Genomic DNA, 45989 nt, shown 5'->3' on the forward strand with positions numbered 1-45989 from the left:
AGGGTCCGGGCCGCGTCGGGGCCGGACGCCGAGGCGTGGGTCTGCGCGGTGGCGGCGGGGTCAAGCCCGCGGGTGCCGGCTGGGTCCTGTCCGTGGGTGCCGGCGGGGGTGCCGGTGCGGGTGTCGGCGTGGAGGAGGTCGCGGGCGGTGGTGTCCAGGCGGGTGAACGCGGCGTGGAGGAGGTCGGCGCGGCCGGTGATGGACAGCAGGGCCATGCCGTCGGGCAGGTTCCGCAGGCTGCAGCCGCGGCGGGTGTCGGCCAGCGTGGTGCGGTCGGTCGCGCCGGCGGGGTCGACGCGCAGGACGAGGCGGGTGAGGCGGGCGGTGAGCTGGGCCGGGGTCAGCTGCCCGGCGGGGCGGGCGGGACGGCGGTCGCTCAGGGCGGGCACGCTGCCCGGGTGCAGGACCTCGGCCTCCACCAGCGCGGCCAACCCGCCCCTGGCCCTCGTGCCGTCCGTGCCGTCCGTGCCGTCCGTGCCGCCGAACTGCTCGGAGGGCTCGCTGGGGTCGGGGTCGCTGGGCTCGGGGCCCTCGAGCCCGTCCGGCTCAGCGTTGTCGTCGCCGTCCTGGGACGCAGGTAGGTGGCGGACGGCGTCGCAGATGCGGCGGGCGCGAATGAGGTCGACGTGTCCGGCCTGCAGGGCCTGGAACGTGACCGGTCGCCGCTCGACGAGCTCGACCGCGAGCTCGAGGCGGTCCCGGGCGATGACCGGGGACACCGTCAACGCCAACGACACCTCCTGCGCGGTGAACCGGTCGACCTNGGGCCCTCCGGGTGGCACCCCTCCGTCGCCGCGGGGTCCTCACTGCCGGGGTCTCCGCTGCCGGGGTCTCCGTTGCTGGGGTCCTCGTTGCTGGCGGGGGGTAGGTGGCGGACGGCGTCGCAGATGCGGCGGGCGCGGAGGAGGTCGACGTGTCCGGCCTGCAGGGCCTGGAACGTGACCGGTCGCCGCTCGACGAGCTCGACCGCGAGCTCGAGGCGGTCCCGGGCGATGACCGGGGACACCGTCAACGCCAACGACACCTCCTGCGCGGTGAACCGGTCGACCTTGTCCACGTCCACCGGCTTCGCCCGGGTCGTGCCGGGGGTCAGGCCCCGAGCCCGGTCGACCTCCCGGGCGACCGAGCGGGCCCGGGCCACGGCCTGCTGACGACGGATACCGGCCAGGGTGGCGATGGCCTGCAGCTCCACCGCATCCGCCGCCGCCCGCACGAACCCCGTCGAGGCCATCGCCGCCACCGCCGCCGCCGCCAGATCAGCAGCACCGGGGTCACCGGACTCGTCGGGCTCACCCGACTCTGGCGCGACATCAGCGGCGGAAGGCATACGACGATGATGGTCGGAACCCCGGACACAACTCGGGTGTCGAGCCGCCCCTGCCCCTGCTTCGCCGCGGACCCGACCGTCCCTACGGGTCGTCGATCAGGTCTTCGANNNGCACCGGGGTCACCGGACTCGTCGGGCTCACCCGACTCTGGCGCGACATCAGCGGCGGAAGGCATACGACGATGATGGTCGGAACCCCGGACACAACTCGGGTGTCGAGCCGCCCCTGCCCCTGCTTCGCCGCGGACCCGACCGTCCCTACGGGTCGTCGATCAGGTCTTCGATGCGCGAGGGCGGTCTGACGCGGAGCACGGCCACCCCGACCACGTCGTCGAGAAGGACCGCACCGTGGTGCCGGGAGTCGATCGAGCGCTCTCGGTGGTCTCCCAGGACGAACACGCTACGGGGCGGGACGACTACTGGCCCGAACCAGGTCCCGTCGACGGTCTTGGGGTCGACGTCCTCGGTGACGCGTACGCCGTCGATCAGGAGGACCCCGTCTGCCACGCCGACCTCCTGACCCCCGGTCGCGACCACCCGCTTGAGGACGACCGCGCCGTCGACGGGGGATCTGACCGCGACCACGTCGCGCCGGTCCGGGTCGGCGGTCCTCATGAGCAGGACGACCTGGCCGGCGAGCAGCGTCGGAGCCATGCTGTCGCCGGACACCATGACCGGGCTAAGGGCGACGAGCCGGACGACCACCACCACGAGGACCGCGCCCCCGAGCAGGAGTCGGGGGAGGCGTCGGCTGCAGCGACGTCGTCCCGGTGGGCTGGCCGGTCGGGCTGCTGGGGGGCTCACTCGGCTGCTCCTCGTTGGGCCCTTGCGTCGGCGTCGCCGTCGGCTCCCCGACCGGCACCTGCGTAGGTGCGCCCGTGGGTGCCTCGCCGGGCCCCTCGGACGGCTCGGCCGACGGATCCTCGCCCGGCCCGCCCGGGTGGCCGTACGTGTAGTCCTTGACGGGTGGTGCCGCGGTCCGTGGATCGGTCGTGTCGTCGTCCGCGTCGTAGGGGCCGACCGCGAACTGGGCCATCATGGCGTGGTCCTCGTGCGGCAGGTTGTGGCAGTGGATCATGTACTTGCCCTGGTGCGGGTAGAAGGCGGCAAGGACGGCCACGGTTTCGCTCTCCCCCACGTAGACGGTGTCCTTCGGGCCGCGTTCCCAGGGGAACGGCGGGGCCCCGTTCCGGGACAGCACCTGGAAGTCGACCAGGTGCATGTGCACCGGATGGAACCAGCCGCCCGAGCTGTTCTCGAAGATCCACCGCTCCACCGCCCCCAGGGCGGGGTTCGCCAGCACGTCCCGGTAGCCACCGGCCTCGACGACCTCCCACGACGTCTCGCCGATCTGCCACTCGTTCGTCCTGTCGTCCCGCTTCAGCCGGAACCGTCGGGTGCGGGTGGCCTGCGCGGCCGTCAGCCGCATCGGTGCGGAGTCCTGCAGCAGGTCGGGGATGTGATCCCACGTCGGGTCGGCCTGGTCCACGGGGTCGTCCACCACGTCGAACGCCATGACCTGGTCGGTGGGGTCGTAGTCCCGGTTGTTCTCGTTGCTGTCGTTGAGCAGCTTCACCCTGGTGCCCGGCGCGTAGCCGGAGAAGTCGACCAGGACCTCGACACGTTCGGCGCCGCCCTGCCGCCACGAGCTGAGGGGGACGCTCCGCGGCACGAGGCCGGCGTCGGTGCCGACGAGGTGCACCGGCTCGTCGGTGGACAGCCGGAACCGGAAGGACCGCGCCAACGTCGCGACGAGGATGCGCAGGCGATAGACCCGGCGCCTGACCTTCATCACCGGCCACGGGACCCCGTTGACCAGGATGACGTCGCCCCAGAGGCCCGAGCGCTGCCGGTCGTCGAACGCGAGCCCGCCGTTGCGGTCGAAGATCGCGTCCCCGATGAGCAGGGCGACGTCGAACTCGCCCTGCGGCAGGGTGACCCGCTCCCAGGGGTCGTGCAGGTGGTACTGCGCGTAGAGCCCGCCGTAGACGTTCTCTGCCGTGCGGTGCTGGGCATGGTCGTGGTACCAGATCGACCGGGCCGTGCAGTCGTTCTCGTACCAGTAGTGCTTGAAGTAGCCCGGGCCACTCAGGTCGGCCGCGTACCCGTCGTACTGCGGTCGGGACGGGTGCCCGTGGAGGTGGGTGGACAGCAGGAACTCGTGCCCGTGCTGCTCGTTGAACAGCGGCAGGTGGTTGCGGATCCGCAACCGGACCGGTGTGCCACGGTCCACGTGGATGGCAGGTCCGGGGACCAGGCCGTCGTAGCCGTACACGGGTGTCCGGATCCCGGTCACGATCTCGGCGGTGCCCTTGCGGGCCGTGATGTCGTAGTGGACGACGCCGTCGACGACGTCGACCGGGGTGGCCACGGGCTCGGGGACGAAGGCGCGACGGTACGGCCGCGGCATGAGGCGGTCAGGCAGCTGACTGGCGGACTTGGTGTCGGCCGGGGGGCCTGTGGGCAACAAGAAGGACGCCAGGCCGATGGAGCCGATGCCCCCGGCCGCGATCGCCTCGCGTCGGGTGAGCATGGGCCGAGAGCGGTCCGCCGTCGGGCCCGAGGCCGTGTGGTCGTCGTCACGCATGGCTCGATGCTGGTCGGGCTGCGTTGGGAAAACCTTGGTGTCAACACTCAACGTGACTGGTGAACGACATCAAAGCAGGACAAAGCCGTCGGTCATCACTCTCCGTAGTCTTGCGGCCTCCTCGGATTTGGGGGCGGCGATGCCCCACCGAGGGCTGGGGGGGGCCGGGCGTCGATGACCATGATCATCGATCATCGATCAGCAGGCGCGGCAGGCGGGCACCCCCGGGTGGCACCGTGACGGGACGGAGGAGCCGGATGAGCGACGAGGACGAGCGGGGAGCCGCCGACGAGGTGGCGGAGGGGCGCACCCGGGTCGACCTGGTGGGTGACGTCCGGGTCCGACGCGGCGCGGTGGTCCTCGGGTCCAGGCAGCTGGGCGGGACGAAGCCACGACTCGTCCTCGTCTCGCTGGTGCTGTCGGCCGGCCTCCCGGTGTCCAAGGAGCGGCTGGTGGAGCAGCTGTGGGGAGAGCACCCGCCGGAGGGAGCCGTCCCGGCCCTGGAGAGCCATGTGAGCGTGCTCCGGTCGCGGCTGGCCGCGTTGGGCGGCTCGCCGCGGCTGGTGGCGACGGTCCCGCACGGCTACATGGTCGACACCACCCGGCTCGACGTCGACGTCTGGCAGGCCGAGGCCGTGCTGGCGCTGCCGCCCACGCCCCGGGGCTCCGTCCCGACCGCCGCCGCCCGGGCGACCCTCCGCCGGGCCCTGGAGCGGGTGGACGGTCCGCTGCTGGCGGACGAGGCCGACCTGCCCTGGTTGGAGGCAGCCCGCGCCAGGCACGGTCGTCTGCTGGGCGAGCTGCGCAGCCGGGCCGCCCGCTACGAGCTGGAGGCAGGCAACGCCGAGGAGGGACTTCGGCTGGCGGCCCGGAGCCTCGAGCAGGACCCGCTGGACGAGCGGTCCTGGTGCACGCTGCTGGAGGGCCACATCGCGCTGGGGCAGCCGGTCGAGGCCGTCCGGGCCTTCACCCGTTGCAGGGACGTCCTCCGGCAGCACCTGGGGTGTGTACCCGGACCGCGGGTGCAGGTCGCCCTGCGGCGTGCCCTCGGGGCAACCGCCGACGACGGGTCGGCCGACCTCCTGGTCCTGCTGCTCCGGATGCAGGACGCAACGCTCGCCAAGACCGAGGACGAACGACGCCGGGTGTACAGCAGGGCCCGGTCGGCGTTGCTCGAGGCTGCCTCTGTGTGACCGCCGGGTGCCGCTGGGTCGTGGACGGCCCAGTGCCGGCACCCGGACGGCCCTGCGGCCCCGGCGGTGTGCCCAAAACGGTGGCGACGCCGTGCAGAGACGCGCATGCTGTGGGGTCGCGGGGACGAACGCACCACGACTGAGGCAGGGATTCGATGTCGACGGTCGCCCAGGAGGTCACGACCGTGCTGGTGGTCGACGACCACAGCACGTTCGCCGAGCTCCTCGGTGGTGCCCTGGACCGGGAGCCCGACCTGCGCTGCGTGGGTCATGCGACGTCGGCGGCGCAGGCGCTCGAGATGGCGGTGAGCCTGCGGCCGGATCTCGTCGTCATGGACGTCCGCCTGCCCGACGTGGACGGGTTCATCGCGACCGAGCGGGTCCTCGAAGCGGTACCCACGACCACGGTCGTCATCCTCACCGCGCACGCCTCCACCGAGCTGGTGCACCGCGCCGCCTCGTCCGGGGCCAGCGGCTTCCTCCCCAAGGACGGCGCGCTCTCGGTCGTCCTCGACACCCTCCGCAGCGCGCGGCGAGGCAGCATCATCGTGCCGCCCTCCCTGCTGACGACGGACCGCACCGCCGGCCACGCATCTGTCTCTCACCGCCCCAGCGCGGTGGAGCTCACCCCGCGCGAGCTGGAGGTGCTCCACCACATGGCCCAGGGGCACGACGTCGTGACCACGTCCCGGAGGCTGGGCATCGCCGAGAGCACCTGCCGCGGCCACGTCAAGACCATCCTGGTGAAGCTCGACGCGCACACGCAGCTGGAGGCGGTCGTCAAGGCGGTGCGCCGCGGCATCGTGTCCCTGGTCGAGGACTAGTGGCATCCGCCCCGTCGCACGACGACGTGCAGGACGACGAGCCCGGGGCCCGCGCAAGGTCACCCCAAGGTGGCGACGGCATGGTCGAGGACGTGGACTTGTCGGCGCTTCGCCCCCTCGACGGTGCTCCGGTCGGGCCCCTCCCGTCGGGGGACGGTCTGACAGCCGTCTGGCCGCGCCCCCTCCTGTCGGGGGTGTCGGGCGCCTGGCGTTCCTCGTCCGGGGTGGCGTCGGTCGTGAGGCGCTACCTGGCCGTGAGTGGTGTCGTCCTGCTCGCGGTCGGCGTCCCCACCGCCGTGGCCCTCTCCACCGTCGCCCACGAGCTGGCCACGGCCGCGGCCATCGAGCGGGCCGACCGGTTCGCCGACCGGGTCGTCGGGCCGATGCTGGCCCCGGAACCCACCGGGACGGCCGCCGAGGTCGGCGCCGGGGCGCTGGACCGTGTGGTGGCCGCACGACTGGCCGACGGCTCGATGGACGGCGTCCGGGTGTGGGACCACGACGGCCTGCTGCTGTACAGCGCGGGCGAGGCTCCGGGCGAGACCGCCGAGGTGGTCTCCCTCGACGTGGCGCACGAGGGTGACGCCGTGTTCGAGGGCACGGAGCAGGTGCGGGTCCTGACCGCTGCGGATGTCGGGCTCGTGGACCCGCTCGCTGTCGAGGTGCTCGTCCCCCGGGACGAGGTGCTGCGGGTCGAGCAGCGGTTGCGGTGGCCGTTCGTGCTCGCGGGGATGCTGGGACTGCTGGCGCTGACCACGGCCCAGCTGCCGCTGGCGATCTCGATGGCGAAGCGCGTCCAGGACGTGGAGCAGTCGAGGCGGATGCTCCTGGCCCAGGCCGTGGCCGCCTCGGAGCTGGAGCGCCGCAGGCTCGCCCAGCAGCTCCACGACGACGTCATCCAGGACCTGGCCGGGCTCGGCTACTCCCTCGACTCGATCGCCCGCCACCTCCCGCAGGCCCAGCGAGGGCCCGTCGTCGCGGCCCGGGAGCTGTTGCAGTCGGACGTGACGAAGCTGCGCGACATCCTGGCCGACGTCTACCCGAGCCAGGTGGCCCATGCGCAGCTCCTCGAGCGGCTGGACGCGTTGGCGGCGACGCTGCGCCAGGACGGGACGGACGTCGTCCTCGACGTCGACATCGCCGCGCCCCTGGACGTCGGACGGGCGACCCTGCTGCACCGCGTGGCCCGCGAGGCGCTCACGAACGTCGGCAAGCACGCAGACGCCGGTCGGGTCCGGGTGACGGTTCGGCACAGCGGGCGGGGGACCGAGCTGCGGGTACGGGACGACGGTCGTGGTTTCGAGACCGGGGACGGGGAGGCCTACGGACACGTGGGGCTGCGACTGGTGCACGACCTCGTGCAGGAGTTCGACGGGGCGTTGAGGGTGGTCAGCGAGCCCGACGCGGGCACGGTGGTCAGCCTGCGGCTCCCACCGCCTCGTTGACGTCCGCCGTCGTCGGGGGGTGTCGGTTCACCCGACGACGTCGGCGGCGGTCAGTGACCCGCTGAGCCGGACGACGAGGAGAAGCGCGGTCCCGATGCTCACCTTCGTGGTCCCGTCGGCGAGGGTCTGCACCACGAGAGACCCCGCGAGCGTCGTGAGGTCGCCGCCCTCGTCGACGAGCGCCGTGACGCCGATCACCTGCTGGTCCGCGTCGAAGGTCTCCAGCAGCACGGTCTCCCCCGGGCGGAGCTGGACCGCCGGCGCCGGTGGCGTGGCACCCGGGGCTCCGGGCTCCGGGGTCTCGGGCGGGGGCTGCGGCTGGCTCGGTGGAGGCGTCGGTTCCGGCGTCGTGCCCGGCGTCGGTGGCGCTGGCGTCGTCGGTGGCGGTCCGGGCGTGGGTGCCGGGGCGGGTGATGTGGGTCTTGGCGCGGGGTCGGGTGACGGCACGGGGGTGGGCCGCTGGGTGGGTGGCGGGGCCGGCGAGGGGACCCGTGGCGGTCCCGTCGGCGGCGTGGCCACAGCAGGGGGCGTGGGGCGCGATGGTCGGGGTGGTGCAGCGGTCGGTCGCGCCGGGCTCGAGGTCGTCCGGTCCGGCGAGGACGCCGCTCGGGCAGGTGGCGTCGGGGGGCCCGCCGACGGTGGTGCGGACGTGGGGGTCCGTGTCGGTTGCGGCGGGCGCCCCCGGACGGCCGCGACCGCGGTGCCGTCGGCGTAGGCGGCGGCCAACGACAGCACGCGGTCGACGTAGGCCCAGCTGTGGTTGTAGCGGTGGACGGCGGCCCGGGCCCCGGCGACCGTGCTCATGTCGCTGCCGCCGGAGCACAGGTAGTCACCCGCGGCGGCGGACGCGTCGTCGAGGTCATGGGGGTCGGCCCGGCCGTCGCCGTCGCCGTCGACCCCCGCGAAGGCCCAGGTGGACGGGATGAACTGCATCGGGCCCACCGCGCGGTCGTACGTGGTGTCGCCGTCCAGGGCGCCCCCGTCGCTGTCGCGGATCAGGGCGACCCCCGGGCGGCCGTCCAGCGGTATGCCGATGATGAGCGGCGTCGCCCGCCCGGCCTGGTCCAGCCGGGCGCCGCCGAACCGTCCGTGGTCGGATTCGACGGACGCGATGGCGGCGAGGAGGTGGGAGGTGAGGCCGCAACCGGGGTGACGGACACGGGAGCGCTGCGCGGCGGCCGCGTAGGCCTGCAGGGCCCGGGCCGGGACCCCGGACGGGGCCGCGCGCGCGGGGGTGGCCCCGGTCTCCGGCCCCGGTGCGTCAGGGACGACCCGGCCGATCCGGGTGACGCCGATCCCCCCGTCCGCCAGGCGGGGCCCGCCGGCCCCGGGGTCGGACAGCGCGGACAGCGCGGACAGCGCGGACAGCGCGTCAGGCGTGAGCGCGTCACCGGGGACGGCGTCGCCCCCGAGGCCGGGACCGTCGGCGGGATCGCTGACGGACGCGGGGGCGGCGTCCTCCCCGGGGAGGTCGGCCCCGACCTGCAGGTCGGTGCCGGCGATGAGCCTCCCGGTGCCCGCGTCCGGCCACGTCCCGGCGGCGCCGGGGTGCAGGAAGGACGCGGCGCCGACGAGCAGGGCGGCCGACAGCACCGTGGCGGGGGCAGGCCGAGGCCCAGGGCGCCGGCGGGTGCCGACGCCCTGGGCCTGTGGGTGGGGCATCGTCCTGCGTCCGGTCAGCGGCCGGAGCCGCTGAGCTGGACGGTCACCACGGGGTTCGTCGCGTTGGTGGTGACGGTCAGCGCGCGTGCCACCGCGCCGGCGGCCGTCGGCGCGAACGTGACGGCGACCTCGCAGCGTCCACGGGCGGGGATCACTCCGCCGCACGCACCGGCCGGGACGCTGAACGGTGCGCTGGTCGTGATGGAGCTGACCGCGATGGGTACCGTCCCCAGGTTGCGGAGCCGGACGTTCTGGGTCCGGACCGTGCCCAGCCGCCGTGTCCCGAAGTCGACCGCTCCCGGGGCGTTCAGAGCCGCGGCCACCGGTGCGGCCGTCCCCGTCCCCGTCAGGGCGACGAGGGTGGGGCTGCCTACGGCGTCGTGGGCGATCTCGAGCGTGCCCCGGTTCTCCCCGATCACCACCGGTGAGAACCGCACCGTGACCGTGCAGCTGCTGCCGGCCGCGACCACCGCGCACGAGCTGGTGGTCGAGAACGCCCCGGCATCACGGCCGGTGAAGGCGAGCCCGCTCACGTTCAGCGGCGCCGTGCCGGTGTTGCTGAGCACGACGTCCAGCGTGGAGCTCGCCGTGATGGCCAGCGTGGGGAAGGTGAGTGCGGCTGCGGACGCCTCCGCCACGGGGACGTCGCCCGCCGCCAGGGGTTGCGTGGCTGCCGACTGGACCTGCTCCGCCGTGCCGTGGCTGTCGGTGTAGCCCACCACCACGACGAAGGCGCTGCCGACGTCGGCCGCCGTGGGGGTGTGGGTGGAGGCGGTGGCCCCGGCGACCGGGTCGAAGTCGCCCGGGTCGGTCGGGTCGGCGGCCAACCACTGGAAGGTGTGGACCGCGTCCGCGGGGATCCCGTCGGCGTCCTCGATCCCGTCGGTGAGGGCGATCAGCTGGTCCCCCACCTCCGGCGCGTCCGGCGTGATGACGGGGCCACCGGTGGGGATGTCGTTGACGTTGGCGACGGGGAGCGTCTCCTCGGACACCAGCTGCTCGGGGTTGCCCTCGAGGTCGGCGAAAGAGAGCAGCACCCGCAGCGGTGCCCCCACGGTCAGGTCACCCGGGGCGAAGGTCTCGCCCGTCGCGACCGTGATCCAGTCCTCGCCGATCAGTGCCTGCCAGCTGAAGGTGAGCAGGTCGGGGACGCCGTCGGGGTCGACGAGGTCCTCCACCGTGGCCGTCAGCTCGGCGTCCTCGGTCGGGCTCACGTCGCTGATGACCACGGTGCCGGTCGCGGCGACGTTGGTGGGCAGGTCGGCGACGGGGAGCACGACGCTCGTGTCACCGACCCCGAACCGGAACTGCTCGACGCCCCAGACGTGGTCGGTGCCGTCGGTCTGCGCCCCACCGGTGTGCGAGATGGTGACGAGGGAGCGACCGCCGCTGGTGCCGATGGAGATGTCGTACTCCTCCGGCGCCCCGCTGTACTGGGCCTCGTCGATGCTCCCGTCGTCCTCGGTGACGATCTCCCGGACGATCCGGATGTCGGCCGGGGACAGCTCCCCGGAGAACACCCTGGCCTGCAGCTGCGACATGCTGCTGTAGCGGGTCGTCCCGGCGCCGCTGGAGCTGGGTGCCTCCAGCATCACGTTCAGCCAGCTGTCGCCGTCGATGACGTCGTCGCCGCCGCGGCCCTCGACGATGTCGCCGCCCGCGCCGCCGAGCAGGATGTTGCCGCCGGTGAACCACACCCCGTTCTCGTCCGGCGCCTGGTCGGGCAGCAGTGCCTGCAGCCCGTCGATGAGCGCCGGGTTGCGCAGCTCGTGGTTCTCGAAGGCCCGCTCGCCGGGCTGCTGGCCCGGGTCGGGGGTCTCGGAGTCACGGTCGTCCCCGCGGAGGGTGTCGTCGTGGTTCCAACCGGACAGGCCCTCGACGAGGTCGAACCGGTCACGGACGTTGTTGACGTCCGGCGGCAGGAGACCGGTCAGGCGCATGTCGTCGTTCGCGGGGAACTGGTGCCGCACGTTGGTCACCCAGTCGAAGCCCATCATCCCCTCGTTGCGGTTGGTGCCGGTCCCGGCAACCATGATGTCGTCGCCGCCCTCGGCGTCGTAGTCGTCGTTGCCGACGTTCGCGATGAGGACGTCGTCGCCCCCGTCCGGGTCGTTCTGGAACCCGTTGCGCTCGTCGCCCTGGAGCAGGTCCGTCCCGCCCCCGCCTTCGATCCAGTCGTCGCCCGCGTTGCCGGCGATGATGTCGTGGGCGTTGCCGCCCATGATGAAGTCGTCGCCGGTGTTGCCGAAGCTCTCGGTCTCGTCCGCACCGTGCATGACGAAGTCCTGGCCCGCCCCGGCGAGGATCAGGTCGAGACCGGGCCCGGCGTGGATGGCGTCGTTGCCGTTGCCACCCTTGAGGTTGTCGTCGCCGTTGAGGTCGGTGATGATGTCGTCGCCGTCGCCGCCGACGATGCTGTCGTTCCCGTCGCCGCCCTCGATGACGTCGTCGCCGCCCAGGCCGAGGATGTGGTCGTCACCCTCGTCGGACCACATCCGGTCGGCTGCGCCGGTGCCGATGAAGCGGATGTGCTCGCCCCCGGTGAACCGGAGGTTGCCGTCGGCGTCATCGGCGAGCTGGTCGCCGGTGCACGGTGCCATGGACGCGTTGTCGACGTAGCTGCCCTGACCGTCGCTCTGGAGCAGGCCGACCTCGATGGTGCAGTCGGGCGTGGCGAACACGTTGGCGGGGAGGTTCTCCGCCGTGGTGTTGCGCTCGATGATCCCGGCGAACGAGTTCGCCTCGAGCTGGCCGAGCAGGTTGGTGCCGATCAGGCGGGACAGGTAGTAGAACCGGTCACCGTTCTGCAGGTCCTCCATCTGCTGCTCGAACACGTAGTTGAAGGAGGACCCGAGCATCGCGCCGAACACGCGTGGGCGCTCGGCCAGGCCGCCGGCCCAGAAGTCGACGTCGTCGACCCCGGAGGTGGTGCGACCGTCGACCCGGGCGAACGTGCCGCTGCTGTTCATGAAGGCGACCCGGTCGCCCGGTGCACCGGCCCCGCCCTGCACGAGCAGGGCCGCAGCCGCGCGCCGGGTGTCGATGGTCATGGCGGAGGTGATGGTGGGGTGGGTGCCGTAGGCGGCGACGAAGTTGACCGCCGACTCCGGGTTGCGCAACGCAGAACGGAAGTCGTTCCAGCTCGAGTACGGCCGCACCGTCGAGTCACCGGACTCGGCGAAGAACGTGCGGCGCGCCTCGTTGAGGCCGGGGACCCCGGCGTCACGCGCACGGGTCATGTTGATCGCCGGCAGGTCCAGCGGCAGGCCGAGGAGGCTGTTGCGCAGGGTGGGGGTGACGAACTCGTCGATCTCGTTGCCCTGCAGCTCGACCGCGCCGCGCACCAGCGTGCCGGCAGCCTCCTCCGGCGACATGGCGCCGTTGTCGTCGTAGACGGTGGGGTCGAGGAAGGCCTCGAGCAGGCCCAGGCTCATGTCGGAGCCGTCCTCGCCGATCCGGGCGACGTCCTCGGTGAGCATCGAGTGCCCGAAGCGGTAGACCACGTGCGCGAACTCCGCGCTGATCGCCGGGTCGATGGAGGGGATGTACCCGCTCTCGTTGGCAGGGACCACGTCGATGTTGGGGGAGACCGTCCGGCCGAACTCCTCGAAGACCAGGTGCTGGTACTGCATCTCGGTGACCAGGCGGGCGGCCTGGAACAGGCGCTCGCCGTCCCACGCGCCGCCGTCCAGCTGCCACTGCGCCGTGAAGCCCGGGTCGGCCTCGGCCACGATCACGTCCTGCACCTGCTGCCACACCCGGTTGTGCTCGGAGTGGAACACGTGGTGCACCGACGTGAGGGCGATGTTCTCGTTGCCGCGTCCGTCGCCGGTGATGAAGTGCTCCTCGAGCATCTCGTCGTCGTAGGTGCTCGGGTCGCCGTCGTCCGTGGTGCCGGGGTCGTCGTCGGGCACCTGCGCGACGCCGTTCACGGCGCCGGGGACGGCGTGGTGGGCGATGTCGTCCAGGAACGCGTGACCGGTGCTGTACGCCTCGTCGACGGTGGCCGGGTCGGCCAGGTCGCCCCCGACGAGGTCCGTGGGTCCGCCGGGGGGCACGACGAGCTGAGGCAGCCCGTTGCCGCCCGGGACGAAACGGCCGTAGGGGTCGGTGAGCAGCAGCGGGACGCTGGACACGTCGGCGTCGACGAGCTCGATGCCCAGCACGTTCGCCGCCTGCGCCTTGACGTCGGCCCAGGACGCGAGACCGCCGTCGGGGCCCTCCAGCAACCGGCCCGTGGACACCGGGCCGTTCGGTCCCACCGCGTACTCGCGCAGGAACACCTGGTGGCTGGGGTGCGAGGTGTAGGTCTGGTTCTGGTCGACGAACGGGGTGGTGGTGTTCATGTGCTCCTGGACGTCGTCGACCGTGCCGACCACACCGTCGGGGCCCGGTTGGTTGGTCGCGCGGGTGACGACCATGAAGTTGCTGGTGCTGGTCGGGTCGTACAGCGGGTCGTCCGGGTCGAGCGGTACGACCACGGTGCCGTTCCCACCTTTGCTGACCAGGTCGAGGCCGTGGTCGAAGAACTGGCCGAAGAAGGTGAACCACGAGTTGAACGGGGCGGACAGCCCGAGGTCCGGTGCCGTCGCGGGGAACTCGACGATCGCGGGGGTCGCGGGGTCGTCGTCGTGGTCGACGAGCACCGGCTCACCGTTGAGGCGCGTGGAGGCGGCCACGGCGGCGGGGTTGTCCTCGGTCTGGTCGACGACCAGGTTGCTGATGCGCCGGGGCTCGGCGTCGTAGACGAACTGCCGGGCGACCTTCTGCGTGTAGGAGGTCGTGTCGCCGACGGCCTGTCCCGGACCGACCGCGGCCGACGGCGGGATGACGTCCGCGTCACGGAACTGGGGGGACAGCAGGCGCGGGAACACCTGGTCGGCCGCACCGAAGTCGCGGTACCGCTTGGCGTCTGCGGTCGCAGGCCCGGCGAAGAGGTTGTTGTCCTCGCCGGTCACGGTGCGCAACCCGAAGCCGAGCAGGGGGCTGCCGACCTGGTTCTCGCCGTCACCGAGCAGCTCACCGCCGGCGGCGTGCGCCTCCGCGATCTCGATCTGCCGCAGGATGAACTCGAGGTCGGAGCGGATGAGCTGGAAGCTCGGTCCCGTGTGGCCCGGCTCGTGGTCCGCGGTCGCGGGCGGAGAGATGGTGAGCAGGCCGAGGCCTGTGAGCACCACGGTGAGCAGCACGGCGGTCGCCGACCGGAAGCGCCTCGGCGCGACCCCGGACCGGCGGCGGACCGAGCCGCGGTCAGGACCGGTCCGGGTGGTCGTCCTGGGCCGCCCCCGCGGGGGTGTGGTCACTCGGCTGTGCCTCGGCTGCGCGTGTCTGCCCATGGTGTGCCCCGCTCTCGGCCAGTCGTCCCTGTGCGAGCCCTCCGACGGGGTGCCGGTGGGCGACGCCGACCGTCCCAGCGCGACCTTGCGGAAACCCTGGGCATCCCACCGGCGCGCTAGCGTCCGCTGGTGCCTCCTGAGCAGAGCCTGTCCGACACGGTCCCTTCGTCCGGGGCGTCCGCCGGGTCCCGTCCGCAGCGCGCCCGCCGCTCAGTCCTCGCCGTCCCCGGCTCCAGCACCCGGATGCTTGAGAAGTCCAAGGGGCTACCGGTGGACGCCGTGCTCCTGGACCTGGAGGACGCCGTCGCCGACGACGCCAAGGCGACCGCGCGCCAGAACGTGGTGGCCGCGCTGCGCGAGGGCGGTTGGCAGGCTGCGACTGTCACGGTCCGGGTCAACGGCTGGGCCAGCGCGCACACCGTGGTCGACGTGACCGCGGTCCTGCAGGGGGCCGGGGCCGCCGTGGACTGCCTGGTGCTGCCGAAGGCCTCCGACCCGGGTCACGTCCAGGCCCTGGACCTCGTCCTGACCCAGCTCGAGCGCGCCAACGGGTTGCCGGTCGGGCGCATCGGGCTCGAGGTCCAGGTCGAGGACGCCGCCGGGCTCCTCCACGCCCCGGCGCTGGCCTCGGCGAGCCCGCGGGTCGAGTCGCTCGTCCTCGGCCCCGCCGACCTGATGGCCGACCTCGGGATGCGGTCCTTGCAACCCGGGGAGCAGCCCGACGGCTACACCCCCGGGGACGCCCACCACCACACGCTGATGAGCATCCTCGTCGCGGCCCGGGCCCACGGGGTCCACGCGGTCGACGGGCCGTATTTGCAGGTCCGTGACGTCGACGGCTTCCGCCGGCAGGCCCGGCGCAGCGCGGCGCTGGGCTACGACGGCAAGTGGGTGCTCCACCCGGACCAGGTCGAGGCCTGCAACGAGGTGTTCAGCCCGTCCCCGGCCGCCTACGAGCGCGCCGAGGACGTGCTCGACGCCCTCGCGTGGTTCGCGTCGCCGGAGGGTGGCGGCCGGGGTGCGGCCATGCTGGGCGAGGAGATGGTGGACGCGGCCAGCGCGGCCATGGCCCGTCGGGTCGTCGCGGCCGGGCGGGCGGCGGGCCTGGGCCGGCCGCACCCGTGGCGGCCGCCGACGCCCGCGGGTGACGTCGCCGAAGGGTGAGCCACCGGGACTGATCGGGGCCACCGGCGCGTTACCCCGTCAGGGCCTCGCCGCTGTTTGTGGTGGCGGGGCGCCGGGTACCCAGTGACAGCGGGACGGCGACGGGACGCGACCCCATCGGGGTCGTCCCGGCACCGGCCCGACACCCAAGACCCAACAGATCGGAGCAGCAGTGCCGACCAACAACTCCCGCCGTGGTGGCTACACCGTCCCCGGGCTCGACGAGGCGTCGTCCGCGACGCTCGTCGGTGTCCTCCAGGAGCGGCTCACGGCCCTCACGGACCTGCACCTCACCCTCAAGCACGTGCACTGGAACGTCGTGGGCCCGCACTTCATCGCGGTCCACGAGATGCTCGACCCGCAGGTCGAGGACGTCCGGGCCATGACCGACGAGATCGCCGAGCGCATCGCGACGCTCGGGGGCTCCCCGGTCGGCACGATGGGCGCGATGGCGGCCAGCCGCACGTGGGAGGACTACTCCCTCGCCCGCGCGGTCACCACCGAGCACCTGGGTGCCCTCGACGTCGTGTACCAGGGCGTCATCAGCGACCAGCGCGAGGCCATCGAGAAGGCCGAGGCGGACCCGGTGAGCGAGGACATGCTCATCGGCCAGGCCGCCAAGCTCGAGCTGTTCCACTGGTTCGTGCGCGCGCACCTCGAGAGCTCCTCCGGGCAGCTGTCGACCTCCGGGGAGACCACCGAGAAGGGTGCTGCCGAGGCCGCCAGGGCCGCCGAGCACTGAGCACCGGGAACCACCAGCACGACCTGCGCCGTTGACGGGCCGGGTGCCGCACGACGGGCACCCGGCCCGACGACGTCGGCGCCATGCCCCGGGACCATCCGCCTCCGGCCCGGGCCGGGAGCGCCAGCGGTGGGAGGATAGGGACCATGGCCTTCAGCGGATCCAGCGGCGCGCGGGGTGTGCCCAAGCTCCCCACCCCGTTCCACGGCGAGCTCATCGCCAACTACGCCACCTACGAGCAGGCCCAGCGTGCCGTCGACTACCTGTCCGACGAGAAGTTCCCCGTCCAGAAGGTCGCCATCATCGGCACCGACCTGCGCATGGTCGAGCGCGTCACCGGACGCCTGACCTACCCCCGGGTCGCCGCCGCCGGGGCTGCCAGCGGCGCCTACTTCGGGTTGTTCGTCGGGCTGCTGCTGACCCTCTTCGGGACCGGCGGCCTCGACCTCTTCCTGGCCGCCCTGCTGATCGGGGCGGGCTTCGGCATGCTGTTCGGGGTGCTGTCGTTCAGCTTCACCGGCGGGCGTCGCGACTTCACGTCCGCCAGCCAGATCGTCGCGTCGCACTACCAGGTCGTCGCGGTGGCCGAGGTGGCGAACCAGGCCCGCAACACCCTGCGCAAGCTGCCGAACTCCGGCGTCGACGACGGTCCCGCCGAGCTCGGCGGGGTCAGCCTCTAGGGCTGAGCCCCCTCGAGCCTCACCGGCTCAGCCCCGGATCTCGGCCATCCACGCCTCGACGGCGTCGGGCTCGCGCGGCAGCATCGCGGACAGGTTCTCGGCCCCGTCGGCGGTGACCAGGACGTCGTCCTCGATCCGCACGCCGATCCCGCGGAGCTCCTCCGGCACGAGCAGGTCGTCGGAGCGGAAGTACAGCCCGGGCTCGATGGTGAACACCATGCCCGGCTCCAGGGCCTGCCCCTGGTAGGTCTCCCGCGCCAGCCGGGCGCAGTCGTGCACGTCCAGACCCAGGTGGTGGCTGGTGCCGTGGACCATCCAACGGCGGTGCTGCCCGCCGGAGGCCACGTCCAGGGACTCCTCGGGGCTGACCGGCAGCAGCCCCCACGCGGACAACCGGTCGGCGATCACGGCCATGGCGGCCTCGTGGACCTCACGGATGGTGGCACCGGGCCGCGTGGCGGCGAACGCGGCGTCGGCGGCGTCCAGGACCGCGGTGTAGACGCGCCGCTGGGCCTCGGAGAACCGACCGGAGGCGGGCAGCGTCCGGGTGACGTCCGCGGTGTACAGGGAGTCGACCTCGACGCCGGCGTCCACCAGGACGACCGCGTCCGCGTCCACCCGGCCGTCGTTGCGGATCCAGTGCAGCGTGCAGGCGTGCTCGCCGGCCGCGGCGATGACCTCGTAGCCGATCCCGTTGCCCTCCTCGCGCGCCCGGGCCGCGAACGCGCCCTCGATGACGCGTTCGCCCCGGGCGTGCTGGACGGCGCGGGGCAGGGCCGCCACGACGTCGGCGAAGCCCCGTGCGGTGGCCTCGACGGCCTCCCGCAGCTGGGCGACCTCCCAGTCGTCCTTCACGCAGCGCATGGCCGACACCGCGTCGCCGAGCGCCTCGTCGGCGGCCTCGGCCTCGGTCGCGTCCAGCCCGTCGGACGCCCGGGCCAGGTCGAGGCGGTCCGTCACGCGCTCGTCGCCGTCGCGGACGACCCGGATGCCGACCGAGCCCAGGTCCTTGACCAGGGCGTCCGGCAGCTCGTCCAGGTGACGCGCGGGCAGCCCCGTCTGCGCGGTGACCTCCGGCAGGGACTGGCGCGTGCCCACCCACAGCTCGCCGTAGCGGGCGTCGGCGTAGAACTCCTCGGTGTCCCGCTCGGCCCGCGGCCGGAAGTACAGCACCGCGTCGTGACCGGCTCCGCCGTCGCGGGGCTCCAGCACCAGGACGCAGTCCGGCTCGGTGTCGCCCCCGAGCCCGGTCAGGTAGGCGAACGCGGTGTGCGGGCGGTAGCGGTGGTCGGTGTCGTTGCTGCGGACCTGCAGACCGCCGGCGGGCACGACGAGCCGCTCGCCGGGGAACCGGGCGGACAACCGCTCGCGGCGGGCCACGGCGTGCCGGGCCCCCTCGGCCTGCTCCGGCAGGGTCCCCGGTCGCTCGGCCCAGCCCGAGGCGACGAACCGGCGGAACGCCGCGCTGCTCGGTCGCTGGCTACGGGCGCCCGTCCCGGCAGCCCCCTGCGTGGTCTCTGCGGCGTCGCTCATCAGGCGATGGTGTCATCCGGTGACGGCCCGGGCGAACGCCTGCGTGACGGCGTGCGCCGCGGCAGCCTCCAGGGCGACCTGGTCCCGGGGCCCGGTGAGCGCCGTGCCGGAGCCGGTGGCCAGGGCCAGGACGACGTCGCCGTCGACCACCGTGTGGCTGGGGTCGACCGCGCGGGCGAGGCCTGCGTGGGCGGCCTGCGCGACGCGGCCGGCCGTCGCCACGTCGAGGACGGCGTCGGTGACCACCACCACCAGCGTCGTGTTGAGCAGCCCGCTGCCCGTCCCGGACCCCGTCGCGGGGGCGACCGGCGGCTCCTGCCCGACGGGCGTGCCGGCGGCGTTGGCGACGACCAGGGCACCGACCCGGTGGGCCGTGCCGGGGACCGCGCCACCGGCGACGCCCACCCCACCGGGGGCCGTCCCGCCGGCCACCCGGCAGCCGGTCCCCGCCCCGACCTGCCCCTCGGGGACGGGCTCCGCCGTCGCGCCGACGCGGCCTAGCGCCACCGTGGCCTCGCAGGCGGCCTCGCCGAAGCGGGCGTCGGGGCGGGCCGACGGGTCCCCGCCGCGGCCGAGGTCGAACACCACCGCGGCGGGCACGACCGGGACCCTGACCACCGGACCGGGCGCGTCCGGGGCCGACACCACGAACCCGCGGCCGTGACGTTCGCACCACCGCACGACCCCGTCCGCCGTGGCCAGCCCGTAGGCGCTCCCACCGGACAGGACGACGGCGTCGACGGTGCTGACGAGGGTGCCCGGCGCCAGGGCGTCCGTCTCCCGCGTGCCGGGCGCGCCGCCGCCGACCGCCACCGCCCCCACCGTCCCCGGGGGCGGCAGGACGACGGTGCACCCGCTCAGCCAGCCGTCGCCGGTGGCGTCCGCGTGCCCCACCAGGACGCCGTCGGGGCCGGGGAGCAGGCCGGCCGAGGTCCGCAGCGGGGGATGAGCAGTCGTCTCCACCCGCCCGACGCTACGCCGCGGGCCTAGCATCGTCCCTCGTGCCCTACGACCTGCACACCCATTCCACCGCCAGCGACGGCACGACCTCGCCCGGGGACGTCGTCCGGGCGGCGGCGGCGGCCGGGCTGCCCGGCCTGGCACTCACCGACCACGACACGGGCGCGGGGCTGGCCGAGGCCGCGGCCGTCGCGCTGGAGCTGGGCGTCGACCTCGTGCCGGGGGTGGAGATCTCCACCGCGCTGGACGGACGCTCGGTGCACCTGCTGGGCTACGGCGACGTGACGACCGCACCCGAGCTGGCCGAGGTGCTGCAGGGCACCGTGAGCAGCCGGCTGGACCGGCTGCGGCTGATCGTCGAGCGGCTCCAGGTCGTCGTGCCGGCGCTGAGGCTGGACGACGTGCTGGCGCGGGTCCCCGACGGGGTGACCCCGGGGCGGCCCCACGTGGCGGACGCCCTGGTCGCCGTCGGGGCCGTCGCCCACCGCGACGAGGCCTTCGTCGAGCTGCTGGCCGAGGGGAGCCCCTACTACGTCGGGTACCGGGCACCCCAGCTGCTGGACACGGTCCGGATGGTCGTCGCGGCCGGAGGGGCGGCCGTCATCGCCCACCCGGCCTCGCGCGCCGCCGCGGACGTGCTCACCGACGAGGTCCTGGCCCGGCTGGCCGCCGCCGGTCTGGCCGGGCTCGAGGTCGACCACCGCGACCACGACGCCGCGACACGTGACCGGCTGCGCGGGCTGTGCGCGGAGCTGGGCCTGCTGGCCACGGGGTCCAGCGACTTCCACGGCGACGGCAAGCAGAACCGCATCGGCGAGAACACCACGGCGGAGGACGTCGTGGAACGCCTGCTCGCGCCGACCCGGGTGCAGGAGCGCCGCTGACGGCTCGCCCCTTCCTGCCGCCGCTCAGGCGGTGCGCAGCCGGCGGCGCGCCGCCCGCTCGTGCGGGCTCCGGGCCAACGCCGGCGCCATCGTGCCGACGCCGATCCCGGTCCGTCGCAGCGCCCGCAGCGAGGCGGTGACGGCGGCCTCGGGCATCGACGCGTCCGCGGTGCCGGGCGGGGGGAACAGGTCGCGGGCCCAGTCCGGGAGGGTCGCGAACGCGACGCCGGCCAGCGACGACCAGCCGACCCGCGCGGGCGTCAGCAGCTCCAGCAGCGGGTGGATCGGCGGGGCGAGCACCAGCCGCACCGCGTCCCGCGCCGGGTCGGACAGCCGCAGCGACGGGCGGACCCGTTCGAGGTAGGCCGCGAGCTCGGCCGTCGTCCGGGGCGCGGCCCGGGGGTGCACCCCGAGGAGCGCGACGGAGCGGACCTGCTCGGCGACGTAGCGGTCGGACTCGGGTCCGCTCAGCCGGACGCCGCCGCGGCGGGTGACGGCCAGGACCGAGTCGAGGAGGCAGGCGTGCACCCACAGCAGCAGCGCGGGTTCATCGATGCGGCGCCGGCTGCCGTCACCCGGGTCGACGAACGGCGAACCGGCATGGGCCCGGCGGACCCGGGCGGCCGCCGCGTGGACCTCGCTGGTGCTCCCGAAGGTGGTGACGGCCATGAAGTCCGCCGTGCGCAGCAGCCGCGACCACGGCTGCCGCTGGTAGTCGGAGTGGGTGGCGAAGCCGTGCGCCACCACCGGGTGCAGCGACTGCAGCAGCAGGGCCCGCAACCCGGCGAGCGCGACCAGCGGGTCCGCGTGCAGCTGCCACGTGACGCTCCCGGGGCCGAACAGCCCCGGGTCCCGTGGGGCGGGAGGCGTCGGCGCCCCGGCGGGCGAGGGGTCGACGGTCACGGCGTCATCCTCGCCCGGGGCCGTTCCCCGGGCCCGCCGACCCGCGGTGCCAGGATGGGGCGATGTCCCGGGTGCTGGCGATCGCCAACCAGAAGGGCGGTGTGGCCAAGACCACCACCGCCGCCGCGCTGGCCACGGCCTTCCACGAGCGGGGTCGCCGGGTCCTGCTCGTGGACCTGGACTCCCAGGCGTGCCTGACCTTCGCGCTGGGCGTGGGCACCGTCGGCGAGGACGGCGAGGACACCCTGGGCAGCCACGGCGTCATGCTGGGCGGGAGCGTCACCGCCGCCGTGGTCACCACGGCCGAGGGCGTCGACCTGGTGCCGGCCACGCTGGACCTGGCCGGGGTCGACGCGGCCCTGTCGGGTCGACGTGGGCGCGACCTGGTCCTGCGGGAGGCGCTGGCCCTGGTGGCCGACGACTACGACGACGTCGTCCTCGACTGCTCGCCCAGCCTGGGGGTGCTGACGCTCAACGCGCTGGCCGCGGCCGACGAGGTGCTCGTGCCGCTGACGGCGGAGATGCTCGGTCACCGTGCGGTCGGGCAGCTGCTCGACACGGTCGAGGACGTGCAGGACCTGCTCAACCCCGACCTGACCGTGGTCGGCCTGCTGCCGACCATGGTCGACATGCGCACCGCCCACGCCCGGCAGGTCGTGGCGGACCTGGGGGAGCGCTACGGACTGCCCGTCCTCGGGCCGGTGCCCCGGTCCGTGCGGGTCGCCGAAGCACCCGCCCGGGGTCGCAGCGTGCTGGCGACGGCGGGCCGGTCGAGCGCCGCGGTGGCCTACCGCGAGGTGGCCGACGTCCTGCTCGCCGGTCGCTGACCAGCGAGCCCGGCCCGCCGGTCAGCCCGGGCCCGCCGGCGGGCCGGCTCAGACGCGAGCAGCGCGCCGACCGTGGTGGTCGACGCGCTGCCGGTGCGTGCGAGGTGCGCGGGTCAGTCGACCGTCGCGGTCTGCGCCGGGGCGCCCGAGGCGTCGCCACCCGGGGCGCTGCCACTGCTGCGACGACGGCGACGACGACGCGGTGCGCCGGTCTCGCCGTCGCCGACGGGCTTCGCCGTCGCGTCGTCCACCGCGACGGGGCCGGCGTCGGTCAGCAGCACGGTGGTGGAGCCGGCGGCCCGCCGACGGCGACGAGGCCGGTCGGTGGCCGGGGCGTCGCCGGCCGGAGCCGCAGGGTGCTCCGCGGCGCGCTCGGGGGCGCGACCGCCGTCGCGACCACGGCCTCCCTCACGACCGCCGCGGCCGCTGTCCCGGTTGCCGCCCTCACGACCACCGCTGTCGCGGCCACCGCGAGCTCCGCCCTCGCGGGAGCCGCCGTCGCGACCGCCCTCGCGGGGGGCGCGGGTGCGCTTGGGGGCACCCTCGATGTCCTCGACGACCTCGGCGTCCAGGCCGGCCCGGGTGCGCGACGCGCGCGGCAGCCGCCCGGTCGTGCCCGCGGGGATGTGCAGGTCGGTGAACAGGTGCTCCGACGTGGAGTACGTCTCGACCGGCTCGTCGAACGGGATGCCGATCTCGCGGGCGATGACGGTCCAGCGGACGGTGTCGGCCCACTCGACGAACGTCACCGCGGTGCCCGCGGCGCCGGCGCGACCGGTGCGGCCGATCCGGTGGATGTAGGTCTTGGCGTCGTCGGGGCACTCGTAGTTGACGACGTGGGTGACGTCCTCGACGTCGATGCCGCGGGCGGCCACGTCGGTGGCGATGAGCACGTCGACCTTGCCGTTGCGGAACGCGCGGAGCGCCTGCTCGCGGGCGCCCTGCCCCAGGTCGCCGTGGATCGGCGCGGCGGCGAACCCACGGGCCACCAGGTCGTCGGCCACCTTGGACGCGTTGCGCCGGGTGCGCGTGAACACGATCGTCAGACCGCGGCCCTCGGACTGCAGCAGCCGGGCCAGGCACTCGATGCGGTCCATCGGGTGGGTGCGGTAGGCGAACTGCTTGACGAGCTTGACGGTGGCGCCGTCGTCGTCGGGGTCGTGGGCCCGGATGTGCGTGGGCTGGGTCATGTAGGCCCGGGCCAGCGACACGATCGCGGACGGCATCGTCGCGCTGAACAGCATCGTCTGACGCCCCGCGGGGGTGCGCGAGAGGAGTCGCTCGACGTCGGGCAGGAAGCCCAGGTCGAGCATCTCGTCGGCCTCGTCGAGGACGACGTGGCGGCAGCGGCTCAGGTCGAGGTGCCCCTGCTGCACCAGGTCGTTGAGGCGACCCGGCGTGCCGACGACGATCTCGACGCCGGTGCGCAGGGCGTCGATCTGGGGCTCGTAGGCGCGGCCGCCGAAGATGACCGTGACCCGGACGGCGCGGCGCTTGGCGGCGGTCGTCAGGTCCTGGGCCACCTGCAGGGCGAGCTCGCGCGTGGGGGCGACGACGAGGGCCTGCGGCTTGCCGGGGGCCTCGAGGTCGTCGAAGCCGGGCTCGCCCGGTCCCACGACGCGCTGCACGAGCGGTATGCCGAATCCGAGGGTCTTGCCCGTGCCGGTCTTCGCCTGGCCGATGATGTCGGCCCCCTGCAGCGCGACCGGCAGGGTCATCGCCTGGATCGGGAACGGATGGGTGATCCCCGCGCCGGCGAGGGCCGCGCAGATCTCTGTCTGGACGCCGAAGTCGGCGAAGGTCTGGTCAGTCACTATGGGGCGATCCTAGCCGGGGCTGCGGGCTAGGGTGCCCGCATGCCCCCGCACGCGCCTGTCGTCGACCTCCTCGGCGCCCTGGCCTACGGCGAGCTGACCGCCTTCAGCCGGCTCGCCGGGGACGCGGAGCTCGCCCCCAGCCTGGCCGACAAGGTGGCGCTCGCCCAGGTCGCGGCCTCGGAGTTCCGCCACTACGAGGCCCTCGCGGCGCGGATCGAGCAGCTCGGGGCCGCCCCGCAGGAGGCGATGGCGCCGTTCTGCGCGCCGGTCGACGCGTTCCACGACCGGACCTCGCCCAACGACTGGCTCGAGGGCCTGGTCAAGGCGTACGTCGGCGACGGGATCGCGACGGACTTCTACCGGGAGATCTCGGCCTTCGTCGACGCCGACACCCGGGACCTCGTCCACCGGGTGCTCGAGGACGCCGGGCACACCGAGGTCGTCGCGGGCGCCGTGCGGGCAGCGGTGGACCGTGACCCGCGCCTCGCCGGCCGTCTCGCCCTGTGGGCGCGGCGGCTCGTGGGCGAGGCCCTCAGCCAGGCCCAGCGGGTGGCCGTGGACCGGGACGGACTGGCCGCGCTGCTGGTCGGCACCGAGGACCAGCCCGGGGCGGACCTGGCCGAGATCGGCCACATGTTCGCCCGCATCATGGATCGCCACGGCGAGCGCATGAAGGTGCTCGGCCTGGCCCAGTGACGCGTCCCGCCCAGTGGCGCGTCCCGCCCAGTGGCGCGTCCCGCCCAGTGACGCGTCCGCCCAGTGACGCGTGACGCCCGGCGACGCGTGACGTCAGGAGCGCTTGCGGCTGAACCCGGTCAGCAGGGCGACGCCGAACGCCGCGACCAGGACCTGGATGCCGAACTCGGCCCAGCTCCACCCGTCGGTCTCGACCCCGGCGGCCTCGGCCAGCAAGGTCCCGGCCAGGGCGGCGAGGATGCCGACGCCGATGGTCAGCAGGCACCCGATGGGGTTGCGTCCCGGGACCAGCAGGCGTCCCAGGACCCCGAGCACCGCGCCGATCAGCACGGCGGACAGGATCGTCTCGACGGTCACGGCTGCTGCCCCCGGGGTCGTCCGCGCGTGCGGCTCAGGCGCCGCTGAGCGGAGGCGTGCCGAAGCCGACCTTGCGGACCTCGGTGGGCCCGGTCTCGACGTAGGCGAGCGCCTCGGTGGGCACGAAGACGTGCCGGCCCTTCTCGTCGACGAGCTCGAGGACGCCGCCGGCCTCGATGGCCTTGGCGACCGTCGAGCCGATCTGCTCCGCGGTCTGGGTCGACTCGAGGAACAGCTCGCGTCCAGCGTTCCGGACGCCGATCTTGACCTCCACGGTGCCTCCTGTGCAGTGGTGGGCGAGGTGCGCCCGGTGTGCCGCGCCGGTCCGGCGGGGCGGGACGAGCCTAACGGGTGGGGCGTCAGGCCCCGGACTTGGGGAACCCGCGGATGCCCCGCCAGGACAGCGAGAACACCAGGCGGGCGGCGTCCTCGCGGGGGATGGGTCGACCGTTGGTCAACCACCACCGGGCGGTCACCTGGGCCTGGCCGACCAGCGCGATGCCGAGCATCCGCGCCTGCTCGGCGGGGAGGCCGGTGTCCTCGGCGATGACGACGCTGATCGGCTCCGCGCAGGCCGCCGTCATCCGCGCCACCCGGTCGCGCACCGCCGGCTCCGAGGTCAGGTCGGACTCGAAGACCAGCCGGAACGCCTCGCCGTCGGTGTCGACGAAGGAGAAGAACGCCCCCGTGACGCCGGCGACACGCTGCTTGTTGTCCTCGGTGGCCTCCAGGGCCGCACGCACCGCGTCGACCAACGCGTCGACGTGGCGGTCGAGGACCGCGAGGTACAGCTCGAGCTTGCTGGGGAAGTGCTGGTACAGCACGGGCTTGGAGACCCCGGCGCGGTCGGCGATCTCGTCCATCGCGGTCGCGTGGTAGCCGGAGGCGACGAACACCTCCTGCGCGGCGCCGAGGAGCTGCTGGCGGCGTGCGGGCCGGGACAGACGGGTGCCCCGGGCGGGGTCCGCGGTGGGTGCCGCGGCGGCGCTGGTCATCACGGGGAGGGTACCGGCGGGGGAGCGTCGGCTCGCGCGCGCAGCAGCGCGCCGTGCGCGATGGTCAGCACGTCGGAGTCGTCGAGGTCGGCGGCCAGCGCGGCACGGGCCAGAGTCGCCGCCGCACGGTGGACGGCCGCGAGTCCGTCGACCCCGTCGCCGTCCGCGGGTGCGGGTCCCGCCGGCGCGGCGGTCACCACGGTGCCGACCCGTCGCCGCGTCGTCACCAGACCGTCCCGCTCGAGCTCCCGGTACGCCCGGGCCACGGTGTTGGGCGACAACCCCAGCCGTCCTGCGAGCTCCCTGACCGTGGGCAGCCGCTGACCCGGTCGCAGGGTCCCGGCGGACACGTGGGCCGCCACCTGGCGGCGGACCTGCTCGTACGGCGGGGTCGGGGACAGCAGGTCGACCTGCAGCAGCGGCGACGGGGCGGGGGAGCTCATCCGCCGGGGTGGGTGCGGCCCGGGGAGGGGCCGGCCCCGGTGGAGGTGCCCGACGCCAGGACGAGCGGGGGCGGGCGCAGCGCCAGCAGGACGCAGCCCCCGAGGAGCAGGAGCAGGCCGAGCGCCCCCACCGCGGCCTGCCAGTCGTCGCGCGACGCGACCCCGTCGACCAGGCGCAGGCTGCTGTGGCCGAGGGCCAGCTCGAGGCCGGCCACCAGCAGGGTCCCGGCGGCGACGGCGCGTCGTAGCCGGAAGCGGACCCGCTGCCGGGCGGAGGCGACCACGGACGGGTGCGGTGCGCCGCCGGGCACTCCGAGGGGGTGGTTGCGGCTCCACCACGCGGCCGCCGCGCTCCCGGCCGCCAGCACGGCGACGGCCACCAGGGCCACCACGACGTCCTGCGACCGCGGCAGCGGCTCGACCTGGGCGAACAGCTCCTGCGGGTCGCTCATCCCCAGCTGGTCGAGCGTGACGACCTGCAGCCGAGGCGGGAACAGCCAGGTGCCCAGCCCGACGAGCGCGAGGACGCCTGCCGCCACGACGGGGGCGACGGCGAGCAGCCGGGTCCGGGGCAGCGGCGGCCCGGCGGCGGACAGGTCGGCCGTTCGCACGGTGGAGCCGTCGGCCGACGAGGCGAGGACGACCACCAGGACGACGGAGTACGTCAGGGCCGCGGCGGCCACCGACGTCGTCACCAGGCCGAGCAGCAGGACCAGGGGCAACGGCAGGAGCAGGCCGGCCGTGGTGGCGGCCGCGAGCGCCGTGGCCTCACGCCGGCGCAGTCGGGCCCGGCCCTCGGGCTCGCCGTGGCCCGGAGGGGCGAGCGCCCGCCCCGCGAGCCCGGCGCCACCGGCGAGGAGGCCGACCGTGACCAGCCAGGCGGCCAGGACAAGGGCGGACCAGACGACGTCGTAGCCGGTCGGGACCAGCGGGCTCACGCGGACCTCCTGAGTCAATGAGTTAAGGCATTCAGTCGATCATCGGCGACCGTGCCACGCCACCCCTCCGGTCGGTGCCCGGTCCGGTCGCTGCCCGGTCCTGTCGGTGCCCACCCCTACCGTCGGCGCACACCTCAGGAAGGGAGGCCGTCATGACGTCCGACCCGCAGCCGCAGGTCGTCCAGATCGACCCCGTCGAGCTCGCCGTGATCCGCGAGGTCGTCCCGATGGACGCGATGACCGAGTTCTACGACCGCTCCTACGCCGCGCTGGCCGAGGCGGTGCCCCAGCAGGGGCGCGCCCTGGTGGGCCCCGCGTACGGCGTGACCTTCTCGATGCCCACCGACACCATCGACCTGGCCGCCGGCTTCCCGGTGGACCGGCCCGTGACCGCGGACGGGGTCGTGTCGCCGCTGACGCTGCCAGGAGGTCGCGCCGTCAGGTACGCCCACCACGGCAGCTACGACGGTCTCGGAGACGCCTACGGACGGCTGTTCGCCTGGATCGACGGACAGGGCCTGACCCCGGGGCCGCTGATGTGGGAGGTGTACGTGACCGAGCCGTCGCCGGAGGCCGACCCCGACAGCATGGTCACCGAGCTCACCGTGACGCTGGCCTGAGCCGACCCGGGGGCGGCGCGCGCGAGAAGGGTGGAACACGACCGGGCGCGGGCGGGTTGACGACGAGGACCGCCGACCCAGAACCGAGGAGCCGTCCCGTGACCCTGCCCCCGCTCGTCGAGCCCGCCGCTGCGCTGACCGTGGACGAGGTGCGCCGGTTCAGCCGCCACATCATCATCCCCGACGTCGGCATGGCCGGTCAGAAGCGGCTGAAGAACGCCAAGGTCCTGGTCGTGGGCGCCGGGGGACTGGGCAGCCCGGCGCTGCTGTACCTGGCGGCGGCCGGTGTCGGCACCCTGGGCATCGTCGAGTTCGACGTGGTCGACGAGTCCAACCTGCAGCGGCAGATCATCCACGGCCAGTCCGACGTCGGGAAGCCGAAGGCGACCTCGGCCAAGGAGTCGGTGCTCGAGATCAACCCGTTCGTCGACGTCCGGGTGCACGAGACCCGGCTGGACTCCTCCAACGTCCTGGACATCTTCCGCGACTACGACCTGGTGGTGGACGGGACCGACAACTTCGCCACGCGCTACCTGGTCAACGACGCCTGCGTGCTGCTGGGGATGCCGTACGTGTGGGGCTCGATCTTCCGGTTCGAGGGCCAGGTCAGCGTCTTCTGGGCCGAGCCGCCCGCCGGTCCGGACGGTTCCGTGCGGGAGGGCGTGCAGTACCGCGACCTGTACCCGGAGCCGCCGCCGCCCGGCATGGTCCCCAGCTGCGCCGAGGGCGGTGTCCTGGGCGTCCTGTGCGCGTCGATCGGCTCCGTGATGGTCAACGAGGCGATCAAGCTCATCACGGGCATCGGCGACACCCTGCTCGGCCGGCTGCTCGTCTTCGACGCCCTGGAGATGAGCTGGCGCGAGGTGCGGGTCCGCAAGGACCCCCAGGGCACCCCCGTCACCGAGCTCATCGACTACGAGGCGTTCTGCGGGACGGTGTCGGCCGACGCGTCCGAGGCCGTGGTGGGCTCCACCATCTCCGTCAGGGACCTCAAGCAGATGCTCGACGAGCGGGAGCGCGGCGAGCGGGACTTCGTGCTCGTCGACGTCCGCGAGCCCGACGAGTTCGACATCGTCAGCATCCCCGGCGCCGTCCTGATCCCCAAGGGGCAGTTCCTGTCCGGGGCGGCGCTGGAGCAGCTGCCGCAGGACAAGCCCGTGGTCCTGCACTGCAAGGCGGGCACCCGCTCGGCCGAGGCGCTCGCCGTCGTCAAGGGGGCGGGGTACGCCGATGCCGTGCACGTGGGCGGCGGCGTGCTGGCCTGGGTCGACCAGATCGAGCCGGACAAGCCCTCCTACTGAGGTGCCCGTGACCTGCCGCCCGTCGGCAGGTCACGGGGTCGGCCGGTCGGGGCGGGCCGGCGCGCCGCCGCCCCAGCCGGACCCGTCCCAGGTCGTCTGGGACCCCGTCACGTCCACCGGGCCGTTGCGGACCTCGATCCCCCCGACGGTGGTGGACGCCTCGATGGACCTCGACGACGACGGGTCGGTCGGGACGCTCACGTCGGAGCCGCCCACGCTGACGTCGGTGCTGACCGCGTACGCCTGCCCGTCGACCGGGAGGCCGATCGCGATGCCCCCGGTCACCGTCGACACCTCCACCTGCCGGGGTGCCACCGCGAAGTCCAGGGCCACGCCACCGGTGGTGACCTGGACGTCGACCTGCTGCGACGCCGCGGCGGTGAGCATGACGCCGCCGGTGACCATGTCGACGGCGACGTCGCCGCTGAGACCGTCCGCCTCGAAACCGCCCGTCACCATGTCGACCACCACGTCGGTGCTGGGGTCCACGACCAGGTCGAAGGCGACCTCGCAGCGGCGGGGCCACGCCTGCTGGTCGCAGTCCGCCTCGAGCAGCAGCACGTCGCCCTGGCGCTCGACCGTCACGTCCGCCTCGTCCCACGACGTCGTCAGCCGGGCCGTCCCCATGACCTCGCCGTCGCTCGAGGTCCGGGTGGTGACGCTGGCGCCGCCGGCGACCCCGGTCAGGCGCAGCTCGCGCACCCCGGTCTCGGCCACGGCGACCTCGCTCGTGCGGGTGGCGGCCGCGTACACCAGCGCGCTGGTCACCCCGACGAGGGTCGCCACCACGGCCAGGACCCCGAGGACCGCCAGCAGGCCGGCCCACCAGGGGGTCCGCGGGCGTTCGGTCGGCACGGGGGGCGGCGGGTCGGGGACCGGGCCGTACCCGCCGGGCGGGGGCCCGTACCCGCCGGGCGGTGGGCCGTACCCGCCGGGGGGTGGGCCGTACCCGCCGGGGGGTGGGCCGTACCCGCCGGGGGGCGGGCCGTACGCGCCGGGGGGTGGGCCGTAGGCGGGTGGGGAGGGGGGTGCCGGTGGCTGCGTCATGACGGGCTCCTGGTCTCTCGACGCTTCAGTCGACGTGCTCGAGGTAGCGCAGGACGGCCAGCACCCGGCGGTGGTCGTCGCCGGCCTGGGGCAGGTCGAGCTTGGTGAACAGGTTGGACACGTGCTTCTCCACGGCCCCCTCGGTGACGAACATCGCGGTGGCGATCCCCGAGTTGGACCGGCCCTCCGCCATCAGCCGCAGCACGTCGTGCTCGCGCGGGGTGAGCGTCGACAACGGGTCCTCGCGCCGCGCCCGCGCGAACAGCTGGGACACCACCTCGGGGTCGAGCGCGGTGCCGCCGGCCGCGACGCGCTGCATCGCCTCGACGAAGTCCGCCACGTCGGCCACCCGGTCCTTGAGCAGGTACCCCACGCCCTTGGCCCGTCCGGCCAGCAGCTCCGAGGCGTAGTTCTCCTCCACGTACTGGCTGAGGACGACGACGGCCACGTCGGGGTACTGCTCGCGGACCACGAGCGCGGCCCGGACCCCCTCGTCGGTGAAGGTCGGGGGCATCCGGACGTCGGTCAGCACCATGTCCGGCGCGTGCTGGGCGACGGCCGACAGGAACGTCTCCGCGTCGCCGACCGCGGCGACCACCTCGAAGCCGTTCTCGCTCAGCAGGCGTACGAGCCCCTCGCGGAGCAGGACGCTGTCCTCCGCCAGGACGAGGCGGCGGCGCGGGGGTGTCGGGGTGGTCGGCTGGCTCACGGCTGTCCTCCGGTGGTGGTGGGGGCCGGCGCCAGGGGCAGCCGGACGGTGAGGACGGTCGGGCCCCCGGGCGGCGAGGACACGAAGACCTCGCCGTCGACGGCCCGGGCCCGGTCGCGCAAGCCTGTCAGGCCGCTGCCGAGCCGCGGGTCGACCCCACCGCGGCCGTCGTCGGTGACGGTGGCCTGCAGCACGGGGCGGCCCTCGAGCTCGCGGGTGTCCACGTCGACGCGCGCCGACGTCGCCCCGGAGTGCTTGGCCACGTTCGTCAGCGCCTCCGACACCGAGAAGTAGGCGATGGCCTCGAGCCGCGCGGGCGGGCGGGGACCGGGTTGCACGTGCACCGACACCGGGACCGGGGACCGGGCCGCCAGCGCGGACAGCGCGGCGTCGAGACCACGGTCGGTGAGCACGGGCGGGTGGATGCCGCGGGCGACGCGGCGGAGGTCGACGACGGCCTCCTTGGCCGAGGCGTGCGCCCGGTCCAGCAGCTCCTCGACCCCGCCGGGGTCGGTCTGCAGCCGCTGCTTGGCCAGGCCGAGGTCCATGGCGATGGCCACGAGCCGCTGCTGCGGGCCGTCGTGCAGGTCGCGCTCGATGCGTCGCCGCTCGGCCTCGACGGAGTCGATGGCGCGCTCCCGGGTCTCGGTCAGCGTGTCGACCCTGGCGCTCAGGGCGGCCTCGCGGGCCGCGGGGTCGGAGCTGATCGACAGCTTCGCCAGGGCGACGTCGACGTGGCCCAGCACCCAGCCGAGGAACGGGAGCAGCAGCAGCAGCACCGCACCGCCGACGGCCAGGGGCCACAGCACCCAGGTCGCGACCGGCTGGCCGAGCAGGGTGCTCCCCTCCGGCAGGGCCGGTGCCCCCAGGGCCACCAGCGACCCCGCGAGCAGGGCGGTGACCAGCAGACCTCCGGTCAGGCCCCAGACGGCCATCAGCGCCAGGTACAGCAAGGAGCGCCACGGGCGGGGGTCCAGGCCGACGCGGCGCCAGGCGGGCAGGTGCGGCGGGCGGCGCTCCATCGGCGGGACCCACGCGCGCAGGAAGATCGCGATGCGCCACCGCTCGGCGCCGACCATCCCGAACGCCACCAGCAGGGTCAGGGCCAGGACGGGGATCGTCACCAGCGTCCAGGAGCCCAGTGCCGTTCCGACCGCGCTGAGCACCACCAGCAGGAACACGACGGCCAGCAGCAGGTCGAGGACGAGGTGGGCCAGGGCGGGCCAGCCCCGGAGCCAGACGCGCACGACGCCGAGGCGCCGGGGGCGGGTGTCGGTGGTGGCCGGGGTCATGCCACGACCGTAGGAGCAGCCGGGCGCCCACGGCAGTGCAGCGGGCACGTCGAAGCCGACGGGGGGAAACCCCCCGTCGCCACCTTGTGTCCCACCCGCCGGGCATGCTTCCCCTGTGACCTCGACCCCCGACCGCGCGGCCCCGGAGCTCGGCGAGTACGCCGAGGCCGTGCTCGACGTGGTCGACCAGGTCCCGCCCGGGTCCGTCACCACCTACGGGCGGATCGCGCGGGTGCTGTCCGACGCCGGTCTGGGAGGAGGGCCACGCTCGGTGGGCGCCGTGATGGCGTCGCACGGGGGTGCCGTGGCCTGGTGGCGGGTGCTGCCGGCCGACGGCTCCCCCCCGGTGTGCGACCCGGCTGCGGCGTCGGCCCGGTGGCGCGAGGAGGGGACCCCCCTGCGGGCCGGGGGACGACGGGTGGACCTCGTGCGCGCCGTCGTGGAGCCCGTGGCCCCGGTCTGGGTGACCGGACCCCAGGTCGGACCCGAGGCCGAGGCCGAGGACGAGGCAGGGGCGGGGCCGCGGTGAGCACCCCTGCTCCCGGTCCGGTCCTCGACCGGACCGACGGGACGTCCGTGCTGACGGGCGCCCAGCTGGACGTCGTCCGGCGGGCCGGTCGCCAGGTGGTGCTGGGCGGTCCGGCCACGGGCAAGACCCGGGCGCTGGTGTCCTGGGCCCTGCACCGCAGCCACGGCACCGGGCCCGGGCCGGTCGTCCTCGTGCCGTCGCGGCGGGCCGCGGACCGGGTCCGCGACGCGGTGGAGGACCGCGTCCAGGGCGCCCGGGGCGACCGGGTGGCCAGGACCCCGCACTCCCTGGCCTGGGCCGTGCTGCGCGAGCACGCCCTGCGCACGGGGGCGCGTCCGCCCCGCCTCGTCACGGCCAGCGAGCGGGACGAGGCCCTGGCGGAGCTGCTGGCCGGGCACGCCGAGGACGGGTCCGCCCCGCCGTGGCCGCCGCACCTGGACCACCGGCTCCGGTTGACCCGGGCCTTCCGCGACGAGCTGCGCGAGATGTCGGCCCGCGCGGTGGAGCACGGGGTCTCACCGACCGACCTCGCCGGCCTCGGCCTGCGGCACCACCGACCGGAGTGGGTGGCGGCCGCTCACGTCCTCACCGAGCTGGAGCAGGTCGCCGGCCTGCGGGGGGACGAGGCCCACGACCCCGCCTCCATCGTCGCCGTCGCCGCGGACCTGCTGGCCGACCACCGGACCGGCCTCGCCGGGTGGTTGTCGGAGCAGGTGGGCCACCTCGGGGTCGACGACGCGCAGGACCTCACCCCGGCGGCCTGGTCGTTCGTCCGGGAGGCCGCCGACGTGGTGGGCGACCTGCTGGTCGTGGGTGATCCCGACGGGGCGACGCAGACGTTCCGGGGCGCCCACGTCGGGCTGCTGGAACGGGCCGCGGACTGGCTGGGCGACCCCGGGGCGCCCGTCCACGTCACCGAGCTCCGCCGACCGCTGCGGCAGGCCGGGCTGCTGCGGCGGGTCCAGGCCGCGGTCGCCGCCGAGCTGCACGGCCCCAGGGCCCCCGGCTGGTCCCCGGCTGCGGCCGACGTGACCGACGGTCGCGACGGGGGCGACGGGGGCGCGGCGGCCGCTGACGGGGCCGACGTCGTCCCCGCCGGCCGGGTCAGCCTGCTGCTGGGGATGGACCGGGCGGACGAGGCGGTGGTGGTCGCCGGTGAGCTCCGCCACCGTCGTCACCGCGACGAGGACCCGGTCCCGTGGTCGCAGATGGCCGTCCTGGTGCGCAGCGTCCGGGGGGCCGACGAGCTGCGCCGCACCCTGGAGGGCGCCGGGGTGCCGGTGCGGGCTCCCGGCGTCCGGGCGCCGCTGCGGGAGGAGCCCGTGGTGGACCTGCTGCTGCGCGCGCTCGAGGTCGCCGCCGACCCGGACCGGCTGGACCCCGACGTCCTGCAGCGGCTGTGCGTGGGCCCGCTCGGGGGTGGGGACCCGGTGCGCTGGCGGCGGCTGGTGGTGCACGCACGCTCCGCCGCGCGGCCGGACGACGGCCGCGCCGTGTCCGGTGAGGAGGCCCTGACCGGGGTGTGCGGCCACGTCGCGGCCGTGCTGCGTGGTGAGGCCGCCGTCCCGGCCCCGGGTCACGCCTTCGCCGGCCTGCCGCCGGCGGTGGGCGCCTCCCTCGTCCGGGTGGTCGACGTGCTGGCGGCGGCGGCGCGGGCGGTCCCGGACGGGGTCGAGGACGCGCTGTGGCAGCTCTGGGACCGGCTGCGCCTGGCCGAGCGGTGGCGCCGGACCGCGCTGCGCGGCGGACCGGACGCCGTCCGGGCCCACGCCGACCTGGACGCGGTGATGGCGCTGTTCGACGCGGCGTCGGCGTGGGTGGACCGCAACCCTCGCGGCGACGTCGCCGGGTTCGTCGCCCACCTGCGGTCCCGGGCCGTCGGTGACGACCGGCTCGGGGGCGACGGCCCGGTGGAGGCGGTCACCGTGACCACCCCCGCCGGGGCGGTCGGCGAGCGGTGGCGGGTGGTCGTCGTGGCCGGGGTGCAGGACGGGGTCTGGCCCAACCCGCGGCTGCGGGGCTCCCTGCTCGGTCTCACCGACCTGGCCGAGGTGCTCCGCTCGCCGGGGCGGACCGGCGCGCCGGGGTGGCCCGCGACCTCGGTCGCAGGGGTCGGTGGGTCCGCGGCGGGCGCGGTGCAGCACGCCGAGCTCCGCCGTCAGGCTCGCCGCGACGTCGTGCTGGACGAGCTCCGGCTGTTCCACGTGGCGGTGTCCCGGGCGGTCGACGACCTGGTGGTCACCGCCGCGGACGACGCCACCTCACGGCCGAGCGACCTGTGCACCCTCGTGGCGCGGGCGGTGGGACCGGCGCTCGTCACCGGCCCGTCCGTACGGCGGCGAGCAGCGGCGGGGCCCGTCGTCACCCAGCCGGGCGAGCTGGACCTCGGGATCCCGCCCGTGGGCCACGACACCGACGGGGAGGACGGCCGTGCCGGTGCCGACGGGGGCGCCGACCTGGGAGCGGGGTCGACGCTGGTCGAGGTCACGGCCCTGCTCCGCCGCGAGGCCGTCGCCGGCCCGCGGGCCTCCGGCGCGGCCGTCCTGCTGGCCCGGCTCGCGGCCGCCGGGGTCCGTGGCGCGGACCCGCGCGAGTGGTCGTGGCTGCCCGCGACCGGGCCGGACCCGCAGCGGCAGGTGACCGACCTCGGCGTGTCCCCCTCCGCGGTGGAGCGGTTCCTGCGCTGCCCGCTGCAGTGGTACCTCACCGCCAGCGGCGGCACCCTGCCCCGGGAGACGGCCCAGGGCCTGGGGACCCTGGTGCACGCCGCGCTCGAGCAGGTGCCCGACGCGGACAGCCAGGCGTTGCGTGACGTGGTCGACCACGGCTGGGGCGACCTCGAGCTGGGGGAGGGGTGGGTGTCGGCCCACCAGCGGTCCCGGGTCGAGCAGATGATCACCAAGCTGGCGGTGTGGGCGGCCGAGCAGCGCAGCGCGGGGACCGCCGTGGTCGGCAGCGAGGTGCCGTTCAGCTACCAGGTGGACGACATCACCGTCCGGGGCGCCATCGACCGGGTGGAGCTGACCGCGGCCGGCGGCGTCAGGGTCGTGGACCTCAAGACCGGCCGGACGGCGGTGTCAGCCGCCGAGGCCCGCGACAACCCCCAGCTGCAGCTGTACCAGCTGGCGGTCGAGTCCGGCGCCCTCCCGGACGTCGCCGGGGCGCCGGCGGGCGGGTTGCTGCTGTTCGTCGGGGGGACGCAGCGGGCCGCGACCGAGCGCACCCAGCCGGCCCCTGACGCGGACGCGCTGGAGGCCGCCCGCGAGCGGGTCCGCGAGGTCGGACGCGGCATGCGGGCCGCCACCTTCGTGGCCCGGCCGGGCACCGCCTGCCAGCGCTGCCCGGTCCGCAGCAGCTGCCCGACGACGGCCGAAGGGCGCCGGACGCCCCCGCCGACGGCCCTGCTGCCCGCGCCCACGACCCGACCCACGCCCACGGACCACGAGGAGCCCGCATGACCGCCCTGCTGGACGACGTCGAACAGCTGGAGCGGGCGCTGGGGCTGCAGTACCACCTGGCCGACGAGCAGCGTGCCGTCGTCACCGCCCCGCTGGACAGCGCCCTCGTCGTGGCCGGGGCCGGCTCGGGCAAGACGGAGACCATGAGCCTGCGGGTGGCGTGGCTGGTCGGCACCGGGCAGGTCCGCGCCGACGAGGTCCTGGGCCTGACGTTCACCCGCAAGGCCGCCGGCGAGCTGGAGGAACGGGTGACCCGGGCGGTGGAACGGATGCAGGCGTGGGCCGGCGCCGGACGCGGCCCGGCGGCCGAGGGCAGCCGTCCGGACCCCTCCGTGCTGGTGGAACGCCCCCAGGCCCGGACCTACCACTCCTTCGCCGCCGACCTCGTGGCCACGCACTCGGCCCGCCTGCACCTGGACGAGGTCAGGCTGCTGGGCGAGGCGGCCTGCCACCAGCTGGTCGACACGGTCGTGGGCGACTGGCCGCACCCGCTGGACATCGGCCTCAACCCCAACCAGGTGTCCGACGCCGTCCTGTCCCTGGCCGGGCAGTGCGCCGAGCACCGCGTCAGCACCGACGAGCTCGCCGCCAGCCTCGACGACCACGTCGACCTGCTCGCCCGCCAGCTCGACGCCGGCTACCTCAAGACCGTCAAGGAGCGCGAGGTGCTCGAGGTCCTCGGCCGGCGCCGCGCCCTCGTCCCGCTGCTGGCCGAGTACACCCGCCGCAAGCGTTCCGCCGGGCTGCTCGACCACGGCGACCAGGTCCTGCTCGCCGCCGAGGTCGCCGGTCATCCGGAGGTCGCCGAGCAGCTCCGCGCCGAGCACCGGGTGGTGTTCCTCGACGAGTACCAGGACACCTCCGCCGTGCAGACGGACCTGCTGGCCGCCCTCTTCGGCCGTGGCCACCCGGTCACCGCCGTGGGCGACCCGCACCAGTCCATCTTCGGCTGGCGCGGCGCCAGCTCCGGCACCCTGGGCCGGTTCCTGCGCCACTTCAGCACCGCCGCCGGCGGGCCGCCGGCTCAGTTCACCCTGTCGACGTCCTGGCGCAACCCCGCCCGGGTCCTCGACGTGGCCAACGCGGTCTCCGCCGGCCTGCGGGAGCCGGGACCCGGGGGGACCGGCGGCCTCGAGGTCGGCGTCCTGCACCCGGCTCCGGGTGCCCGGCCCGGGCGGGTCCGCTCGGCGTACCTGGAGACCGTCGAGCACGAGTCGGACCTGGTCGCGGACTGGCTGGCCGGTCGGCGTGAGTCGGCCGACGCCGTGCCCACCCAGGCCGTGCTGTGCCGACGCCGCAGCCAGATGAGCCGGTTCGAGGACGCCCTGCGTCACCGGGGTGTCCCGGTGGTCGTGCTCGGTCTGGGCGGTCTCCTCGACGAGCCCGAGGTCGTCGACCTGGTCTCGGTCCTGACGGCCGCCGCTTACCCGGGACGTGGTGACGCCGTGGTCCGCCTGCTGACCGGTCCGCGCTGGCAGCTGGCCCCGGCCGACCTGGACGCCCTGTCCGACCGTGCCCGTGAGCTGGCGGGTGACGACCGGGACGCCGCGTCGCTCGTGGACGCCCTGGACCTGCTGCCCGGCCCGGAATGGACCTCACCGCGAGGTCGACGGCTCAGCGACGCAGGGCGGGCCCGCTGCTCGGCCGTGGCCGCGGTCCTGGCCCGGGTCCGCCAGAGCCTGCACCGGCCCGTGGTCGACATCGTGCTGTCCGCCGTGTCGTCCACGGCCGTCGACGTCGAGGTGCTCGCGTCCGCCGGGGACCCCCGGCAGGGCCGACGCGTGCTGGACCGGTTCGTGTCCGAGGCCGCCGGCTACGTCGACGTCGACGGCACCTCCACCCTGGGCGGGTTCCTCACCTGGCTGGACGCCGCCCGCGAGGACGAGCGCGGCCTCGAGGTGGTCGACGTCGCACCCGACCCGGCCGCCGTCCAGATCATCACCATCCACTCCGCCAAGGGCCTGGAGTGGGACGACGTCGCGGTCGTCGACCTCGTCGTCGGCGGGTTCCCGGTCCGGGAGGCGTCCGGCCGGCCCGCGGCCGGCTGGCTCAGCGGCAACGGCGAGCTGCCCTGGCCCGCGCGCGGCGACGTGGACTCCCTGCCGGCGTGGCGACCGGCCGGGGCCGTGTCCCGCGAGGACTGGAAGCAGCGGCACGAGCAGTTCCGCAGCGAGGCCGGGCTGCACGCCGCGGCCGAGGAGCGTCGCCTCGCCTACGTCGCCCTCACGCGCCCCCGCCGGTCCCTGCTGGCCACGGGGGCCCGCTGGGCGACCGGGAGCACCCCCAGGGAGCCGTCCCCGTTCCTCGTCGATGCCCGCGACGCGGGGGCGGTCCCGGTCTCCTGGTTCGAGCCGTCGGGGGACGACTCCGACCTGGTCAACCCGCGCGAGGTCCCGGAGCTCGAGCAGCCTTGGCCTGCGCCGGGCGGGCACGAGCAGGTGCTCGCCGCGGCCGACGCGGTGGTGGCCGCCCGGTCGTCGTCGGCGACGCCAGGGGCCGCGGGGTCCCCGGACACCTCGGACGAGCCGTCGGGCCCGCTGTCGGACCCCGTCCTCGCCCGGTGGGAAGCGCTGGTGGACGCCCTCCTGGCCGAGCGGGACGCCGGGCTCGACACCCCCGTCCCGACCCACCTGTCGGCGTCTCAGGTCGTGGCGCTCGCGGACGACCCCGAGGTCGCGCTGGCCGACCTGGTCCGTCCCGTGCCGCGCCGGCCGTTCCGTCAGGCCCGCCGCGGCAGCCGCTTCCACGAGTGGGTGGAGTCGCGCAGCGGCCCGCGACGCGGCCTGTTCGAGCCCGAGGAGCTCGTCGGCGCCGCCGACGACGCCGAGGCCGACGACACCGAGCTGCAGGAGCTCAAGGCGCGCTTCGAGGCCAGCGAGTGGGCCACCGCGGACGTCGTGGGCGTCGAGGTGCCCTTCGCCACCCCGATCGACACACCGGCCGGGCGGATCGTGCTCCGCGGCCGCGTCGACGCCGTCGTGCGCTCCACCGACCCCCGCCACGACCTGGACGTCGTCGACTGGAAGACCGGTCGACCGCCGGTCGGGCGCGCGGCCGAGGCCCGCAGCGCCCAGCTCGCCGTCTACCGGCTCGCGGTGGCCCGCCTGCACGACCGGCCGCTGGAGCGGGTGGGAGCGGCGTTCTGGTACGGCAGCGGCGGTCCGGCGGGCACGACGCTCAGGCCGCTCGCGCTGCTGGACGAGGTCGGGCTCGCCCGGCTGCTCGGGGCGACCGCGAGGCCGGTGAGCGCAGCGCAGGTGCACGCCGGGTCGACCAGCGCGGGGCCGGTGACCGGGAGGACGCGCGACTGAGGGGCTAGGGGCCTGCGTCTCCTCGACGGACGACGTGGTCGTCGTCGGGCCCGCCCGTCGTCGTACGGGCGGCCACCGAGCTGCCGGTCCGCGGCCGGTCGGTGCCCGGCCGCGCGTCGGTCGTCGGGCCGGTCGTCGGGTCGGTCTCCGGGTCGGTCTCCGGGGCGGTCGGCGCGGCGGTCGTCGGCTCGTCCTCGAGGGCGTCGTCGTCGCGGCCGCCGACGACATCCGGGCCGTCGTCGTCCTCGAGGCCACGGTCGTCGTCGTGCTCGTCGTGCTCGTCGTGCTCGTCGTGCTCGTCGCCGCGGCGGGCGGCGTTCTCCGCCTCCACCCAGCCGGCGAGCTGCTCCAGCATGCCGTGGGCGTCGTGCTGGACCGCGTCGTCGGCGACGGCCACGCCGTGCAGCAGCCACCGGACCAGGGCCATCTCGCCGTGCAGGACCGCCCGGCGCAGCAGGTCGGGGTCCACCGAGCCGTGGCGTGAGGCGCGGTACGCCGCGAGGACCTCCTCCACGGTCTCGGGCTCGGCGCCCACCGCCAGCCAGGCCAGGTCCTGCGCCGGGTCGCCCACGTGCAGGTCGTTCCAGTCCAGGACGGCAGTCACCTCCTCGCCCGTCACGACGAGGCGCTCGGCCACCAGGTCGCCGTGGACGACGGTCGGGCTGAAGTCCCACACGGAGGTGTCGTCCAGCAGCGACTCCCAGCGCTCGAGCAGCACCGGGGGGACCTGACCCGTCGCCGCGCCCTGGTCGAGCTCGACGAGGCGGCGGCGGCGGACCTCGCCGGCGTCCCGGACGGGCACACCGGCCCGCTCCACCACGGCGGTCGTGACGTCGTGCAGCGCGGCCAGGCTGCGTCCCACCGACCGGCAGACGCCGGGCGAGGCGGCCAGGCGGACCAGGTCCACCGGGCGCCCCCGGGGGGCCGGGAACACCACGGCCCGGCCGCCACCGGGCAGCGCCACGTCCGCACGTGGGCGGGGCACGTCGAAGGGCAGGACCCCGGCGAGGAGCCGGACGGCCTCCGTCTCGGCCTCCACCCGGGCCGCGGCCTCGGGGGTCCTGGGGGCCAGCACGACCCACACCCCGGAGTCGGCGTCGTGCACCAGGGCCGCGTCCACGTCCTCGCCCCCGGCTCGCGCCGGGGCGACCGCCACCGGCCGCACCTCGGGCATCGCGGCTACCAGGATGGCCGCGAGGGTGGCCGGGTCGCGGCGTCGGGCCGTCGACCCACGACCGAGCGGCGGGGTGTCCGGACGCCCGGGGGCGGAGGGAGCAGGCACGCGCCCACCGTACGGGCGAGGGACCCCCATAGGCTGCAGGCGTGGCTCTGGCTGACCTGACGTTGTCCCGCTCACGACTGGACAAGGTCAGCGAGGACCGTTCCGCCCCGGGGTTGCTGGAACGGCTCCTCCTCGACCCGACCACCTCGTTGCTGCTGCTGCGCGGCGGACGCACCCCGGTGCACCCTGCCGGGGCGGACCACGGCCTGGGCACCCTGCGCGGGACGGCCGCCCTCGCGCTCGTGGAGGCGCTGGGTGGGGCCAGGGCCGTCGCGGCCGCCGGGCAGGACCCCGGGACCGAGGTCGTGGCGGTGCACCTGGGGCGGTTCCCGGACGACGACGTACGCGCCCCCGGCGCCCTGGTGGGTCTGCTCCTGCCCGACGCAGGCGACGCGGGCCACGCGGGGCACGCGGGCCACGCGGCCGACGCAGGCGACACGGCCGACGCGGCGGACGGCGCCGACGGGACCGCGGCGGACGGCGCCGACGGGACCGCGGCCGGTGACGGGGCCGGGCGGGCCGACGGGACCACGGCGGACGGCGCCGACGGGGCCGGGCGGGCCGGGCGGGCCGGGCGGGCCGGCCGGGCCGACGGGGTCGGGCGGGCCGTGGACCGCGCGCTGTCCGGCGAGGTCAGCGACCTGCGCGGCCTGGGGGCGCTGCTGCCCGCCACGGACGCCGGCGCCCTGACCGAGGCGGTGGCGCTGCACCACTGGCACCGCTCGCACCCACGGTGCCCCCGCTGCGGCGCGGCGACCCGGGTGGGGGCCGCCGGTCACGAGCGGGTGTGCCTGGTGGACGCCAGCACCCACCACCCCCGGCACGACCCCGCCGTGATCATGACGGTGACCGACCCGGCCGGCCGGCTCCTGCTGGGGCACCAGGGCCGGTGGCCGCAGGGCCGGTTCTCGGCCTTCGCCGGCTTCGTCGAGCCGGGGGAGTCGCTGGAGGGGGCCGTCGCCCGGGAGCTGCTGGAGGAGGCCGGCGTGCACGCCCGGGAAGTGGTCTACCTGGGCAGCCAGCCCTGGCCGTTCCCCGCCTCGCTCATGCTCGCCTTCCACGTCGAGACCGACGACACGGAGGCCGTGCCGGACGGCGACGAGATCACCGAGACCCGCTGGTTCGAGCGGCAGCAGCTGCGCGACGCCGTCGCCCGGGGCGAGGTCACGGTCCCGCCGAGCGTGTCGGTGGCTCGCCGGTTGATCGAGCGCTGGCTGGGCGCGCCCCTGGTCCAGGACGGCAGCTGGCGCTGAGCGGCCTCGACCGGCCGCTCAGGCGATCCGGGCCTTGACCTCGGCGAGCGACGGGTTCGTCGCGGCGCTGCCGTCGGGGAACAGCACCGTGGGCACCGTCTGGTTGCCCCCGTTGACCTTCATCACGAAGTCGGCCGCGTCGGGCACGTCCTCGATGTTCACCTCGGTGTAGCCGATCCCCTCGCGGTCCATCTGCGTCTTCAGCCGACGGCAGTAGCCGCACCAGGTGGTCGAGTACATGGTCACGGTGCCGGGTGCAGGATTCTGCACGGGGTGTCCTCCAGGTCGGTTGCATCGGCCGCGTCGGGCCCGGCCAGGCCGGCCCACGTGGTCCGGGCCGCGGTCCCGCGGCCCAGTCATCCACAACCGGACCGGGTGTGCGGGTGTTCCCCGACCCACGACCCGGCGCACCCGCGCCGCCGCCGACGCTGGGAGGATCGGGGCATGCCGCTCAGCCCCGCCGACGCCCCCGCGCTCCTGGCGCCGCTGGACGACGAGCAGCGGGCCGTGGCCGAGGCCGTCCGCGGCCCGGTCTGCGTGGTCGCCGGGGCCGGCACCGGCAAGACGCGGGCCATCACCCACCGGATCGCCCACGCGGTCGCGGTGGGGGCCACCGCCGAGGACCACGTCCTCGCGGTCACCTTCACCGCCCGGGCCGCCGGCGAGATGCGCGAACGGCTCCGGGCCCTGGGGGTGGGCCGGGCCACGGCCCGGACGTTCCACGCCGCCGCCCTGCGGATGCTGCAGCACTTCTGGCCCACGGTCGTCGGCGGCGGCGCCCCCTCGCTGCTGGAGCACAAGGCGGCCGTCGTCGGCGAGGCCGCGGCGCGGCTCGGGGTCAGGGTCGACCGGACCACGGTCCGCGACCTGTCGGCCGAGCTGGAGTGGGCCAAGGTCGGGCTGCTCACGCCCGCGTCCTACCCGGGCGCCGCGGCCGCCGCCGGGCGGGGTGACGTGGCCGGTCTCGACCCGTCGCTGGTGGCCCGCCTCATCGAGGCCTACGAGGACGCCAAGACGGCGCGCGGGGTGATGGACTTCGAGGACGTCCTGCTGCTGACGACGGCCATGCTGCGCGAGCGGGAGGACGTGGCCCGTCAGGTCCGGTCGCGGTACCGGTGGTTCACCGTGGACGAGTACCAGGACGTCTCGGCCGCGCAGCAGCAGCTGCTCGACGCCTGGGTCGGGGAGCGGGACGACGTCTGCGTGGTCGGCGACCCCAACCAGACGATCTACACCTTCGCGGGCGCGGACGCGTCGCTGCTGGGTGGGTTCGCCTCGCGGCACCCCGGGGCCACCGTCGTGCAGCTCGTCCGCAACTACCGGTCCCGTCCGGCCGTGGTCGAGCTCGGCAACGGGGTGCTCGAGGGGGCGGGTGCCACCCCGGGCGCCGGCAGGGCCGGGGCGGTCGGTGGGGCCACGGCGCCGAGCGGGACCGTCCGGCTGCGCGCCGTGCGACCCGCGGCCGACGACCCGGGGGGTGCGGCGCCCGGCGCTGCCACCTCGGCGGCCGGGACGGACCTGGGCCCGCCCACGTTCTCGGAGCACGACGACGACGTGGCCGAGGCCGAGGCCGTCGCGGCCCGGGTGTCGGCCCTGCTGGGGGAGGGCACCGCCGCGGCGGACGTCGCGATCCTGGTGCGGACCAACGGCCAGCTGGAGGTCGTCGAGGAGGCCCTGGGGGCGGCGGGCGTGCCGTACCTCGTCCGGGGCGGTGAGCGGTTCTTCGCCCGGCGCGAGGTCCGGGAGGCCGTCGTGCTGCTCCGTGGCGCGGCCAAGGGCGCCCACGACCGGACCGACGGGCCGACGGCCGACCCGGACGGTCGGGGGACGGCTCCCGCGGAGGCCTCCGCCCTGGCCGACCGGGTGGCTGACGTGCTGTCCGGGGCCGGCTGGTCGCCGGAGCCCCCGTCGGGCCGGGGCCAGGTCCGTGACCGCTGGGAGTCGTTGGCGGCGCTCGTGGACCACGCCCGCCGGCTCACCACCCAGCGCCCGGACGCCGACCTGCCCGACCTGGTCGCCGACCTCGAGGCGCGGGCCGCCCAGCAGCACGCCCCGGTGCTGGACGGGGTGACGCTGGCGACCATGCACGCGGCCAAGGGCCTGGAGTGGGACGTGGTCATGCTGCCGGGGCTGTCCGAGGGGCTGGTCCCGATCTCGCTGGCCACCACCCCGGCCGCCCTGGAGGAGGAGCGGCGGCTGCTGTACGTGGGCGTGACCCGCGCCCGCGAGGTCGTCCACCTCTCCTGGGCCCGCGCCCGCAACCCCGGCTCCCGCGGGGCCCGGCGGCCCTCGCGGTTCCTGGACGCCGTCCGGCCGGGCGGCGGTTCCAGCAGCCCCAGCCGCGGGGACGGTGCGCGCGCGGCAGCCCCCGCGACGGGACGCGAACGGCGACGGGCCCCGATGCCGAGCGTGTGCCAGGGCTGCGGGGTGCCGCTGGCGACCGCGGCCCAGCGGACGGCCGGTCGCTGCTCCGACTGCCCGCCGCGCTACGACGCAGCGGTCCACGAGGCCCTCAAGGCCTGGCGCGCCGCCACCGCGGCCGCGGCGGGGGTGCCCGCCTACGTCGTGTTCACCGACGCCACCCTCGAGGCGATCGCCGACCGGCACCCCACCGACGTCGGGGCGCTGGTGGGGATCGCCGGTGTCGGCTCGGTCAAGCTCGGCCGCTACGGACCGGACGTGGTCGGCGTCGTGGTCGCGGCGTCCGGCGCCCCCGCGGGACCCGGCTGACCGCAGGGCCAGGGGGTCCGGCGCCCCGGCGGACCCGGCGACACAGCGGAGCCGGAAAAAACAGTGGCGCACGTCACGGGAGGCGTTCTACCCTTCCGAGCACACGGTCGCAGCGGGGTCAGCCCGGGCTGCGCGGACGACGAGAGGAGGTGCCACCCATGGAGAACACGACGACCACCCCGGTGTACGGCCGTCACGCCGTCGCCGCCCTGCAGGTCTGCGTCCTGGTGCCCGCCTTCAAGCCCCGTCCCACGGGTGGAGTGCGCCTTCTCGCTGACGGCGACTTCCTCATCGCCCCTCCGGGTCCCCCGCTCATCGACTGACGTCGGTACCACCGACACGTCGGAGCCGCGGACCCCTTGGGGCCGCGGCTCTTCTCGTCCCTCCTCCGGGTCACTCCCGGTGTACGAGCAGAGCTCGGCCCTCCTCCTGGCCACGAGCCGAACCCGTACCGCGCCCGCCCGGTCCACCCGACCGGTCGGCACTCCCGGAGAGGAACGACGGTGACCGTCACCGAGCACCTGGACCCGATACGACTGGCACCCAGCGAACCCGGCACGCTGCCGTGCCGCGTCCACGACCCCGAGCTCTGGTTCGCCGAGCTCCCCGCCGACGTCGAGGCCGCCAAGGCCCTCTGCACCGGATGCCCGCTCGTCGAGCTCTGCCTCGAGGGAGCCATCCAGCGGCGCGAGCCGTGGGGCGTCTGGGGCGGCCAGCTCGTCCAGGCCGGGGTCGTCGTGCCCCGCAAGCGTCCCCGAGGGCGTCCGCGCAAGGACGCCGTGGCGTGACCCACCTGGTGCCCCGTCCGGTGCATCAGGACCAGACCACCGCGCTCCTCGTGGGCGTGGAGAACATGCAGGAGACCGACATGCCCTTCCTGGCCGAGGACCTGGCGCGCGAGCGCTGGTCCCGAGACCTGTCCTACGCCCGCACCGCGCGCCTGGCCGGAGCGATACGGCGGCGTCGCGCCGCCGAACGCTCCCGGGCCCGGGCCCGGCTGCTCCTGCGGCTGGCGAGCGCCGCCACCCGCCGCAGCGAGCACCTCACCTCGACCAGCGACGACTGGACGCTCGCTCGGTGAGGACCCCCACCCGTCCTGACCACCGGCCCTGGGGGGGGGGAAAAGAAGGGGGAAGCGCAGGGG

At 75.2% G+C, this 45989-nt stretch carries 38 protein-coding genes; 19 read left to right on the plus strand and 19 right to left on the minus strand.

Annotated features, from left to right (window positions below):
* The 3 genes from ACR80Q_RS12705 to ACR80Q_RS12715 form a co-directional block, all read right to left on the minus strand.
* On the minus strand, nucleotides 1-719 hold a 719-nt coding region (locus ACR80Q_RS12705; RefSeq protein WP_435378143.1), incomplete at its 3' end, for a DUF222 domain-containing protein.
* A gap of 866 nt (nucleotides 720-1585) precedes the next feature.
* Nucleotides 1586-1999, minus strand: a complete 414-nt coding sequence (gene lepB / locus ACR80Q_RS12710; protein WP_435378144.1) for a signal peptidase I — start codon at nucleotides 1997-1999, stop codon at nucleotides 1586-1588.
* Nucleotides 2000-2006: 7 nt separating this feature from the next.
* Complete coding sequence (locus ACR80Q_RS12715; RefSeq protein WP_435377995.1) at nucleotides 2007-3914, minus strand: multicopper oxidase domain-containing protein; 1908 nt, start codon at nucleotides 3912-3914, stop codon at nucleotides 2007-2009.
* A 257-nt stretch (nucleotides 3915-4171) separates the two neighbouring features.
* Between ACR80Q_RS12715 and ACR80Q_RS12720 the strand changes: the two genes are divergently transcribed.
* The 3 genes from ACR80Q_RS12720 to ACR80Q_RS12730 all read left to right on the plus strand — a co-directional run bounded on the left by ACR80Q_RS12720 (nucleotide 4172) and on the right by ACR80Q_RS12730 (nucleotide 7376).
* A complete protein-coding gene (locus ACR80Q_RS12720; RefSeq protein WP_435377996.1) occupies nucleotides 4172-5107 on the plus strand; it encodes an AfsR/SARP family transcriptional regulator in 936 nt (311 codons plus the stop codon).
* 155 nt (nucleotides 5108-5262) lie between these two features.
* Entirely contained in the window at nucleotides 5263-5931 is a 669-nt protein-coding gene (locus ACR80Q_RS12725) for a response regulator (RefSeq protein ID WP_435377997.1), read from the plus strand.
* A gap of 236 nt (nucleotides 5932-6167) precedes the next feature.
* Nucleotides 6168-7376 carry a sensor histidine kinase gene (locus ACR80Q_RS12730; protein WP_435377998.1) on the plus strand — a complete coding sequence of 403 codons (1209 nt, stop codon included), beginning with the start codon at nucleotides 6168-6170 and terminating at the stop codon, nucleotides 7374-7376.
* 27 nt (nucleotides 7377-7403) lie between these two features.
* Here the strand turns inward: ACR80Q_RS12730 and ACR80Q_RS12735 are convergent, their stop codons facing one another.
* Together ACR80Q_RS12735 and ACR80Q_RS12740 are read right to left on the minus strand one after the other, a co-directional pair.
* Nucleotides 7404-9038 (minus strand): lytic transglycosylase domain-containing protein, encoded by a 1635-nt coding sequence (locus ACR80Q_RS12735; protein ID WP_435377999.1) that lies wholly within the window; start codon nucleotides 9036-9038, stop codon nucleotides 7404-7406.
* A gap of 14 nt (nucleotides 9039-9052) precedes the next feature.
* Nucleotides 9053-14215 carry a peroxidase family protein gene (locus tag ACR80Q_RS12740; protein ID WP_435378001.1) on the minus strand — a complete coding sequence of 1721 codons (5163 nt, stop codon included), beginning with the start codon at nucleotides 14213-14215 and terminating at the stop codon, nucleotides 9053-9055.
* Nucleotides 14216-14503: 288 nt separating this feature from the next.
* Between ACR80Q_RS12740 and ACR80Q_RS12745 the strand changes: the two genes are divergently transcribed.
* The 3 genes from ACR80Q_RS12745 to ACR80Q_RS12755 all read left to right on the plus strand — a co-directional run bounded on the left by ACR80Q_RS12745 (nucleotide 14504) and on the right by ACR80Q_RS12755 (nucleotide 16960).
* Nucleotides 14504-15538: an HpcH/HpaI aldolase/citrate lyase family protein gene (locus tag ACR80Q_RS12745; RefSeq protein WP_435378002.1), complete on the plus strand. Its 1035-nt coding sequence runs from the start codon at nucleotides 14504-14506 to the stop codon at nucleotides 15536-15538.
* Nucleotides 15539-15710: 172 nt separating this feature from the next.
* The gene (locus tag ACR80Q_RS12750; protein ID WP_435378003.1) at nucleotides 15711-16280 is read left to right on the plus strand and encodes a Dps family protein; all 570 of its coding nucleotides are present in this window, start codon (nucleotides 15711-15713) and stop codon (nucleotides 16278-16280) included.
* A gap of 146 nt (nucleotides 16281-16426) precedes the next feature.
* On the plus strand, nucleotides 16427-16960 hold the full coding sequence (locus ACR80Q_RS12755) for a YflT domain-containing protein (protein WP_435378004.1): 534 nt from the start codon (nucleotides 16427-16429) through the stop codon (nucleotides 16958-16960).
* A gap of 27 nt (nucleotides 16961-16987) precedes the next feature.
* On the opposite strand, the gene ACR80Q_RS12760 is transcribed toward ACR80Q_RS12755, so the two are convergent.
* Entirely contained in the window at nucleotides 16988-18493 is a 1506-nt protein-coding gene (locus ACR80Q_RS12760) for an aminopeptidase P family protein (protein WP_435378005.1), read from the minus strand.
* Between the two features lie 12 nt (nucleotides 18494-18505).
* Entirely contained in the window at nucleotides 18506-19456 is a 951-nt protein-coding gene (locus ACR80Q_RS12765; RefSeq protein WP_435378006.1) for a P1 family peptidase, read from the minus strand.
* A 38-nt stretch (nucleotides 19457-19494) separates the two neighbouring features.
* On the opposite strand from ACR80Q_RS12765, the gene ACR80Q_RS12770 reads away from it, so the two are divergent.
* Nucleotides 19495-20337 (plus strand): PHP domain-containing protein, encoded by an 843-nt coding sequence (locus tag ACR80Q_RS12770; RefSeq protein WP_435378007.1) that lies wholly within the window; start codon nucleotides 19495-19497, stop codon nucleotides 20335-20337.
* A 24-nt stretch (nucleotides 20338-20361) separates the two neighbouring features.
* On the opposite strand, the gene ACR80Q_RS12775 is transcribed toward ACR80Q_RS12770, so the two are convergent.
* On the minus strand, nucleotides 20362-21240 hold the full coding sequence (locus ACR80Q_RS12775; RefSeq protein WP_435378008.1) for an oxygenase MpaB family protein: 879 nt from the start codon (nucleotides 21238-21240) through the stop codon (nucleotides 20362-20364).
* A 62-nt stretch (nucleotides 21241-21302) separates the two neighbouring features.
* Here ACR80Q_RS12775 and ACR80Q_RS12780 point away from each other — a divergent pair, with 62 nt between their 5' ends.
* On the plus strand, nucleotides 21303-22067 hold the full coding sequence (locus ACR80Q_RS12780; protein ID WP_435378009.1) for a ParA family protein: 765 nt from the start codon (nucleotides 21303-21305) through the stop codon (nucleotides 22065-22067).
* 113 nt (nucleotides 22068-22180) lie between these two features.
* Here the strand turns inward: ACR80Q_RS12780 and ACR80Q_RS12785 are convergent, their stop codons facing one another.
* Nucleotides 22181-23884: a DEAD/DEAH box helicase gene (locus ACR80Q_RS12785; RefSeq protein ID WP_435378145.1), complete on the minus strand. Its 1704-nt coding sequence runs from the start codon at nucleotides 23882-23884 to the stop codon at nucleotides 22181-22183.
* 39 nt (nucleotides 23885-23923) lie between these two features.
* Here ACR80Q_RS12785 and ACR80Q_RS12790 point away from each other — a divergent pair, with 39 nt between their 5' ends.
* Nucleotides 23924-24580, plus strand: coding sequence for a ferritin-like fold-containing protein (locus ACR80Q_RS12790; RefSeq protein WP_435378010.1), 657 nt, complete (start codon nucleotides 23924-23926; stop codon nucleotides 24578-24580).
* 93 nt (nucleotides 24581-24673) lie between these two features.
* Here the strand turns inward: ACR80Q_RS12790 and ACR80Q_RS12795 are convergent, their stop codons facing one another.
* The 5 genes from ACR80Q_RS12795 to ACR80Q_RS12815 form a co-directional block, all read right to left on the minus strand.
* Nucleotides 24674-24937, minus strand: a complete 264-nt coding sequence (locus ACR80Q_RS12795) for a GlsB/YeaQ/YmgE family stress response membrane protein (RefSeq protein ID WP_435378011.1) — start codon at nucleotides 24935-24937, stop codon at nucleotides 24674-24676.
* Nucleotides 24938-24971: 34 nt separating this feature from the next.
* Nucleotides 24972-25211 carry a DUF3107 domain-containing protein gene (locus ACR80Q_RS12800; RefSeq protein WP_435378012.1) on the minus strand — a complete coding sequence of 80 codons (240 nt, stop codon included), beginning with the start codon at nucleotides 25209-25211 and terminating at the stop codon, nucleotides 24972-24974.
* A gap of 85 nt (nucleotides 25212-25296) precedes the next feature.
* Nucleotides 25297-25932: a TetR/AcrR family transcriptional regulator gene (locus tag ACR80Q_RS12805; protein WP_435378013.1), complete on the minus strand. Its 636-nt coding sequence runs from the start codon at nucleotides 25930-25932 to the stop codon at nucleotides 25297-25299.
* Nucleotides 25932-26375, minus strand: a complete 444-nt coding sequence (locus ACR80Q_RS12810) for a GntR family transcriptional regulator (protein ID WP_435378014.1) — start codon at nucleotides 26373-26375, stop codon at nucleotides 25932-25934. Before ACR80Q_RS12810 ends, ACR80Q_RS12805 begins: the two co-directional genes overlap by 1 nt.
* Nucleotides 26372-27313, minus strand: coding sequence for a hypothetical protein (locus ACR80Q_RS12815; RefSeq protein ID WP_435378015.1), 942 nt, complete (start codon nucleotides 27311-27313; stop codon nucleotides 26372-26374). Before ACR80Q_RS12815 ends, ACR80Q_RS12810 begins: the two co-directional genes overlap by 4 nt.
* Nucleotides 27314-27465: 152 nt before the next feature.
* On the opposite strand from ACR80Q_RS12815, the gene ACR80Q_RS12820 reads away from it, so the two are divergent.
* Both ACR80Q_RS12820 and moeZ read left to right on the plus strand, forming a co-directional pair.
* Entirely contained in the window at nucleotides 27466-27933 is a 468-nt protein-coding gene (locus tag ACR80Q_RS12820) for a GyrI-like domain-containing protein (RefSeq protein WP_435378016.1), read from the plus strand.
* A 98-nt stretch (nucleotides 27934-28031) separates the two neighbouring features.
* A complete protein-coding gene (gene moeZ / locus ACR80Q_RS12825; protein WP_435378017.1) occupies nucleotides 28032-29234 on the plus strand; it encodes an adenylyltransferase/sulfurtransferase MoeZ in 1203 nt (400 codons plus the stop codon).
* A 30-nt stretch (nucleotides 29235-29264) separates the two neighbouring features.
* On the opposite strand, the gene ACR80Q_RS12830 is transcribed toward moeZ, so the two are convergent.
* The 3 genes from ACR80Q_RS12830 to ACR80Q_RS12840 are packed head-to-tail and all read right to left on the minus strand — an operon-like array spanning nucleotide 29265 to nucleotide 32282.
* Complete coding sequence (locus ACR80Q_RS12830; protein WP_435378018.1) at nucleotides 29265-30281, minus strand: DUF4097 family beta strand repeat-containing protein; 1017 nt, start codon at nucleotides 30279-30281, stop codon at nucleotides 29265-29267.
* Nucleotides 30282-30306: 25 nt separating this feature from the next.
* Complete coding sequence (locus ACR80Q_RS12835) at nucleotides 30307-30990, minus strand: response regulator (RefSeq protein WP_435378019.1); 684 nt, start codon at nucleotides 30988-30990, stop codon at nucleotides 30307-30309.
* Nucleotides 30987-32282 (minus strand): sensor histidine kinase, encoded by a 1296-nt coding sequence (locus tag ACR80Q_RS12840; protein ID WP_435378020.1) that lies wholly within the window; start codon nucleotides 32280-32282, stop codon nucleotides 30987-30989. The genes ACR80Q_RS12835 and ACR80Q_RS12840 overlap by 4 nt, the downstream gene beginning before the upstream one ends.
* Nucleotides 32283-32397: 115 nt before the next feature.
* On the opposite strand from ACR80Q_RS12840, the gene ACR80Q_RS12845 reads away from it, so the two are divergent.
* The 3 genes from ACR80Q_RS12845 to ACR80Q_RS12855 are packed head-to-tail and all read left to right on the plus strand — an operon-like array spanning nucleotide 32398 to nucleotide 39580.
* On the plus strand, nucleotides 32398-32811 hold the full coding sequence (locus tag ACR80Q_RS12845; RefSeq protein ID WP_435378021.1) for an MGMT family protein: 414 nt from the start codon (nucleotides 32398-32400) through the stop codon (nucleotides 32809-32811).
* Entirely contained in the window at nucleotides 32808-36269 is a 3462-nt protein-coding gene (locus ACR80Q_RS12850) for a PD-(D/E)XK nuclease family protein (RefSeq protein ID WP_435378022.1), read from the plus strand. Before ACR80Q_RS12845 ends, ACR80Q_RS12850 begins: the two co-directional genes overlap by 4 nt.
* Entirely contained in the window at nucleotides 36266-39580 is a 3315-nt protein-coding gene (locus tag ACR80Q_RS12855; protein ID WP_435378023.1) for an ATP-dependent helicase, read from the plus strand. Before ACR80Q_RS12850 ends, ACR80Q_RS12855 begins: the two co-directional genes overlap by 4 nt.
* Nucleotides 39581-39584: 4 nt before the next feature.
* On the opposite strand, the gene ACR80Q_RS12860 is transcribed toward ACR80Q_RS12855, so the two are convergent.
* Nucleotides 39585-40862 carry a phosphotransferase gene (locus ACR80Q_RS12860; protein ID WP_435378024.1) on the minus strand — a complete coding sequence of 426 codons (1278 nt, stop codon included), beginning with the start codon at nucleotides 40860-40862 and terminating at the stop codon, nucleotides 39585-39587.
* Nucleotides 40863-40903: 41 nt separating this feature from the next.
* On the opposite strand from ACR80Q_RS12860, the gene nudC reads away from it, so the two are divergent.
* The gene (nudC, locus tag ACR80Q_RS12865) at nucleotides 40904-42115 is read left to right on the plus strand and encodes an NAD(+) diphosphatase (RefSeq protein WP_435378025.1); all 1212 of its coding nucleotides are present in this window, start codon (nucleotides 40904-40906) and stop codon (nucleotides 42113-42115) included.
* An 18-nt stretch (nucleotides 42116-42133) separates the two neighbouring features.
* Here the strand turns inward: nudC and ACR80Q_RS12870 are convergent, their stop codons facing one another.
* Nucleotides 42134-42355, minus strand: coding sequence for a mycoredoxin (locus ACR80Q_RS12870; RefSeq protein ID WP_435378146.1), 222 nt, complete (start codon nucleotides 42353-42355; stop codon nucleotides 42134-42136).
* Nucleotides 42356-42559: 204 nt separating this feature from the next.
* Between ACR80Q_RS12870 and ACR80Q_RS12875 the strand changes: the two genes are divergently transcribed.
* The 4 genes from ACR80Q_RS12875 (at nucleotide 42560) to ACR80Q_RS12890 (ending at nucleotide 45926) form a co-directional block, all read left to right on the plus strand.
* Complete coding sequence (locus ACR80Q_RS12875) at nucleotides 42560-44845, plus strand: UvrD-helicase domain-containing protein (protein WP_435378026.1); 2286 nt, start codon at nucleotides 42560-42562, stop codon at nucleotides 44843-44845.
* A 158-nt stretch (nucleotides 44846-45003) separates the two neighbouring features.
* A complete protein-coding gene (locus ACR80Q_RS12880; protein ID WP_435378027.1) occupies nucleotides 45004-45168 on the plus strand; it encodes a hypothetical protein in 165 nt (54 codons plus the stop codon).
* Nucleotides 45169-45348: 180 nt separating this feature from the next.
* A complete protein-coding gene (locus tag ACR80Q_RS12885) occupies nucleotides 45349-45633 on the plus strand; it encodes a WhiB family transcriptional regulator (protein ID WP_435378028.1) in 285 nt (94 codons plus the stop codon).
* Between the two features lie 20 nt (nucleotides 45634-45653).
* Nucleotides 45654-45926 carry a hypothetical protein gene (locus ACR80Q_RS12890; protein ID WP_435378029.1) on the plus strand — a complete coding sequence of 91 codons (273 nt, stop codon included), beginning with the start codon at nucleotides 45654-45656 and terminating at the stop codon, nucleotides 45924-45926.
* Nucleotides 45927-45989: the final 63 nt, after the last annotated feature.

Origin of the sequence: Aquipuribacter aurantiacus (assembly GCF_051216895.1) — a bacterium.
Classification (GTDB): domain Bacteria; phylum Actinomycetota; class Actinomycetes; order Actinomycetales; family JBBAYJ01; genus Aquipuribacter.

Bases quoted from the DNA above. Each gene is read 5' to 3' on its own strand.
- lepB (WP_435378144.1), bottom strand. From the start codon at position 1,999: ATGGTGTCCGGCGACAGCATGGCTCCGACGCTGCTCGCCGGCCAGGTC.
- ACR80Q_RS12715 (WP_435377995.1), bottom strand. From the start codon at position 3,914: ATGCGTGACGACGACCACACGGCCTCGGGCCCGACGGCGGACCGCTCT.
- ACR80Q_RS12720 (WP_435377996.1), top strand. From the start codon at position 4,172: ATGAGCGACGAGGACGAGCGGGGAGCCGCCGACGAGGTGGCGGAGGGG.
- ACR80Q_RS12725 (WP_435377997.1), top strand. From the start codon at position 5,263: ATGTCGACGGTCGCCCAGGAGGTCACGACCGTGCTGGTGGTCGACGAC.
- ACR80Q_RS12735 (WP_435377999.1), bottom strand. From the start codon at position 9,038: ATGCCCCACCCACAGGCCCAGGGCGTCGGCACCCGCCGGCGCCCTGGG.
- ACR80Q_RS12755 (WP_435378004.1), top strand. From the start codon at position 16,427: ATGGCCTTCAGCGGATCCAGCGGCGCGCGGGGTGTGCCCAAGCTCCCC.
- ACR80Q_RS12760 (WP_435378005.1), bottom strand. From the start codon at position 18,493: ATGAGCGACGCCGCAGAGACCACGCAGGGGGCTGCCGGGACGGGCGCC.
- ACR80Q_RS12780 (WP_435378009.1), top strand. From the start codon at position 21,303: ATGTCCCGGGTGCTGGCGATCGCCAACCAGAAGGGCGGTGTGGCCAAG.
- ACR80Q_RS12790 (WP_435378010.1), top strand. From the start codon at position 23,924: ATGCCCCCGCACGCGCCTGTCGTCGACCTCCTCGGCGCCCTGGCCTAC.
- ACR80Q_RS12805 (WP_435378013.1), bottom strand. From the start codon at position 25,932: ATGACCAGCGCCGCCGCGGCACCCACCGCGGACCCCGCCCGGGGCACC.
- ACR80Q_RS12810 (WP_435378014.1), bottom strand. From the start codon at position 26,375: ATGAGCTCCCCCGCCCCGTCGCCGCTGCTGCAGGTCGACCTGCTGTCC.
- ACR80Q_RS12820 (WP_435378016.1), top strand. From the start codon at position 27,466: ATGACGTCCGACCCGCAGCCGCAGGTCGTCCAGATCGACCCCGTCGAG.
- ACR80Q_RS12830 (WP_435378018.1), bottom strand. From the start codon at position 30,281: ATGACGCAGCCACCGGCACCCCCCTCCCCACCCGCCTACGGCCCACCC.
- ACR80Q_RS12840 (WP_435378020.1), bottom strand. From the start codon at position 32,282: ATGACCCCGGCCACCACCGACACCCGCCCCCGGCGCCTCGGCGTCGTG.
- ACR80Q_RS12855 (WP_435378023.1), top strand. From the start codon at position 36,266: ATGACCGCCCTGCTGGACGACGTCGAACAGCTGGAGCGGGCGCTGGGG.
- ACR80Q_RS12870 (WP_435378146.1), bottom strand. From the start codon at position 42,355: ATGTACTCGACCACCTGGTGCGGCTACTGCCGTCGGCTGAAGACGCAG.
- ACR80Q_RS12875 (WP_435378026.1), top strand. From the start codon at position 42,560: ATGCCGCTCAGCCCCGCCGACGCCCCCGCGCTCCTGGCGCCGCTGGAC.
- ACR80Q_RS12880 (WP_435378027.1), top strand. From the start codon at position 45,004: ATGGAGAACACGACGACCACCCCGGTGTACGGCCGTCACGCCGTCGCC.